Raw genomic sequence first — 55,525 nt, forward strand, 5'->3', positions numbered from 1 at the left:
AAAGGGCGAGAGGCTACGCGAGCGGATCGAGGAGCAACTCGCCGACGTCCAGAATAAGCCGCGTCTTGTCCGTTCATTCTTCGACGCTCCATCTGTCGCCTATATTTCCGACTGCTGAGTAAACCAGCCCTACATCCCCAACCCAACGAGCAGAACCCCTCCCCTTGCCGCATCACAGACTAATCAAGCATCCCTGCGCGTGCGGCGCACCGGGGTTGTCGGCGGCCAGTGCAGGGCACCACGCAGGGCGCCAGGCATCCCCACCGGCGCCGCGCACAACAGCGCATTCATCTGGGAAAGCTCACGCAGGATATCCAGATGCAAGGCGCTGGTTTCCACGCTGGCGGTGCGGCGCTGCGCCACACGGGCAATATGGCGGGCGGTGAAGCGCCCGGCGCGCGCCTGGAAGTCGCTGGCGCAGTCGAGAAGCAGTGCGGCGGCTGCGCGGTCGTTGGCAACAAAGAGCGACATCCTGGTACGCAGGTAGGCCACCAGCATGTCGCAAAGCTCCAGCAGTTCGGCGCTGCCCTCGTCCGAGAAGCAGAAGTTGCGGCTGAGCTTGCGCTGGTCCAGATCGACCAGGATCCGTTCAACGATATCGCCCACATACTCCAGGTTGATATTGACCAGCATGATCTCGTCCCAGCGCACGGCATCCTCGCCATCGAGGCTGCCGGCGTCGACATCGGTCAGGTACATCTTGACGGACGAGTAGAGGTTGTCGATGCGGTCGTCCAGCGCCCGGCAGCGGGCATTCATGGCGCGGTCGTTGCCGACGATCGAGAGCTTCATGCCGTTCAGCATCTCCTCGATCACGTCGCCGATGCGCACGACTTCGCGCGTGGCATTGCCCAGGGCGACGGAAGGGTGTCGCAGGTCGCCCTGGCTCAGGTAGCGCGCGCCACCGGGCGCTGTGTCGTCGTGCGCATCAGGCAGCCATCGCGTGCAAAGGGACGCCACCGGGTTGATGAACCAGATCAGGGTTGCGGCCAGTGTCAGGTTGAATGCCATGTGGAAGTCGGTGGCCATGGTCCCGGCACTACTGCCCAGGCGAGACAGCAGCCAGGGCATGGCGTCCAGCAGCGGCAGGAATGCCAGTATCCCCACGAACCGGAAGATCAGGTTCGCGAGCGATACCCGCCGAGCGGCGGGCGCGCTGCCGGAATTGGCCAGGCAGGCAATCAGGCCACTGCCGAGATTCGCGCCGAGCACCAGCGGCAAGGCAGTGGCAGGGCCGATCACGCCGCCCATGGCCAGCGTTGCGGTGAGCAATACCGCGGCCAGGCTGGAGTACGCGAGCAACGTCACGAGGGCACCGATCACCAGGGCCAGCAGTGCATCGTTGCCAAGCGAGGTGAAGATGGCACGCACGATCTCCGCGTGCAGCAGCGGTGCGGCGTAGAGGCGGATCAGTTGCAAGGCCAGCGTGATCAGCCCCAGTCCCACGATGACTTCGCCAGTCTGTCCACGCAGGCTGGCCTTGCCGGACAGACGTAGCGCGATGCCGATAACGAGTAGTAGCGGCGACAGCCAGGAGATATCGACCGACAACAGGCGCGCCATCAGGCTGGTGCCGACGTCGGCACCCAGCACGATCGGCAGTGCCGCCGGCAACGACACCAGGCCACCCGCCACAAAGGCGCTTGTCATCAACGCGGTGGCGCTGCTGCTCTGGATCAGCGCGGTCACGCCAAGCCCGGCCAGGAAGCCACGCGCGGGACTGGCCGTGCCCGCGGCCAGCACCAGCCGCAAGCGCGGCCCCAATACCTCCAGCATGCCGTGGCGCGTCACATGCGCGCCCCAGATCAGTAGTGCGACCCCGGACATCAGGGAAAGCAGGATTTGCATGGTGCCGCCCCCTGGCGGTGGCCGTCTTCGCGGCCACCTTTATCTGATTGCTGATGCAGCGTGCCAGCGAGGCCGGCACGTACTGGCTCTAGTCCGCGTGGTTCAGCGCCAGCCGCAGGATGTCGAAGTTGCGCAGGCGCTGGCCCGCGGCTGCGCTGACCTTGCGGTTGAACAGCAGCGGCACCTTCTGCTCGGACAGGCCGCCGTGCGAGCGCAGCGGGGCATCCAGGCCGCTCAGGTCATGGCGCGCCGGCGTGGTGCCGAGCACGGTCAGGCGTTCGCTGACCACCACCAGGTCGCCGATGCGGTCGGGCGGCAGTTCGAAGCGCTCGCTGGCGGCGCGCTTGTCCAGCACCAGCTCGATGCCGGGCAGCGCGGCGATGGCCACGTGCACGGCGCGCTGGTCGGTGCCGGCGGGCAGGTACACGGTTGCGTAGGAACCCAGCGCGCCGTGGTGGGCGACATAGGGATCGGTGATCGGCAGCAACACGCGGGTGGCGTCCGTGCCGAAGCGTTCGTCTAGCACCTGCTGCAGGAACAGGATGTTGGCCTTGCCCAGCGAGTCGGTCTTGGCGTTCATGCCATGGTCGGCGGTGACGCCGATGACCGCGCCCAGCGCGTCCAGCCGCTGCAGGTAGCTGTCGATCATCGCGTAGAAGGCATTGGCCTGCGGCGTGCCCGGGGCGTGCTTGTGCTGGATATAGTCGGTGGTGGACAGGTACATCAGGTCGGGCCGCACGGTCTCCAGCAAGACCACGCCGGCGGCGAACACAAACTCGGACAAATCGGCGCTGTAGACCGAGGGCAGTGGCATGCCGACCTTGCGCAGCACGTCGTCGATGCCGTTGTCTTCGATGTTGGCCTCGTCGGCTTTCTCCGCCGAGAAGCAGATGCCCTTGAGGCCGTGGCCCAGCAGCGCGCGCAGCTTGTCCTTGGCGGTGACCACCGCCACCGAGACGCCGGCCTGCGCTGCCGCGGCCAGCACGGTGGGCGCGCGCAGGTAGCGGGCGTCATTCATCAGCACCTCGGCGCCGGCTTCGGTGTCGTAGAAGAAGTTGCCGCAGATGCCGTGCACCGACGGCGGCACGCCGGTCACGATCGACAGGTTGTTGGGGTTGGTGAACGACGGCACCACGCAGTCGCCGGTCAGCACGGTACCGCGCTTGGCCAGGCTGGCGAAGAAGGGCGTGGCGCCCGCCTGCACGGCAAGGTTGATGTATTCCTGCTCGCAGCCGTCGATGCAGACGATGACGGTGGGGCGGACGGGAAGCTGGTAATGGTGGCCGTTGACCTGGATCTGGGTGCTCATGGCGTCTCTTGGGGAGGGTTTGTCGATGGGATTTGCCTGAGACCCATGCTAAGTTAGGCGATAAACTCTCACAATCGAGTTTATTTTCCAGATTCTGTCAGGAAATCTCGCAATGCCGCACAAGCTGCCCCCGCTTAACGCCTTGCGCATCTTCGAGGTTGCCGCCCGCGCCGGCAGCTATTCGGCGGCCGCGCGCGAGCTGCACCTGACCCATGGCGCGGTCAGCCGGCAGATCGAGATCCTGGAGCAATGGCTGGGGCAGCCGTTGTTTATCCGCCAGGGCCAGCGCATGGTGCCGACGGTCCACGCGCAGGCGTTCGCGCGCGAGATCAGCACGGCGTTCGACCAGATCAGCGCCGCTTCCGAACGCTATGGCCGCATCGCCACGCGCAAGGTGGTGCGCGTCAACGCGCCGGCAACTTTTGCCATGCGCTGGCTGATTCCGCGGCTGGATGATTTCCGGCGCCAGCAGCCCGAGGTCGACGTGCGCGTGTCGACGGCCTTCAGCAACGAGGCGGGATTCAACGGCACGTTCGATGTGGCGATACGGCGCACCCTCGAGCGTGGCGAGCAGTTCGAGTCAGTGCCGATCTTTTCGGAGTATCAGACGGTGATCGCCAGTCCGGCGATGCTGGAGCAAGTGCCGTTGCAAGGCGTCGAGGACCTGGTGGAGGGCGTTTTTCTCTATACCGAAACACGGCCAGGCAGTTGGGAATCGTGGCTGCAGCAGGCAGGACATGCGTCGCTGCTGCCGGTGCGAACGCTGCGCTTCGACCATTTCTTCGTCACGCTGCAGGCCGTGGTGGACAGCCTGGGCTTTGCCATCGGCACCTTTCCGACGCTGGAAGCGGACCGCGCGGGCGGGCGCATCGCAACGCCGTTCTCCGCCATCCGCGCACCGGGCAATACCTATCATGCGCTGGTGCCGCGCGATGCCGACAAGCCGCTGCATTTGCGTGCCTTCCTGGAATGGCTGCAGCAGCAGGGAGAGGCGGCCGCGCAGCGCTGAAGCGGGGCGCGCCTGGCAAGTAAGAAGAGTGTCGCGCGGCCCGCGCGATGCGGGCCTGCGCTGAGGGGCGCTCAGGCGCCGTCGAGAAACGCGCTGCGCTGGCCCAGGCGCGTGCCGAGCGCATCGGGGGCCAGGCTCATGCTGGCGGAGTCCACGGTCGAGGCGGGGCTGCTTGCCATGGTCGGGTCGGCGGCGGCCGGCGCCAGGCCCGGCTGGGCCGCTTGTACAGGAGCTTGCATGGGAGCCTGGGCATAGCTGCCGCCCGCTGCGGGTGCCATCTGGGCCGACGGCATGGCTTGCATGGGCTGTGCGGATTGCACCGGCTGGGTGGATGGCATCGGCTGCATCGGCTGCGTCATCGGCATGGGCTGGCTCGGCTGCAGGGGCTGAGCCTGCTGGGCAAACAGCGGGTAGGACGCGATCATCGCGCCAGCCATGACCAGGGATTTCGCCAGATGTTGCTTCATTCGTGTACCTCCTAAAACGCCTACAGGCAAGGGAGAGATCACTGTAGCGCCGAGCCACCTGACATTCTGTTTGATTTTGCAACGGTCGTTAACCACCCTTGCCATCGGAGCCGGGGCAGGTTAATTGCGCGCGCGGCCGTCAACGCCTGGCCAGGCGCTTGAGCGCAGCGGGGTCGAGCAGTTCAATCTGCCGGTACTCGCGGCGGATCAGGCCCGCGTCCTCCCACGCCTGCAGGTACTTGGCCACGGTCTGGCGCGAGCGGTTGACCATGTCGCCAAGGTCTTCCGCGCTGATGCGCACGACATGGTCGGTGCGGTCGGCCAGTTCCAGCAGGCGTGCCGCCATGCGCGCGTCGATGGGCGCCTGCGCCGCGCTTTGCGCATGGTCGAACGCCACGCGCAGGCGCGCGCAGATCTGCTGCACGATCAGCTGCATGCCTTCCGGATGCGCGGCCAGGAGGCGGTGGAAGTCGCGCTGGCTCAGTACCATCAGCTCGGTGTTGCCGACGGCGAAGGCGTCGTGCGTGCGTGGCTTGCCGTCCAGCAGCGAGATCTCGCCGAACCAGCGTCCGCGCCCGATCACCGAGTACACCGACTCGCGCCCACCCGTGCTGACCCGGCTCATGCGCACGCGTCCGGACAGCACCATGCAGAAGTAGGTGGGCGGATCGCCGCGCGCGAAGATCATCTCGCCGTCGCTAAAGCGCTGGCGGCGTGCGGCATTCGAGACGGCATCGAGCACGCCTGGCGGCGCATTGCGCAGCCAGCCGCTGGCCAGCACGCTGCGCGGCAGCGCGCGCACCGGTTCCACCGCTCTCGATCCACTCTTCACCTGACGCTTCACATCGCTCTCCTGCAGGAGCCGAGATTGTCTAATACTTAACAGACTTTGGCGCGGCGCGCCGGGAGAATGCGTCAGTTCAATGACTCACATGCCCCCGGGAGGTACGCATATGGCGCAAATCCAGCTTGTCGATTCAGTAAAGGACCGCGTCTCCGACGCCGAATGGCAGATGCGCGTGGACCTGGCGGCCGCGTACCGCCTGGTCGCCCACTTTGGCTGGGACGACCTGATCTTCACCCATATCTCGGCACGCGTGCCCGATGCGCCGGACCAGTTCCTGATCAATCCGTACGGGATGATGTTCGACGAGATCACGGCATCGAGCCTGGTGAAGGTCGACCACGAAGGGCAGCCCGTGCTGGAAACCCCGTATGACGTCAACCCGGCCGGCTTCATCATCCACAGCGCCGTGCATGAGGCGCGCCCCGAGGTCGGCTGCGTGATGCACACGCATACCTCGCACGGCGTCGCCGTGTCCGCGCAGCAGGCGGGCCTGCTGCCGATCTCGCAGCAATCGATGTTCGCCCTGACCGGGCTGGCATATCACGACTATGAAGGCGTGGCGCTGCGCGAGGATGAGAAGGCGCGGCTGGTGGCCGACCTGGGCCGCTGCAAGCAGATGATCCTGCGCAACCATGGGCTGCTGACGTGCGGGCGCACGGTATCCGATGCCTTCCTGACCATGTACACGCTGGAGTCCGCCTGCCGCATCCAGATCCTGGCGCAGAGCGGTGGCGCGCCGCTGACCATGGTGCCCGAAGCCGCCAGCGCCAACATGGGCCAGCAGGCGCGCCAGGCCACCAAGGGCAAGGGCTCCAGCCTGGCCTGGCCGGGCCTGCTGCGCCGCCTCGACCGCATCAACCCTGACTATCGCAACTGACCATGGCCATCCTTGTTCACCTGCCGTCGTTCATGGCGGTCCCCATCACCGCCGCGCTGCGCGAAGCCGCGCCGGATATCACCGTGTGGAATGGCCGCGAAGCCGCCGTCGCGGAAGACGTCGAAGCCATCATCGCCTGGGGCCTGAAGCCCGGCGTGCTGCCGGCCTACCCGAAGCTGCGGCTGGTCTGCGCGGCCACCGCGGGTGTCGACAAGCTGCTGGCCGCGCCGGACCTGCCCGCCAGCATGCCGGTGACGCGCATTGTCGATCCCGGCCAGCAAACCGGCATCGCCCACTACGTGCTGGCGATGGCCCTGCGCCATACCCGCGCGCTCGGCCTGTACGCCGAGCAGCGGCGCCGCGGCGAATGGAAGCGCCACCCGGGGCGCGATCTCTCGCGCTGCCGCGTGGGCGTGCTCGGGCTGGGCGAGATCGGCAGCGAGGTGGCGCGCATGTTTGCCGCCATCGGCTACCCGGTCAGCGGCTGGAGCCGCAACGCCAAGCATCTGCCCGGCGTGACGGACTTCACCGGCGACGATGGCCTGGACGCCATGCTGGCGCAGAGCGACATCCTCGTCTGCACGCTGCCGCTGACGCCGCGCACCGAGGGCATGCTGAACCGGCAGACCCTGTCGCGGCTGCCCAAGGGTGCTTTCTTCATCAATGTCGGCCGTGGCGAGCATGTGGTCGAGCCCGACCTGATCGCGCTGATCGACGAAGGCCATCTCTGCGGCGCGGCGCTGGATGTCTTTGCCAAGGAGCCGCCCGCGGCGGACGATCCGGTCTGGAACCATCCGCGCATCGAGGCCACGCCGCATATCGCGGCGGATCCTTCGTATGAACTGGTCGCGCGGCAGTGCGTCGAGAACCTGCGGCGCGCGCGCGACGGGCGTGAACTGCTGAACCAGGTGGACCGGCAAGCGGGGTATTGAGCGCCCTGTGGGCATGGCTGGTGAGCTGCGATAAGATGCGGTTGCCTTCCAAGCCCAGGGCCAGCGGCGGAGCCAGGCGAAGTACCGCGCCCAGTCACGCATTGCTCCTCGCTTTGCACCCCTTATGCCGACCGATTCGTTGCGCTTGCCGCCGTTGACGGCCTTGAAATCCTTCTATGTGCTGGGCAAGGCCGGCAGTTTGCGCCGTGCGGCGGCGGAGCTGAATGTCACGCATACCGCCGTGGTCCGGCAGATCCGTCAGCTTGAATCGTGGCTGGGGGCCGCACTGGTCGAAACCAGCGCCAGCGGCACCGTGCTGAATCCGCAGGGCGTGCGCTTCCACAAGACGCTATGCCAGGCGTTTGAACTGATCTCGGACGCCACCGCCGAGATCCGTCCTCCGGGCCAGACCGAAGAGCTTCGGGTTTGCGCGCCGCCGGGCTTTGCGACGTTCTGGGTGCTCCCCCGGCTGCATGAGATCCAGCGCCGCATGCCCAGCGTCGCTTTCGACATCATCCCGATGGAGGCACGCAAGTTCGACAAGAACGGTTTCGATATCGAGATCGCCTACGGGTATCGCGACGATCCCGAGCTGGTGAATCTGGCGCTGGTTCGTCCGCGGCTGATGGCGCTTGCATCCCCTGCCTGGATCAAGGCGCATCCGCAAGTGAAGACGGCGCAGGACTTGCTGGCGCAGAGCCTGGTCCATGAACGCTTCACCGATGTCTGGCGCACCTGGTTCGAAGCGCTGGGCTTGCGCGTGGGGACGCTGCAGGGACCGCGCCTGGGCGCGCTCACGACGGTGCTGGAGGCCGTGCACCTGGACCAGGGGCCCGGCCTCTTTGCCGATATCTTTGCCGATGAGCGGCTGACCCGTGGCGTGCTGCAACAAGTGGTTCCGGACATGCCGCGCGCGGGCACCTATGTGCTGGTCGTGCGCAAGGACCGCGCCGACGAGCCCGCCATTCGCCGGTTCAGCGACTGGCTCATCGGCACGCTGAAGTCCGCGCGCGACGCCGACGACGACCTTCCATAGGATCGCAGCCTTCACCGGAAGACTGCGTGCCCCCTCAGGCGTAGGCGTGATACCCGATCGGCTCGTGGAAGCGCGGGTCGCGATGGGCTTCCCAGTAGGCTTGCCGCAGCCGCTTGAAGACCGGGCTTTCCTCGGCGTGCGGCAGGATCGTGCCGTTGATCTGCCGCACCCGGATGACGCCGCCGCCGGAGGAGGTGATGAAGACCTCGTCCGAGCCCTCCAGTTCCGCGCGCCGCAATCGGCCCACGGTGAACGGGATGCCCAGCTGGGTACACAGTTCCAGCACCGTGGCGCGGGTGATGCCCGGCAGGCAGCCGTGGTCCGGGGTCCAGACATGTCCGTTCCAGACGGAGAAGATATTGAAGCCGGGCCCTTCGGTCACGTAGTTGTCGGCATCGCACAGGATGACGGAGTCGTAGCCCTCGTCATGCGCCTGGAACAGGCCGGTGGTCAGGTCGCCCCACTGGTAGTTCTTGACGGTGGGGTCGAAGCAGGCGTCGGGCACGCGCGGCACGTCCGCGATCTTCAGGCGCGCCCCACGCGCCTGTACCTCCCTGGGCACCACATCCACCCACGGCACCGCATAGGTCACCAGGTGGTTCTGGCAGTCCGCGGGCTGGCGCGAGCCATAGATGCGGGGCCGGCCCCGCAGCGCCACCATGGCCACGTACGCATCGCGCATCCCGGACAGGGCCACCACCTCATGCAGGTTGCAGCGGACCTCGTCCATCGTCATGCCCACGTCCATGCGCCGCATCGCCATCGAACGCCTGAAGCGGTCCAGGTGCGCCTGCAGCCTGAAGAACGCGCCGTCCACGACGTGCACCACGTCGTAGACCGCGTCGGAGTGCGTGAAGCCCCAGTCCAGCACTGAGATCCGCGCGTCGCCGATCGGCACAAAGGCGCCGTCGACATAGGCGGCGCCGCGGGAGAAGTCTTGTGTAGTCATGTTCCGGCCTGCTGTGGATAAGGGAAGGGAAAGATGTCGCCAGCAGTAGCGAGCGGGCGTAGAGCGCAGTCTAGGTTTGGGAGTGCGGGCCGGGGAGTCCAGAAAAAGATTCCACGGTGGAAACCTGGGGTTTCCACTGGCGCTAGCGGCAAATCGGCATACGTTGCCTGCCGCGCGGCCTGGACGGAAAGCGAACGTGGTGCTGGCGTCGATGACGGCGCCGGTGCTGTTCTCGCACTGAATGCGGACCGGCGCGGGCACGGCGCAAGGGGCGGTGCCCGCTGCGCCCCTGGTGGTCTTCAGTCGACCGTGATGTGGTTGACCTGGATCACCTTGCCCCACACGCCCACGTCGGCGCGCACGGTCTGCGCGAACTGCTCGGCGCTCCTGGCCGGCGCCATGCCCATGTTCAGCTGCAGGAAGCGCTCGCGCATGGGCGCGTCGGCCAGCAGGCGGTTCACCTCCGCATTGAGCCGCTGCACGATGGCGGCGCTGGTCCCCGCGGGTGCGAACAGGCCATACCAGCTGTCGGTATCGAACGGGTAGCCCTGCTCGGTCATGGTCGGCACGTCCGGCGTGACCGGCCCGCGGCGCGTGCCGCTGATGGCCAGCGCGCGCAGCTTGCCGGCGCGGATCAGCGGCAGCGACGACGAGGTATCGACAAAGGCCGCCTTGACCACGCCGCCCTGCATGTCGGTCAGGATCTGCGCCACGCCCTTGTACGGCACGTGGCGCAGCTTCATGCCGGTCTGCATCTTGAGGGCTTCCATGGTCAGGTGGCCGCCCGAGCCGATGCCCCACGAGCCGTAGTCGTAGGCATCCGGGTGCTTGAGCACGTAGGCGACGAATTCCTTGAGCGTGCGCGCCGGGAAGTCCGGCGTCACCACCAGGAAATTGCCGCCCGCGCCGATCTGCGCCACCGGCACCAGGTCGCGCAGGCCGTCATAGGGCATCTTCGGCTGCAGGCTCTGGTTGATCACCACCGTGGCGGCGTAGGTGAACAGCAGCGTGTAGCCATCGGGGCTGGCCTTGGCCACGGCGTCGTTGCCGATGATGCCGGTCGCACCCGGCTTGTTGTCGACCACGATGGTCTGGCCCAGCGCCGTGCCGAGCGTCTGGGCCAGTGTGCGCGCGAACAGATCGGTGCCGCCGCCGGGCGGGGCCGGCACCACCAGGCGGATGGGCCTGGCGGGCCACGCGTTGCTGGCATAAAGCGGGCCGGCCGCTGCGCCAAGGCCGAGTGCGGCAAGCCCGCGCAGCACGTCGCGGCGGCGCGCGTTGCCAGGTCGTTCCGTTGTCACCGGATGGGTTGCTCGTGGCATTGGATCTCCCTAATGCATGCCGAAGTTGTCCGCCGCGTCGCTTTCCAGCGCATCGGCGGCTGCGCCATACAGGCTGCGCGATACATAGCTGCGGACCTGCGTGGCGCGCTGGCGCAGCCAGGCGGCCTTGAGCTGCCGCGCCTCGCGCACGGTGGGCGTTTCATCCGGCGCCAGCGCCAGCACGTCGATCACGTGCAGCGCCAGCTGCGTGTCGCCGCGCGCGGCCAGGGCCTGGGCGTGGCGGATCAGCGCGGCATGGTCGGCCACGGCCGCGGCGATCTCGGCGGCGGCCTGCTGCGGCGGGGACGGATGCAGCGTGGTGGCATTGCGGTCCCACCAGCCGTTCTCCGAGCGGTAGATGTCGCGCGCGATGTAGCTGGGGTCGCCATACGTGGGCCGCATCCAGGGCTGGTCGAACAGCTTCGCCGGCGGCTTGAGCGCGGCCAGCACCTGTCGTTCATTGCAGCCCGCGTTCATCAGCCGCACCACCTCGGCACGCAGCCAGCGCAGGGCTTTGGCGGTCTGGCACAGCACGCGCCGGCATTCCTCCTCGCCTTGCAGCGTGGCGCCGAACTCGCGCACCACGGTGCGCGGCTGCAGCCCGGCCAGGCGTTCGAGCGTGTCTGCCCAGCGCACGGTGTCGCGCATGGTGCGGAAGGGCGTGCCGATGTTCGGGATCGAATCGATGACCGCGGGTCCGCCGTACAGCAGGCGCCGGCCCGGCAGCCAGACCGCCACAGCGTCGTCGGTCTCGGACGGCGCCCACAGGATTTCCGCGCGGCGCTCGCCCCGGCCCAGCGTCAGGCCGTCGGCGAAGGTCTCGGTGGGTTCGATGTGGACCAGCTTGTCCGCCAGCGCGCCGGCCGGCTGGCGGAACTGGATCTCCGCCATGCGCTCCTGCATGCGCCGGGTCTCGCGGTAGCGCGCCTGCCGCGCCAGCACGTTGACGTGGGCCAGCACCCGCGGCGCGGGCTCGCCGCGCGCGGCGGCGTGGTCCAGCCATTGCTGCAGGCCGGCGTTGTAGCCCATATGGCCGTGGCTGTAGCAGATGGCCAGCACCGGCAGCCCGGTCTGCGTGCGCAGCGCCTCGATCATGCCGCGCGTGACGCGCCCGCCCGGGCCGCTGTCGACCACCAGAAGGCCTTCGCCGACGTCGGCGACAAAGCTTTGTCCTTGTCCGTGCAGCAACCACACGCCGTCGCCGGCGCTGTCGATCCCCGTGCCGGTGACCAGTGCCGCCGGCCGATCTTCGATGTCCTGCATGCTTGCCTCCCTGCGATCTGGTTCGTCTCCAGCGCCACTGTCACGCAGGAAGGCGCTGTGCAGGGATAGGGGAAAATCCCGCCGCGATGCGGCGCACCGGCCGCAAACCGAGCGCCGGTGCGGCACGGCAGGGATTCGGGAATTTCAGGTGTAAACCGCTGGTTAGCACCTTGTCAGCGCAGGGAGTTCCCGGCCGGTGCGTGCTGCTGTAGCCGCGCGCCTTAGCCCTGGCGGCGCAGCGGGCTGTCGGCCATGTTGGACAGGTAGTGCACTTCGCGCCGCAGCAGGGTGGCGAACTGCGCGGCCACGGGTGTCATCGGCGAATCGGCACGGTAGATCAGGCTGACCGTATGGCTGGGCAGCTTGTCTTCGATCGCCAGCGGCACCAGCCCGCTGGCGGCCAGCCGGCCGGCCACCATCTGGCGCGGCAGCACGCAGAGCAGGTGGCGGTCCTGCAGCAGCGACTGGATGATGCCGATGGTGTCGCAGCGCACCGCCACGCGCGGCAGCGGCAGGTCGTGCGCGCGGAAGGCGTCGAGGATAGCGGCGCCCGGACCGTGCATGCGCTGGCCGGTCAGGACCCAGTCCGAGCCGACCAGCTCACGCAGGCGGCGGGCGTTGCGCAGCGGATGCTCGCGGTGTGCCACCACCACCGAATCATTGTTGTAGAGCGGCTCACAGGTGAATTCGCGCTCGACGCCCTCATCCGGGACCGGGCTGACCGCCATGTCCATCACGCCCGCGCGCAGGTCGTCCAGGTACGTGGGGTAGACCCCGCTGTCGATGCAGACCAGCACATCGGGATGCTGGGCCCGGAAGCGCGTGAGCACGGCCGGCAGCAGCAAGTGCGCCGGTCCGCCGGTGGCGCCCACGCGCACCACGCCGTTGCGCGCGCCCAGCATCTGGCTCATCTCGTCGCTGGCCTTGCGCGCCTCGGTGGCGATCAGGCGCGCGCGCCGCAGGAAGGCTTCGCCATAGCGCGACAGCACCACGCCGCGAGTGGTGCGGGTCAGCAGCGGCACGTGCAACTCCTCTTCCAGCTGGCGGATGCTCTTGGTGAGTGCCGGTGCCGACACATCGCGTGCGCGTGCGCCGGCGCGGATGCTGCCGTGCTCGGCCACGGCGATGAAGTCCTGGAGTTGGCTCAGACGCATGGATTGCCCCGTTCAGACGATGCCTGGGTGCCCAGCATAGCGGCAATCCGTACTGTTCGGGATAACCCCAGGGTGCTAACCGCTGGTTTGCACTGCCGCAGTTTTGGCATCTGACGCGAAGCGCCGCGCTAACGCATGATCGCTCCACATCGTCGTAAACCGCCGGCCGCGCCGGCATCTTCGAGGAGTGGATCGCATGGCGAACCGGCAAGACCTGCCGCTGGCAGGCATACGCGTGGCGGAGTTCGGGCAGTTCATCGCGGCGCCGGGCGCCGCGATGATGCTGGCCGACCTGGGCGCCGACGTGGTCAAGGTCGAGGCCTTGCGCGGCGACAGCGCGCGGCGCTTTGACGGCACCAGCCTGCAGAGCCCGATGTACCTGGCCTACAACCGCGGCAAGCGCGGCATCGCGCTGGACCTGCGCACGCCCGGCGGGCTGGACGCCGCACGTCGGCTGGCGCTGGCCAGCGACGTGGTGCTGCACAACACCCGCGCCGGCGTGATGGAAGCGCTGGGGCTGGACGCCGCCACGCTGCGCGCGGCGCGTCCCGACCTGATCCACGCCTCGATCAGCGGCTTCGGCACGCGCGGGCCGTCGCGCACGCGCCCCGGCCTGGACATTGCCGCGCAGGCAGAGAGCGGCATGATGTCCGTTACCGGCGAGGCCGGCGGCCAGCCGCTGAAGGCCGGCTTTGCGCTGATCGACGCCGCCACGGCGTTGGCTGCCGGCAACGCCATCCTCGCGGCGCTGTTCCGGCGCGAGCGCACCGGCGCCGGCGAGACCATCGAGACTTCGCTGCTGTCGGTCGGCGTGCACATGCAGGCCCAGCTGTGGGCCGAGTACCAGTGCTCCGGCGCGCTGCCGGTGCGCAGCGGCAACAGCCAGCCCAAGGCAGCGCCGGCCGCGGACGTGATCGCGGTGGCGGACGGGCATATCGTGCTGTCGGCCTATCTCGACGAACACTGGACGCGCCTGTGCGAGGCCATCGGCCAGCCGGCGCTGGCGCAGGACGCGCGCTTTGCCTGCAACGCGCTGCGGGTGCGGAACCGCCCGGCACTGCTGGCCATCCTGCACGAGGCCATGCGCCACCTGAGCGGCGACGCCGCCCGTGCGCTGCTGGAGCGCCACCAGGTGGTGGTGGGCGTAGTGCGTGACTACCACCAGGTCAACGCGAGCGCCGACGTTCGCGCCAGCGGCATCCTGCGGCCCGTCGATGACGGCGAGGGCGGCCAGCTGGACCTGCCCGGGCTGCCGTTCACCATGGCCAGCCTGCCCGCAGGCGGCACGCCCGCGGTGCCGCGACTCGGCCAGCATACGGCCGAGGTGCTGGCCCAGCTTGGCTACAGCGAAGCAGAGATCGACGCCATGGCCCGCGCCGGCGCGATCGGCGTCGAGCCTATCGAACAAGCCCAGCAGGAGCCGGCATGAACGCGCCCCAATCCCCCGTACTCCTGCAGCGCCATGCCGGCTGGGCCGAGGTGGTGCTGAACCGCCCGGCCCGTCGCAATGCCGTCGACATGTCGCTGGCACGCGCGCTGGGCGACGCCATCGAAACCCTGGCCGCCGACGACAGCGTGCGCGCCGTGCTGCTGCGCGGCGCCGACGGCGCCTTCTGTTCCGGGCTGGACTTGCAGGCACTGCAGGCGGAGCCGGGCGGGCTGGCCGCATTTGCGCCGGTCTGGGAGCGCGTCCACCATGGCCTGCTGCATAGCCGCAAGGCATGGATCGTGGCGCTGGAGCGCCATGCCATCAACGGCGGCGCGGCGCTGGCGCTGGCCGGCGATCTGCTGGTGTGCGGCGCCGGGGCCTTCCTGCAGATCGGCGAGGTCCGCCTGGGCATGGCCGCGCCGCGCAATGCCGACTGGCTGGCACTGCGCCATTCCGAGGCCGTGGCCGCGCGCCTGTGCCTGCTTGGCGACCGCGTGCCCGCGCCTGAGTTGCTGCGGCTGGGCATTGCCACCGAGATGGTCGATGACGCCCAGGTGCTGGACCGCGCGCGCGGCCTGGCCGCCACCATCGGCGGCTTTCCGGCCGAAGGCGTGGCCGCGATCAAAGGCGGCATGCGCGCCGCGACGCTGCGCATGGCATCCGGTGCGCGCGACAAGAACTCCTGAGGACAGACATTCCATGACAGATTCCATCACCACCGACGACGACGCGTCGCTGCAGGATTTCCGCCGCGAGGTGCGCGAGTTCGTCGCCCGGTCGCTGCCCCATGCCGTGCGCGAGAAAGTCCGTCTCGGACTGGAAGTCAGCAAGCAGGAGCTGGTCGACTGGCAGCACCGGCTGGCCGAACGCGGCTGGCTGGCGCCGCACTGGCCGCCTGCATGGCAGGGCTGCAACTGGAGCGCCGAGCGCCGCGCCGTATTCCAGGAAGAGCTGGTGCTGGCGCATGCGCCCGAGAGCGGTGGCATCACCTTCGAGATGATCGGCCCGATCCTGATCCGCTACGGCACGCCGGCGCAACAACAGTACTTCCTGCCGCGCATCCTGAGCCAGGAGCACTGGTGGTGCCAGGGCTATTCCGAGCCCAACTCCGGCTCCGACCTGGCCTCGCTGAAGACGCGCGCGGTGCGCAAGACGCGGCCGGACGGCACCGAGGTCTACGTGGTCAGCGGCAGCAAGATCTGGACGTCCTACGCGCAATACGCCGACTGGATCTTCTGCCTGGTGCGCACCGATACCGAGGCGCGCGCGCAGCAGGGCATCAGCTTCCTCCTGATCGACATGCGCAGCCCCGGCGTGAGCGTGCGGCCGCTGGTGGGCATCCATGGCTGGCACCTGTTCAACCAGGTGTTCTTCGACGAGGTGGAAGTACCGGTGGAGAACCGCGTCGGCGAAGAGAACGCGGGTTGGTCCATCGCCAAGTCCCTGCTCGAGCATGAGCGGCTGAACCTCGCGCGCGTGGCCGAGAACCGCCGCCGCCTGGCCAAGGTGCGCGCCATCGGCGAGGAACTGGAGGAGGGCGGCCAGCCGTTGTCGCAGCGGCCCTGGTTTGCCCTCCGGTTGCGCGCGCTGGAAGTGCGGCTCGAAGCGCTGGCGGCAACCGTGCTGCGCTTTCGCAAGCGGGCGCGCGCCGGGGAAACGCTGGGGCCGGAGACCGGCATGCTCAAGCTGCTGGGCAGCCGGCTGATCCAGGACATCGAGAACCTGGCGGTCGATGCGCTGGGGCCGGACACGCTGGCCTATGACCGCGCCGCGCACTTCGAGCCCGCCGTGCCGCAACCGGGCCAGTCGGCGTACGCCGCGGCGGCATCGGCACGCCGCTTTGTCACCCGCGGCTACACCATCGCCGGCGGCTCCAGCGAGATCCAGCACGAGTTGCTGGCCAAGCAGGTGCTGGGCCTGTAGTGCCGGCATCCGTGCCCGCAACCGTGCCCGCAACCCAGGACAAGGAACGGAACACATGAGCGATTCAACCGACGATCGCCGCATGCTGCAAGAAAGCGTGCGGCGCTATGCCGAGCGCGGCTACGGCTTTGAACAGCGCCGCGCGGCGCTGGCCGAGCCAGGCGGCTTCTCGCGCAAGCACTGGCAGGTGTTTGCCGAAATGGGCTGGCTGGCCGTGGGCCTGCCCGAAGCCTGTGGCGGCCTGGGCGATCCCGCGGACCAGGCCCTGCTGGCGGAGGAACTGGGCCGTGCCCAGCCCGCGGAGCCCTGGTTGGCCAATGCCGCGCTGTGCGCGCCGCTGCTGGCCGCCTGCGGCGATCCCGCCCACGCCGCCATCGCCGCGGCGATGGCCGAGGGAGGCGCCATGCTGGCGCTGGCCGCATGGGAAACACAGGGGCGCTATGACGCCTTCGATATCAGCACCACCGCGCAACAGCATGAGCCAGGGCAATGGACGCTGGATGGCCGCAAGACCCTGGTGCTGGGCGGCGGCAGCGCCGGCGTGCTGCTCGTGCTGGCACGCACCAGCGGCCAGCGCCGCGACCGCAACGGCCTGACGCTGTTCGCGGTCCCGGCCAGCACGCGCGGCGTCAGCGTCGACGCGCTGCCGACCTACGACGGCCGCCAGACCGCCAGCGTGACGCTGCGTCGTGCCACCGTGCCGGACAGCGCGCGCGTCGGCCCGGTGGATGGTGCCTGGCCGCTGGTCGAAGCTGCCATCGACCAGGCCACGGTGATGGCCTGCGCCGAAGCCGTGGGCACCATGTCGCGCGCATTCGACCTGACCCGCGACTACCTTGTGACGCGTGAGCAGTTCGGCCGATCGCTGACGGCCAACCAGGTGATCCGGCACCGGCTGGTGGACCTCTATGTCAGCGTCGAGCAGGCGCGCGCGATCACCGAGCTGGCTGCCCATGCCCTGCTTGGCGATCCGGTGGCGCGCATGCGCGCGGTGTCGCATGCCAAGGCCTTTGTCTCGGACGCAGGGCGCGCGCTCGGCGAAGACGTGGTGCAGCTGCACGGTGCCGTGGGCATGACCGAAGAGATGGAAATCGGCCACTGCTACAAGCGCCTGGCCGCCCACGCCAACCTGTTCGGCGATGCCGACTGGCACTACGACCGGCTGGCGGCACTCGATCACGCGGCGCGGGCGCAGGCCTGAGCCGATCCAGCCAGGGCGCCCGGGCCGACCCGGCGCGTCCAACCATGACAGGCCGGCAACGTACCGGCACGCGCGGCCAATGCGCCGCAACGGAGACAGCATATGAACAGCCAGCACACTGGTGCTCGCAGGGCTTGTGCCGCGCGCACAGCAGCCCTGGCCGCGGCGCTGACCCTGGCGGGCGCCGCCAGCGCGCACGCCGAAGCGCCGTACCCAAGCAAGCCCATCCGCATGGTGCTGCCCTCGGGCGCGGGCACCGTGACCGACCAGACCGCCCGGCTGGTGGCAGAGCGCCTGACCGCTGCGCTCAAACAGCCGGTGGTGGTCGACAACCGCCCCGGCGCCAACGGCATCATCGCCAACGAGACTGTGGCGCGCGCCGCGGCCGACGGCTACACGCTGCTGTTCACCTACGCCGCGACGATGACCGTGAACCCGTGGACCACGCCGTCGCTGCCGTACGACCCGCTCAAGGACTTCACGCCCATCGCGCGCCCCAGTGAGCCCGGCGGCAACCTGCTGGCGGTCAGTGCCAGTGTGCCGGTGCGCAACCTGCAGGAGCTGATCGCCTATGCCAAGGCCAGTAAGGCCGAACTGGCCTACTGCTCGTGGGGCGTGGGTTCCGGCGGCCACCTGGCCATGGAATACCTGAAGGCCAAGACCGGCATCCACCTGCGCCACATCCCCTACAAGACCGCCACCCAGTGCAGCAACGACCTGGCCGCGGGCCATGTCACCATCGGCATCACCGACTCGGCCTCGTCGGTCCCGTTCCTGAAGTCCGGCCGCATCCGCGGCATTGCCGTGTCCGGGCCGGAGCGCCTGCTGACGGCACCGGACGTGCCGACCATGTCGCAGCAAGGCGTGCCCTTCCAGCAGGCCAGCTGGGTTGCGATCTTCGGCCCCAGGGGCCTGCCCGCGCCGATCGTCAACCGGTTGAATGCCGAGGTGAACCGCATCCTGCAGACGCCGGCAGACCGCGAGAAATTTGCCGCGATGAACCTGCAGCCGGCCTCGCCGTCGAGCCCGGCCGACCTTGGCAAGCTGGTCAGCACTGACCTGGCAGCGTGGGGCGAGGTGGTGAAGGTGGCGGGGCTGCAGGCGAAGTAGGGCAGGCTCAAACGAGATGCTGGGCGGTGGGGTGGCGCTGGGGGCACGACCTGAGCAAACGGGGTACGTCCTGCACGCGGGAGGTACTAGGCATTTCCTCCGTCCCGGCGGAAAGGGCGTGAATAATAAGAGCGCGGTGCATGATGAGTTCCTTGAGGCTGCCGTGAATGCTGCCTCGAATCTGCTCGGCGCTTGTGCTGTCGATGCCGTCCCTTTTTAACTGCGCGATCCGCTGTTCCTGCGCCTCGAGGCGTTTCCCCAGTCGATCGATGGCCTGATCCGTTTCGTCCAGGTCTTCGAGATCCTTGTCTATGCTGCGCGTGAGCTCTAATGCCGCTTGCATGATGACCTCCATGCCATTGACTATGCCTCTGCGATATGTCCGCCCCGCGAGGCTCGGCTACTCAGATGTGGATTCAGGCTGGATCAACTCCACATCGGCTAATTCGCCAAGGGGGCATTGCACCCTCTGAAATCCAGGCCACATGGATCGTCCGCAGCGCCATGAATCATGAGGACTGCATCCTGTTCCATCGCCATATGCACGCCAGCGGCGATCGCTTCGCGGCGCGATTGATAAGTCAAACGAGTAATACGTGGATCATCGGTTTCCACGGCCCATTGTGATTCTTCGGTCAGCAATACCTGGACAGTACTGATCGACATGTGCGCACCTTCGTCGGAGTGGGCATGTATCGGTTCTAGCTGATTGAAAAAAATACCGGTGTCAGAAAATGTCCTACTTTCGTCCATCGCGAAAGCTGAGATTGCTTGGGAGGCGCACTGGGTGTGGGAAGGGGGGCAATACATGGCTTCAGCCTGGCGTGCTTTCGCGGTGCGCTATAGCCTCCCGGCGGGAGCGTGGGAGGCGCTTGGCGCAATCGGCAAAGTCGCGGCCAGATCCTATAAGGGCAGGGGCACCTCGACCACCGCAGAACGGTCTGTGGGCCGCGGCAGTCAGCACGCAAAGAATCTGCAAGCTCACAATAGCCATCGATCGTGCCCAGGCATGGGACGGGATGTCGTGATGACAAAAGAAATGGCGCCCGCACGGTATCCGGTGCGGGCGCCATTCCGTTGCCGCAGCCTTACTTCAACTGCTGCGCAAATTCATCCAGCTGCGTAATGCAGGTACCCCAGCCCTCATGGAACCCCAGCTCCTCATGCTGCTTGCGCGTAGCCTCGTCCGGATGCAACACGCGCGCAATGTAGCGGGTACCGTCGCCTTCATCAGCCATGGTGATGACCGCGGTCATCGACAGCCACGGCTTGGCAGGCCGATACCCGGCCACCAGGGCCGAGGTAGAGACGATCTTTTCCATCGGCACAATCTCGAGGAAGCACCCCGGGTTGTCGCTGGTGCCGCCGTCCGGGCCTTTCATCAGGGTATGGAAGGCGCCGCCGGGGCGCATGTCGAAGGCCAGTACCTCGGTGGTCCAGGGTTTGGGGCACCACCATTCCTTGAGCAGCCTGGGGTCGCTCCATGCACGCCAGACCTTGGCACGCGGGGCCTTGAGCAGGCGCGAGATGACCAGGTCCTGGCTTTCAGGGCTGGCGGCGTTTTCATTCGGCATCTGACTGTTCCTCCTGATGTAGGGCTTCGACAAAGGCGGCCAGGCGGTCGGTACGGGCCTCCCACATGGCGCGCTGATCGGCCAGCCATTGCTGCGCGTCTGACAGCGGTTGCGGTACCAGTTCACAGGTGCGCACGCGCCCCGTCTTGCGCGAGCGGATCAGGCCGCTGCGCTCCAGCACCTGCAGGTGCTTCATGAACGAGGGCAGTGCCATCGTGAACGGCGCCGCCAGTGCCGAGACCGTTTCCGGCCCGCGGCCGAGCACGCTGACGATGGCGCGGCGGGTCGGGTCCGCCAGCGCGTAGAACACGTCGGAAAGCGGGGAAATATCGACAGCCTGGGACACGTCTGCAAACTCGGCACAATGGTTAGCCATGTGGCTAAGTATAAGGAGTCGGCTGAAAACCGCAAGGGCAAAATGCAAGGCGCCCCGGGATCAGCCGGGGCGCCTTGCGATCGGGGAAGCGGGGCGAAGGCTATTGCTGCCGCACGTATTCCGCCAACGCCTTGACTTCGTCCGCCTTCAATCCGGCAAAGGGCGGCATCGGCACCGATCCCCACTTGCCGGTGCTGCCGCCGCGGATGCTGGCTTCCAGCTTGGCCTGCGCCTGCGCATCGTCCTTGTAGCGCGTGGCGACTTCGTGATAGGCCGGGCCCACCACCTTCTGCGTCACGCTGTGGCAGCTCAGGCAGGCGTTCTTGGCCAGCAGGCCTTGTACATCGACGCTGCCAGTCGCAGCGGGGGCAGGAGCCGCTGCCGCAGGCTGGCCCGCCTTCTGTGCGATCGCCACGATCTCCGGGTCCTTGATCTTCGCGGAGCCGTAGGCCACCGCCAGGTAGGCGCCCAGTTGCTCGACCTCGGCATCGTCGATCGGCGCTCCATAGGCGCTCTTCATCTTCTTCATCTCGGCGGTCCACTGCGTCAGGCTCAGGCCGGGCGGCTGGTAGGCGACGTAGTCGGCCGAATGGCAGATCGCGCATTTCTGCATGGCGATGCCGTAGCCGGGCAGCTTGGCGGGTTTGAGCTTGACGTTTTCCGCCGGCAGCTTGATGTCCTGTGGCGCCGCGGATGCGCTACCCGCGCCCAGCAAGGCCAGCGCGAGCAGCATGGAGGGAATGGATCGATGCATGGTGCGCTCCTCAGGCAATGGTGACCGGCGTGGATTCAATGACGTTGCGGCGATAGCCGGCCGGGTTCCAGTTGGCCTTGGCGGGCTGCACCTCGCCCTGGTTGCTGGTGGCGCGCACCATCAGCACGGCCTGGCCCTTGCGCGCGAACTTCACCGGCAGCTGCCAGGCGCGGAACGAGAAGCGGCCCAGGTCCTGCCCCAGCGTGGCGGCCTGCCAGTTCTGCCCGCCGTCCACCGAGACCTCGACGCCGCGGATGCCGGACCCGCCATCGAAGGCAATGCCCTTGAGTTCCACCGTGCGCCCGGCAGGCAGCACGCCGCCGGTGCCCACGCTGGTGATGAAGCTGCGTACCGCCAGCGTCGAGATCGGCCGCGTCTTGGCCGCCGGCGTGCCGGGTGCCACGCACTGGCAGTCGTTGTCCGGCACGCGGTAGCCGGTGGTCATGAAGAACGCATCATGGCCTTCGAAGGGGTGATCCAGCACCTCGATCTCGAACACATGCTTGACCCAGTAGGTGCCGAAGTAGCCGGGCACCACCAGCTTGAGCGGGTAACCGTTGAGGAGAGGCAGGTCTTCCCCGTTCATGCCCCAGGCCAGCATCGGCTCACCGTTCATGGCATGGGCGATATCCAGCGACTTGCGGTAGTCCGGTGTGCTCGGCAGCACCGGCGTATCGAGCCCGTTGAACGTGACCACCTTGGCCCCGGCCTTGACGCCCGCCTGCTCCAGCACCTTGCGCAGCGGCACGCCGGTCCAGCGTGCATTGCCCATCGCGCCGTTGGCCAGTTGCGCGCCGAACACACGCGGCTCGGAGAAGCCGCGGCTGTTGCCTGAACACTGGTTCACGGCGACGATCTCCACCGGGTCGGCCAGCCGCTTCAGCTCATCGAGCGACAGCGTCAGCGGCTTGTCGACATGGCCGCCGACCGTCAGGCGGAAGGTGGCAAGGTCCACCGACAGCGGAATGTTGGCCAGGTGGTAGCGCACGAAGAAGGCGTCGTTGGCGGTGATCGGCCCCTCGTTGAACGCGGAGAAGGGCGTCTCAAGGTGGGGCGGCCGGGTGGTGACGCGCACCAGCGGGCGCTTGCCCGGGTAGCGCACGAGCTGGCGGGGGCCATCGGCCAGCGTGACGCCGTCGCTGACGCGCGCGGCCTGGGCGGCCAGCGCCCCGAGCGGGGAGGCGCTGAGCGCGAGCAGGCCCGCGCCCTGGACGAAGCGGCGCCGGGCCGGTAGCGGCCGGGCGTGGTCGGCAGATTCCGCCGGACTGTTCTTGTCTCGCATGGGGCGTCTCCTTCAGGCGTGTTGTGTGGCGCAAGGCGCGATGGCGCGTACTTTGAGGCCCCTGCGTCAACTTGTGAAACGTGTTTTGCCGCTAGCACTTATCGATTCAATCAATATAGGGGAAGACCACAGGCACCGCGTCAAGAAACCGCTTGCATCGGGAATATCGTTTCCCTACACTTACAAAAACGTTTTTGTTAGCGGAAATCGATAACATCTGCGGCGAATTGCGCACAGACGCAGCAAGTGGCTGGCACGCCACCGGCACAACGCCCACACACCAAACGAGGAGCAAAGCATGTCCCACCCCGTCCCCGCGCCGGTGGATGAACGGCTGCCATGGCGGCGCCTGTTTGTCTTCGGGCTTCAACACGTACTGGTCATGGCCGCGTCGCCGATCGCGTCGGTCTTCCTGATGAGCAAGGCGCTGAACTTCCCGCCCGCGCTGGCGGTGCAATTGCTCAGCGCCACCTTTGTGGTCTGCGGCCTGGGCACGCTGCTGCAGTCGCTGGGCAAGCGGGGCCTCGGTGCCCGGCTGCCGTTTGTGATGCTGCCGGGCGGCGCGCCGATCGTGCTGTTTATCCTGATCGCGCAGCAGACCGATGTGCAGACCGCGGCCGGCGCGGTGATCCTGACCGGCGTTTTCTATTTCTGCGTGCTGCCGGTATTCCGGCGCTGCCTGCGCTATTTCCCGCCGGTAGTGGTGGGGACGATGCTGTTGCTGGTGGCGATCAACCTGGCACAGGTCTCGGGCAAGCTGGTTGCCGGCCATCCCGCCGCGGGCAGCACGGTGGACCCGCTCAACCTGCTGCTGGCGTTTGCCACCATTGCCTGCACGGTGGCGGCATCGCGCCTGCTGTCGGGCATGCTGGCGCAACTGGCGATCCTGGTCGGGCTGCTGGGCGGTGCGCTGGTCGCGGGGCTGGCTGGCGCGTTCCACCCTGGCCATGTGTCGATGTCGCCGGTGTTCGCGCTGCCCACGCCATTCCCGTTCGGGTGGCCGCATTTCGATGTGGTGGCCGCGATTCCGCTGATGGTGTTTGCCGTGATCTCGATGGTGGAGGCCACCGGCCAGACGCTGGCGATCAGCGATGCCGTGGGCCGGCCGGTGGACCAGCAGCGCGACGTGCCGCGCACCATCCGCGCCGATGCGCTGACGTCGCTGCTGGGCGGTGTGTTCGGCACCTCGCTGATCATCACCAGCGGCGAGAACATCGGCATCGTGCGTGCCACCGGCGTGCGCTCGCGTTTTGTCACGGCGATGTCGGGCGCGATCCTGGTGGTGTTCGGGCTGCTGGTGCCGGTGTCGTCGCTGATCAGCGCGATCCCCGAGGCCGTGGTCGGCGGCACCGGGCTGGTGGTGTTCTGCATCGTCGGCACCATGGGCATCGACATGCTGCGCAAGGTGGACCTGCGCGACCACGCCAATATGTACGTGGTGGCCGTGGCGCAGGCCGTGGGTTTGCTGCCGATCCTGGTGCCCGGCATCTATGGCGGGCTGCCCGGCAACCTGCGCATCCTGGTGGGCAATGGCGTGGCGATGGGCGCCATCACCGCGGCGCTGCTCAACTTCCTGTTTTTCCATACCGGTCTGCGGGCCGCGGCAGCGGGCGCCTTAGGCCGCGACGATGCCGCCGCCATGCATTGACCCTGCTTTCTGAATCGCAATGACTGAACGTTATGCATCGACGCCGGCCTGGCCCGGCGACCTGAACCCGGCGATACGGCCGGAAAGCTTCGAACGCCAGTGCATCCTGCTGCCGGAATGGACCCTGCTGCGTCAGGGCGCGGTGCGCGGCCACGCGGTGGTGGTGGAGGACGGCCGCTTTACGGCCGTCGGCACGGCCGAGGAAGTCGCCGCGCGCTTCCCTGGACTGGAAACCCTGCCGCTGCCGCGCATGCTGCTGATGCCGGGCATGATCGACACGCACCACCACCTGACGCAGTCGTTCGGCAAGTCGCTGGTGTTTGGCGAGCCGTCGGAGATCTTCCGGCGCGTGTGGGTGCCGCTGGAGGGCAGCCTGAAGGCGGAGCACCTGTACCTGTCGTCCAAGCTGGCGGCGCTGGAGGCGCTGCGCGGCGGCTTCACCACCGTGGTCGATGCCGGCACGCGCAGCGATGCCGGTCTGGATGCGGTCGCGCGCGCGGTCACCGATGCCGGCGTGCGCTGTGTGCTGGGCCTGATCTGCAACGACAAGCCCGGCGCGGAAACGCTCGATGCCGCGCCGATCCTGCGCCGCGCCGCCGCGCACCTGGACAAGTACGCCAGCGATCCGCTGGTGGCCCCGTCGCTGGCGATCTCGATCCCCGAGGTGGCCTCTGACGCGATGCTGCACCACGTCTACCAGCTGTGCGCCGAGTCCGGCCGCGTCTTCCAGACGCACGCCAATGAGCACCTGGTGGCGGTGGAGCGTTCGCTCAATGCATGCGGGCGCCGTCCGATCGAACATCTTGCCGCAGTCGGCGCACTGGGCCCGGCTGCGCTGCTGGCGCATGCCACGCTGGTAACGCCGCAGGAGATCCGGCTGCTGGCCGACACCGGCACGGCCGTGGCCTACAACCCCGTGGCCAGCGCCTGGAAGGGCAACGCCGTGGCGCCGGCAGAGACCATGGCCACCTTTGGCGTGCGCCTGGGCCTGGGCACCGACGGCACCCGCAGCGACGGCTTCCGCCTGCTGGACTATGCCGAGGCCGCGCAGCGCTTCGCCTTCGGCATCGGCGTGGGCGATTCCTCCTGCGGCGCGGGCTGGCGCTGGGTCGACATGGCCACGCACGACGCGGCCGATGTGGCGGGCCTGGGCGCCCTGACCGGCGAGATCGCCGCCGGCAAGCGCGCCGACTTCCTGCTGGTCGACCTGGACGTGCCGGAGCTGACGCCGTCCTGGGACCTGACCTGGGAGCTGGTGCGCCTGGCCAACCGCGACCAGATCCGCGCGGTCTTTGTCGATGGCAGCCTGCGCCTGTGGCAGGGCTGGCCCACGGACTGGGACGCCCGCGCGCTGATGCGGGCTATCCACGCCATGGCCGAGGACACCATTGCCAATGCCCCGATCCGCAAGCTGCACGACGCCGCGGACGCGCACCGCGCCCGCCACGCTGGCACAAAGGCATCCTGACCATGGACATGACATTGTTCAGCGTCGGCGTGGCGGTCTTTACCGGGGCGCTGGTCCAGGGCGCGACCGGCATGGGCTTCGCGTTGATCGTGGTGCCGGTGCTGGCGCTGGCCGCGCCGGCGATGCTGCCCGGCGCGCTGCTGCTGGCGATGCTGCCGCTCAACGCTTACGTGGCCTGGCGCGAACGCCATGCCATCGACCTGCGCGGGGCCGGCTGGATCAGTGCCGGGCGGCTGGCCGGCACCTTCGGCGGGCTGTGGGTGTTGGTGGCGATGCCGATGGCGTGGCTCAACGCGCTGGTCGGCGGCAGCACCATTGCCGCGGCAGTGGTGTCTTTGCTGGCGCCGGCCTTTACACCGGGGCGGCTGACCTTCGCCTCCACCGGCCTGATTACCGGCGTAACCGAGACCGCCACCGGTGTCGGCGGCCCGCCGCTGGCGCTGGCTTACCAGCATGCGCCGGTGGCCACGCTGCGCGCCACCGTGGCGCTGTGCTTCCTGGTCGGTGAAACGATCTCGCTGGTGGTGCTGGCATTGAGCAACCGGCTCGGCATGGAGCAGGTGCTCTATGCGATCGGGCTGCTGCCGGTGCTGATCGTCGGCATGGTGGCCAGCCACCTGGTGCACAAGCGCATCAACCAGCGCATGCTGCGCATCGGCGTGCTGGTGTTTGCGCTGGTCTCGGGTGCCGTGGTGCTGCTGCGCGGCTAGGCGCCAGGCGTCGAGGATGCCCGCACCACCAGTTCCGGCGCGGGGCCGGTGATCACGTCGCGGCTGCGGTCGCCGGACAGGTGCGCGAACAGCAGTTCCACTGCCAGCGATGCCACGCGCTCCAGGTGCAGGTTGACCGCGGTGACCGGCGGCTGCGCGCTGCGGGCGCGGATGCCGTCGTAGCGCGTCACCACCAGCACATCGTCGGGCACGCGCTTGCCCAACCCTTGCAGGTGGGCCATGGCGCCCACCGCAAACGCATCCACCGGCGCGCACAGCGCATCGAGCGCCGGCATCTGCGCCAGCAATTGCGCGCAGGCTTCGGCGCCGGCGGCTTCACCGTGTTCCTCGGCCGCCTTGACGACATGGCAGGGCAGGCCCATCGCCCGCGTGAACTCGCGGTAAGCGCGTTCGGTTTCCACATACGATTGCCGCGGCGCCGCCCCGATCATCAGCCCAATATGCCGGCGCCCGTGCCCGTGCATATGTTCCAGCAGCAACTGCGCGGTCAGGGCCGATTGCAGGTCCACGCAAGGCACCGGCGTATCGGTCAGCGGCTCGCGTCCGATCGACACGATGCTGACGCCGCGTTCGCGCAGCCGCGCGATATGCGGATCGCCCGCGATCGGCTCGATCACGATCGCGCCGTCGATATCCAGCGTATCGAGCAGGCCCGCGGCGCCTTCCAGCGGCGGCACCAGCACCACGCCCAGCCCGCGCCCCATGGCTGCCTCGGCGGCAATTGCCGCCACCTCCATCATGAACCCGAGCCGCGACGTGCCGCCCGCCACCGCGAACGGCATCGACGACAGCAGTGCGATGCAGTTGGCCCGGCCCGACTGCAGCCGCTGCGCGCGCACGCTGGGCCGGTAGCCCAGCTCGGCGGCCACGCGCTTGACGCGCGCGCGGGTGGCCGGGTCCAGCACGCCGCGGTCGTTGAGCGCGTGCGACACCGTGGTCAGCGACACGCCTGCGGCGCGGGCGACGTCGTGGATGGTGAGGCGGCGAGGGCGGTCTGGCGTGGATTCGGTCATGCGGGACACGGGCGATGGTTCAGGGCGGAGCATACAACAGTGGCCGCTATGCAGTAGCTTCAGCGGCGCCCGTTGGCACCGCCGGCTTCGGACGACAGCTCCTTCCAGTGTTCGCGCGTGAACCCGTAGAGCACCTCCAGCGCCGGCGACAGCGAGCGCGCCGCCATGCGCGCGATGCCATAGCGGCCGCAGCGGCGCGGATCGGGCGGCATCGGCACTTCGGCCATCAGCCCGGCGGCGCGTTCCTGCCGCGTGATCGACAGCACGCCGAACAGCAGCGTGTCGCTGGCCAGCGACACGCTGCGCAGCATGTCGAGGTTGTCGCAATGCAGGGTGAAGAGCTTGTCCGGCGCGGCCCCCGGCCCCCATAGTTCCGCCAGTTGCCGGCTGACGATGGTGCTGAGCGTGGTGGTCGCCACCGGGTAGGCGCGGATGGTCTCGATATCGATGTGGCGCTTGCGCAGGATCGGGTGCCCGGCGCGGCACACCAGGCCCGCAGGCAGGTCACCCAGTGGCTCCACGTCGATGTCGTCGGCCGCGCGCAGCACATAGGCATCGCCGACGATGGCGTCGATGGTCTCGTTGCGCAGGGCCTCCAGCAGGGCGCTGGTGGCGCCGGTCTCGGTGCGCACCTTGATGCGCGGGTGGGCCTGCGCCATGTGGATCAGGAACGGCGTCAGCAGCAGCGCCGCAGGCGCGGGCGCCACCCCGATCGTCAGCGAACCTTCCTCGCCGCCGCGCAGCAGGTCCAGGTCGCGCCGCAGCTGGCGCTCTTCCAGCCGCATGCGGCGCGCGCGGTCGGCCACCAGCTCGCCGAATACCGTCAGGCGCGCGCGCCGCGCGCCGCGGTCAAAAAGTGGCGCCTTCAGTTCGTCCTCCAGCGCGCGGATGCTGCGGCTTAGCGCCGGCTGCGTCAGATGTACGGCACGGGCCGCTTCGGAGAAGGTGCCGTGCTCGACCACGGCGAGCAGGTGCAGAAGTTTCTGTGTGTCCATGCGGAAAACCATGCGCGTTTGTTATGGGAGCGGTTCAACATTTGCATTTGAATCATACCTCGGCGCTCCCTATGATGAGCGCAACACAAGAGCGGATCCCCAACGAGGGCTACCGCCAACCGTCCATCGGAAACCGGAGACAAGACATGCTCAAGCTGTTTATCGGCCTAGGCCTGCCGTATATCGGCGTGATCGGGATGCTGCCCTGGGTGGCATCGGTCGATCGCTTCGTGCTCGGCGTGCCCTTTATCTACGCCTGGATCTTTGCCTGGTTCGTGCTGACCTCCGCCTGCATGCTGGCGTGCTGGCTGCTGTTCGACCGCCACGCCGCCGACGCGGCGCACGAAGCCTGAACCCGGAGCCGGCCATGACCACAGCAGTATTCCTGGGCTTTATCGTTTTCTCGCTCTACCTCGCAATCCGCTCCAAAAAGGGCCGCGGCACGCAGAGCATGCATGATTTCTTCGTGGCGTCGCGGCAGTTCGGCGCCTTCCTGGTGTTCTTCCTGGCGGCGGGCGAGATCTACAGTATCGGCACCATGGTGGGCTTTCCGGGCGGCATCTATGCCAAGGGACCGACCTATGGCGTCTGGTTCCTCGGCTACATCCTGCTGGCCTATCCGCTCGGCTACTTCCTGGGCCCGAAGATCTGGCAGGCCGGCGCGCGCTACAACGCCATCACGCTGCCTGACCTGTTCAAGGGCCACTATGGCAGCCGCGCGCTCGAACTGATCGTGGCGGGCTCGTCGATCCTGTTCCTGCTGCCCTGGGGCCAGCTGCAGTTCACCGGGCTGGTGGCCGCGCTGAAGGGGCTGGGCTGGGAGTTCGATCCGGTGTACCTGGTGATGATCTCAGCCGCGCTGGCCTTTACCTACATCGCCATCTCCGGCGTGCGTGCATCGGCCTATATCGCCATCCTCAAGGACATCCTGATGGTGGTGGCGATCGTCGCCACCGGCGTGGCGGTAGGCTGGAAGGCGGGCGTTGGCGACGTATTCCATGCCGCCAGCTTGCACGTCAGCAACCAGATGAGCGATACCCAGCTGCGCTTCTCGATGAGCACCATGCTGTTCCAGGCGCTGGGCTTCTACGTGATGCCGTTCGCGGTGCAGAACTTCTTCACCGCCAAGAGCGCCAACACCATCCGGCGCACACAGGTGGCCATGCCGCTGTACATGCTGATGTATCCGTTCCTGGTGCTGGCGTCGTACTACGCCATCAGCCAGAACCTGCAGCTCGCGTCGCCCAATGAGGCCTTCTTCGCGGCGGCGGTGCGGCTGCTGCCAGGCTGGCTGCTGGGCCTGGTGGCTGCCGGCGCGGCGCTGTCCGGCCTGCTGGTGCTGGCCGGCATCTGCCTGGCGATCGGCCCGATCGTCACGCGCAACCTGCTGCCGGGCATGCCCGAGGCGCGCCAGAAGCAGGGTGCCAAGGTGGTGATCGTGATCTACCTGGTGCTGTCCATCGCCATGACGCTGGCCACGCCCAACCTGATGCTGACACTGATCAACACCACCTACTACGGCGTGACGCAGTTCTTCCCTGGCGTGCTGGTGATCCTGTTCTCGCTGAAGGTGCGACCACTGGCGATTGCGCTTGGCATTGTCGCCGGCCAGGCCCTGGCGATCGTGCTGTATGTGCAGCAGGCCGATTTCGGCGGCATCAACCTTGGGCTGATCAGCCTGGGCGTGAACCTGCTGGTGACCGCGCTGGTGAACTACGCCCCCCGCCTGGCTCGCGTGCAGGCAGCCTGAATGACCGGACGCATGCAATCCATGACACAAGACGACACGGCGCGCACGCAGGTAATCGTGGCGCGCAAGATCCTCACGATGGAAGCCGGGCAGCCCGAGGCGACCCACGTAGCGGTGCGCGACGGCAAGATCCTTGCCGTGGGCGGCGCGGCCGAGATGGCCGGCTGGCCGGATGCGGTGCAGGTCGACACCTTTCGCGACAAGGTGCTGATGCCCGGACTGGTGGAAGGCCATTGCCACCTGATGGAAGGCGCGATGTGGGATGCGGTCTACGTCGGCTACTTCGACCGCCGCGACCCGGACGGCAAGCTGTGGCGCGGCCTGCGCACGCTGGAGCAGGTGATAGACCGCCTGGCGGGCGCGCAAAGCCAGCTGCACGACGCGGATACGCCGCTGCTGGCCTGGGGCTTTGACCCGATCTACTTCGGCGCGAGCCGGCTCTCGGTGCGCGAGCTGGATCGCGTGTCTGCCTCGCGGCCCATCGTGGTGATGCATGCCAGCGTGCATCTGATGAACGTCAATTCCGCCATGCTGGCGCTGGCCGGTATCGACGAGGACACCGACATCGATGGCGTGCACAAGGACGCGCAGGGCTTGCCCACCGGCGAGCTGCAGGAGTTCGCGGCGATGTTCCCGGTGCAGCGCGTGCTGGGCAGCGGCCTGTCGCTGGCGGCGGCCGAGAACGCCGAGGCGGTGCGCCGCTTCGGCCGCGTGGCGCAACTGGCTGGCGTGACCACGGCGACCGACCTGGTCAACGACCTGTCGCCCAAGGGGCTGGAAACGCTGCAGGCGGTCACTGCCGAGCCCGGCTTTCCACTGCGCATCGTTCCGGCGTTCTCGCCACAGCGCAATGCGCAGGGCGGGCCGGCGCGCGTGCAGGCCGCCGCGGCGGCCGGCACCGACAAGCTGCACTTCGGCCCGGTCAAGTTCATCGTCGACGGCTCGATCCAGGGCTTTACCGCGCGCCTGCGCGCACCGGGGTATGCCGGCGGCCAGGCCAATGGCCTGTGGCTGATCCCGCCCGAGCAACTGCTCGACGCCTTCACGCCGTTCCACCTGGCCGGCCTGCCGCTGCAAATCCACACCAATGGCGATGAGGCGACCGAGGTGGTGCTGGACGTGCTCGAAGCCATGCTGTCACGCCATCCGCGCGCGGACCATCGCCATACGCTGCAGCATTGCCAGCTGGCCGACCAGGCGCAACTGGCGCGCGCGGCGCGGCTGGGCCTGTGCATCAACTTCTTCTCCAACCACCTGTACTACTGGGGCGATGCGCATGCCGGCCAGACCGTGGGACCGGCGTGGGCCGCGCGCATGAACCCGGCAGGCACGGCGCGGCGCCTGGGCATTCCGTTCGCGATCCATTCCGACGCACCGATCACGCCGCTGAACCCGCTTTTCACGGCGTGGTGCGCGGTGCAGCGCCAGACGGCTTCCGGCCGCGTGCTGGGCGAAGCGGAGCGCCTGCCGGTCGCAGACGCGCTCTATGCCATCACCATGGGCGCGGCCTATACGCTGAAGCTCGATCACCGCATCGGCAGCATCGCGCCGGGCAAGCTGGCTGACTTTGCCGTGCTGGAAGATGACCCGACCGCAGTGGCGCCCGAATGCCTGAAGGACGTGCGCGTCTGGGGCACGGTGCTGGGCGGGCGCGTGTTCCCGGCGCCGGCCCGATGAACGCGCGGCCTCCGATCCCGCTGGTGGTTGTCGGCGGCTACCTTGGCGCCGGCAAGACCACCTTGCTCAACCGCCTGCTGGCCAACGCGCAAGGGCGCCGCATCGCGGTGCTGGTCAATGATTTCGGCGAGATCAACATCGATGCCGCGCTGATCCGCGCGCGCAGCGACGATGTGATCCAGCTGGAGAACGGCTGTATCTGCTGCTCGATCGGCGGCCGGCTGGCCGAGGCGCTGGTGGCCATCGCAGCGCGGGAGCAGCGGCCTGACTTGCTGGTGATCGAGGCCAGTGGTGTCTCTGACCCGCAGCGCATCGCCCAGGTCGGCCTGCTGGATCCGGCCTTCCGGCTCAATGCGGTGCTGGTCGCGCTGGACGTGACCGGCGTGCACGACAGCCTGCGCGATCCGCTGGTCGGCGACATGGTGCGGCGGCAAGTCACAGGCGCGTCAGTGGTGGTGCTGGCCAAGGCCGATCTGGCCCGGGCCGAGGCGGTGGCGCAGGCCGCGGCCACGGCGGGCGCGCTGGCACCGCGCGCAGCGGTCCTGATCGCGCAATCGGGCGAACTGCCTTTGTCTGTCTTTGTCGATGCGGCCTTGCCGCCAGCGCAGGGATCCGGGTCGCTGCTGAGCGGCGCGGGCTGGCGGCGCTTCCCGGATGCCACGCACGCAGACATCCGCAGCGTCGCTTACCAGACTCCCCGCAGCTTCGACAAGGCGCGCTTGCGGCAGGCGCTGGCGACGGTGTCGGTGCGCCTGCTTCGCGCCAAGGGACTGGTCCACCTCGATACCGACCCACGGCTGCATGAGGTGCACTTCGTCGGCGGCAGGATACGGCTGCGCCCAGCGGAATCAGGCGACTTCCGCGGCTCGGCGCTGGTCTTCATCGGTGCCTTCGACGCCGCGGCGGAACAAACTATCCGTGCTTGCATGGCGGCCGCGCAGGCCTGAGGCGCGTGCTGCGGCAATGCCGCCAGGCCGTCAGGTATGAAACTCGCCCGGGGCGCCATCGGGGCCTGGCGGCCTGTGCCAGTTGCCGCGCTCGAACTCCGCAATCACCTGCGCCCCAAGCAGCAGCAAGGTCGCGGCAATCTCCAGGCTCAGCAGCACCACGATCGCTGTGGTGAGCGAGCCATAGACCCGGCTGACTTGCGACAGCGTGGTGAAGTACCACGCCAGCACATGGCGCGAGATCTCCCACAGCACCGCCGCAATCACCGCGCCACACAGTGCATGCCGCAGCGACAGGCTGCCAACCGGCATCACCATGTAGATCGACGTGAGCATCAGCACCTCGCCAATGAAGCCGAGCAGGTAGAGCAGGCCGGTCGAGAGCCGGCCCAGCGACCAGTCGTGGCCCAGCACTTCCACATGCCGTTCGCCAATGGCCAGCAGGCTGCCTGACACCACCGTGACCAGCAGCAGGCCCACGCTCAGTACCGCGATGTAGCAGTAGGGCAGCAGCGCCGAGACCAGGAAATGCCGGCGCCGGATTGCCACGCGGTGTTCGAAGACGACCGACATGGCATTCTCCAGCACGGTGAAGGCGAGCGAGCTGAAGAACAGCATGGTGCCAAGCAGCACCCAGCCGATGGTGCCGCGGTTGCGCAGGAAGGCGGCCAGCTCGGTGATCAGCGCCCTGGACTGCCCCGGCACCACCCACTCCAGGTAGCGGGCGAGCGTGGACAGCAGCAGGTCTGGTTCGATCACGTGCGACAGTGCGATCACCATCAGGATCAGCAGCGGCACGATCGACAGCAGCGCGTAGTAGGCCACCGCACCGGCCAGCAGCAGGCCCTGGTTGGCGCGGAACTGCCTGAGCGTGTGCCAGGCAAAGCGCCCCGGATGACGGAGCAGGTCGCGGACGCGGGCGTCTAGAAGCTGCATGGCGGACGTTGGGGAGGAGCGGTTTCGCCATTATGCGGCTTGCGGTGCCGGTGTAGTTGAACGGCGCCAATCGCTGCGCTGCACACTTCTGGCACCGCTGCCACCGCCCGACATTCCACCGGGTTATGCCTCCATTCCGAATACATCATTGTGGTCATGGCCCGCGGCCTGCAACATGGCGCCCGCGGCCTGCGCCATGCGGGCTTGCATCTCATGCACATAAGGCGGCGCACCGTGCGTGCAGCCGCTTCGATAAGGATGGAGACAGCATGCAAGTGCAAACGGTGTCGCGCGGGACGGGATTCAGGCGCAGTCTGGTGTGGTTGGCGGTGGCGCTGCTGGTGACGCCGATGAGCGTGTCGCTGGCGCAGGGCGGCGGCCAGCCGTCGGCCGCTGCCGAGGACGAGGTCATGCAGGGCTTCCCGCCGCCGCCCGACAAGCAAGTCAGCCGCGGCAACGGCCTGCGCCCGCCGTATATGCGCTGGGCGTTCCGGCATGCGCGCGAGATGTCGTTCACGGCGGGTATCCGGCACGCCAGCCAGCCGCTGGCACTGGCGGGTCAGCCGGGTACCGGGCTGGACGGCACCACGTTTGCCATCGCGGGAAACACCATCCGGCTGGCCGACTACCTGCGCGATACCCATACCGACGGCTTTATCGTGCTGCACCAGGGCAAGGTCGTGTATGAGCGCTACCTCGCGGGGTTTGATCCTCACCAGCCGCATATCTGGGCCTCGATGACCAAGTCCGTCACCGGTCTGCTGGCCGCCATGCTGGTCGAGGAGGGCAAGCTCGATCCGCAGGCCCGGCTGGCGCAGTACGTGCCGGAGCTGGCCGGTAATCCGTTCGGTGAGGCCACGGTGCAGCAGAACTTGGACATGGAGGTGCCGGTGGGCTACCCGGAGGCGCTGCCGCCGGACCTGGGGCTGTTCGGGGCGGTGGGGATCGTGCCGAGCAAGCCGGATGCGCCGGACACCATCTATGACTTCCTCAAGGTGGTCCACGCCACCGGCGGGCGCGATGCGGGCGGCGAGGGCGGCGTCTGGTACTACCAGAACGGCTCGCCGGAAGCGGTGGCATGGGCGCTGCGGCGCATTACCGGCAAGAGCTGGGCGCAACTGGTGACTGAGCGGCTGTGGTCGCGCTTTGCCGACGATGATGCCTACACTCAGGTGGACCGCCAGGGCACGGAAATGGCCAGCGGCGGGATGAATTCCACACTGCGCGACGCCGCCCGCTTTGCCGAGGCCGTGCGCCGGGCAGCGGCGGGCGATGCTTTGGGCGGGATCTCGCCGGCGGCGGTGCGTATCGCGCTGCAGCCGGCCGGCAACCAGGCCCGCTTTGCGCGCGGCAATACCATGCCGGGCCGCGACGGCTATGGCTATCGCAACTACTGGTTCCAGCGCAACGACGGCGACGGCAGCATCGAGGCCAGCGGGCGCTTCGGCCAGAAGATCTACATCAACCCGGCCAAGGAACTGACCGTGGTGAAGTTCTCCGCCAGCCCCGACGGCGCAGCGCGTGCCACCAGCGCTGCCGGGGTGCGCAAGCGCGACGATCCGGCGCGCGCGCTGGAATCCGCCGAGGCCATGGTGGCCGCGGCGCTCGCGATCCATCGCGCGGTCAGCCGCTGACCCACGCCGGGCAGGGCCCGGCAACTCCTCCCGACTCACTTCGTTTCGCCGGGGCAGCCCGCTACCGGTCAGACGATCGGCAGCTTCAGCACCTGCTCGGTCGTCAGGATATCGCCGAAGGTGTCGGCAATGGTGGCAAGCGCGGCACGGTGCAGGTCCCGGTGCGGCACCACGCCGCCGGCTGTATCCAGGTCCCGCGTGGCGCAGGCATCCTCCGCCACGATCACGCCGTATCCGAGCGGCACCGCATCGCGCGCCGCGCCCGACACGCAGGCATGGGTCATCAGCCCCGTGATGATCAGGGTCTTGATGCCGGCGGCCTTGAGGCGCTGGTCCAGGTCGGTCGTGGGGAAGACGCTGACTGAGGTCTTCTGCAAGACGGTGTGATGCGCGGCTGGTTGCAGATCGCTGTGGAATTCCACGGTGGCGCTCTGTTCCGCAAAGATGGGGCTGCCAGCGGGCGTCACATGCTGGATGTGGAAAACAGGAATCCTGGCCGCGTCCGCATGAGCGATCAGGCGCTGTGCATTGCCCAGGGCGCGTGGTCCATCCGGAATCGGCATCTTGCCGCTGAAGTACTCGTTCTGGAAGTCGATGACCAGCAAGGCGCTGCTGGCGGCTTCGATGGCGGTGGGCGCCGGTGCGCCGGCGATCGTGCGAATAGTCGGGTGGTTCATGGCTTGTCCTCGTCGACATTGGGAAGAACAGGGCGGCGCCGCTGGCGAGGCAGCCGCCCAATCGCCGCAACCGCGGCATGGGACGTAGTTTCCAACGCGGCCTGAATCGCCGAAAGTGGCCCGATGGACAACATCCGATAGAATCGGGCCAACCAGGGCCATACCACCCAGGCCATCCGACTAACGCCCCCTGCCAGCGAGAAAGCGATGCACACCGTCGCCGTCATTGCCTTCGAAGGCATCAGCCCTTTCCATTTGTCCGTGCCCTGCATCGTATTTGGCGACGACCTGTCCAGGCTGGGCGTGCCGCGCTACCGGCTGGTGATCTGTGGCGAGAAGACCGGACTGATTCAAACCAAGTCCGGGTTCCGGATTGAAGTCGAGCACGACCTTTCGGTGCTGGAACAGGCGGACACCGTCATCATGCCGGCCTGGCGCGATCCCGCGGAGCACCCCCCGCAAGCCCTGGTGGAGGCGCTGCAATCCGCCAGCGCACGGGGCGCGCGGATTGCCGGGCTTTGCCTGGGCACGTTCGTGGTGGCCGAGGCGGGCCTGCTCGACGGCCGTACGGCGGCCACGCACTGGGCGTGGGCCGACGATTTTGCGAGCCGCTACCCTACGGTGCGCTTGGATCGCAATTCCCTGTATATCGACGATGGCGATATCCTGACATCGGCCGGGACGGCTGCCGCGCTGGATTGCTGCCTGCATCTGGTACGCCGCGATCACGGCGCTGAGGTCGCCAACCGGGTGGCCCGCCGCATGGTCGTTGCCCCGCACCGGCACGGCGGCCAGGCCCAGTACATCGAACAGCCGCTGCCCGAGACGGACGGCGCGGACAAACTCAGCGCGACCCTGGACTGGGCCATCGAGAACCTGGAGCAACCGCTGACCCTGGACCGGCTTGCCGACAAGGCCGGGATGAGCCGGCGCAACTTCACCAGGCGCTTCAAGGCGAAGACCGGCACGACGGTGACGCAGTGGATGCTGAACCATCGACTGACGGCGGCCCAGCGTTTGCTGGAGACGACTGACAAGGGTGTCGACCTGATTGCCGAACGGGTCGGGTTTGGATCTGCCGTTTCCTTGCGGCAGCACTTCACCCAGGCATTCGCCGTTTCTCCGTCTGCTTACCGCAAGCAGTTCGGCACTGCAGTGCCGCCGGACAGGATCAGCTGACCTTCATCAGGAAGGAGGCCACCGCGCGGATCTCCTCGAAATTGGTGACCAGCCCAAAGCTCAGCAGGAACATGCCTGCCTGGAACACACCCTGGTGCCGTTCGGAGAAATTCAGGACAGGTGCGGCGATCGGCTTGCGGTACCGCGTCTGAGTCAGCAGCAGGCAAATGGATACACCGAGTATGGCCCCGCACAGCACGTCGGTCGGAAAATGCAGTCCGACAAAAACACGTGCCATGCAGATAACCAGGACGGTATACGCCAGTGCCAGCATGCCAATTCGCCTGGACGCGACCATCACGCCGGTTGCCACGGCGCACCACAACATCGCGTGGTCGCTCGGGAATGAACTCCAGGTTCGCATGCCGTCGTCCGAGGCCAGGAGAAAACGCAGTCCTACATCGGGGTTGGCCAGGGGACGGACGCGGAATGGCAGCCAGGAAGCCAGGAGGCGCCCCAGCACCAACGCGCAAAAACCAGCGACGATCGCTGTGACCACGATTTCACGATCGCGCTGCTTGTCCTCTCCGTCGCGGAACCAGATCCACCACAACAAGGCGATCATGGGTACGCCGCGCAGCATATAGAACTGGGTCATGGCCAGCACCGCGCGGTCTAAGAAGGGCCAGCGGAAAGAAAACTGGTTCAGGAAGTGAATGATGGTGCCGTCGAATTCGTTCATCACCACGCTTTCTTGTAAGAGAATAGTGATTGGCAGGCACTTATCCATATTCGGCGAGTATAGATTCGGATCATGCCTTGCTCAATGTGAAATATGTCAATTTGGTTAATTGGCGCACATATGTTGCAGCGCATCGAACAAAGGGCACTCGCAATTTTGACGTTCTGCGAAGGCGGCATGTGCGCGTTCATGACTGAATGCGAGGGAATGGATCCGCGCGGTGCCCCGGGCCTGGACCCGTTGTGGGCCCTGCTGGACACCACGCCGGAAGGGCGGGGCAAGGATGGGTATCCGGAACGGGACTATGCCTGAAGTATCATCCTGACTGCCAATCAAGCTTCACTCGGTCGGCCTGCCAGTCATGGGCCGCCACACCGCCGGAACCGATGCGCCGCCCCGCCAGGCAACGCCACAAGCAAAGCGACGGCAGGGAACAAGCCGAACGCCGCATTCTCCGCAGCGCCACGGACCTTCACCAATGAAAGAAGAATAATGCAAGCGATCGATCCAGCCGCTGAACCAGTGAAAATCCGGGCCGTCGAGCCGGAGGACTTCCCTGCGTGGAAAGTTCTCTGGGACGGCTATAACGCGTTCTACGGTCGGCACGGTGTCACCGCCTTGCCGGCGGAAATCACGCTCACGACTTGGTCACGTTTTTTCGACGCCTATGAGCCGGTGCACGCGTTAGTTGCAGAACAAGGCGGCGAGTTGATTGGGCTGGTGCATTTTCTCCTGCACCGAAGCACCATCCAACTCAGTCCGAGCTGCTATTTGCAGGACCTTTTCACTGCCGAGGGAGCAAGAGGAAAGGGCGTCGCGCGTCGACTCATAGAGCAGGTCTATGCGCGCGCGAAGACACTGGGCGTGCAGAGAGTGTACTGGCAGACCCACGAGACGAATACGACCGCCATGCGCCTTTACGATACCGTGGCGGAGAAATCCGGATTCGTCGTGTACCGCAAGCAGCTTTGAACCGCGGCGACTACGGAGGTCAGGGGTTGCCGTACGTGGCGCTCTTTCTCCCGGTACAGACACTCTCTCAGCGCAGCCCATGTACATCCTGATTACAGGCGCAGCCGGCTCTGGCACTTCGACCTTGGCCGCAGCCCGGCCCAGCTGCCATCAAGGCATCCAGCTTTGCCTTCACCATTTCAAGCAGGCAGAGCGCGCTGAAGCACGCATCCGAGCGCACGCTTTGCTGCTCCAGCAGTACGAGTACGCCTTCAATGCCAGCAAGTACTTCATGCAGGCACGCGTTGGTTTCGATTGCATCGACCATTACTGACTCCTTACCAGGTTAATGCGCGCCACTCATTTGAAGGTGAGGGTGGCGGGCCAGACAGCGAGTGTGGAAACCAGTCTCCGGGAGAACCAGCCAGCCTTGCGGCTGCCTCGCCTGGCCCGCCATGGAACGATGCGTTCGTGCGAGCACGCAGGAGTGCCGCATGGGATGCGACACTCCTGCCCGGAGACACCTCGGTTCCACGCCCGGTCATCGGCGGTCCGATGACGCAGTCAGTATTTCCTGCCGGAGTCATGCAGGCGATAAGAGAAGTCGCATTCGGAAGGGGCGGGCGAAGCTTGCCGGAACGCGATTGAGTAGGAAATCGCTGAGTCTTGAAACGCGGTACGACCGTGTCTGACTTCGGTGAAGCAGCCCAGGCTTCCCGGGGCCAAAGGTCAAAATATTGTTAATTATTGAAATCCAATAATTATTGGGATCGCATAAAGCACGCTAACTGCTGCAAGTCGAACGCCGGACTTGCCTCGAAACGTGGCACGTAGGGCGCGTGGCACGTTGGACAGGACGCGCTGCGATGGAATTCGTGGCATTCGTGCCGATGGTTTAGGTCGGGGATGCCGGTGCGTTGTGCTCGCCCACCTGAGCCACAAAATCCTCCCCCTCCGGCAGCCCCAACGAAAACCTCACCGGAAAATTCACAGTAATCCCGCCTTCCTCAGGCACGGACCGTACCACTTCCCGAGCCCGTACATGTGGATCCTGAAATAGATCCGTCGCCCCCAGCACCGGCGAGAACGGAATATCCAGCGACCCGAAGAACGCCACCCACTCCGCCAGGTCGCGTGTGCGGAACATCGCCGCCATCAAATCATTGACCTCCACCTTGTGCCCGTGCCGCCCGGCACGCGTGGCAAAGCGCGGATCGCGCAGGGCAGGGAACTCGTCGCCCAGCGCCGCGCACAGGTTGACCCAGAACTTGTTCTCCAGGATACCCATCGCCAGATGCCGGCCATCGCGCGTTTCAAAGAGATCGTTCTCCGGCATCACGGTAGGGGATGCCTGCGGCGATGCCTCATGCCCGCGCGCTGCCCACGCGCCATGGGCGGTCCACGACAGGATCGCGTCATGGATCGAGACATCGAGATGTTGTCCCTGTCCGTTCTGGCGCGCACTCATGATCGCTACCGCAAGCGACAGGGCCGCGTAGCCGGAGGCAGCGTAGTCCGATACCCGCACGCGCGGGCGCGAGACCGTGTCGTGCACCTGGACCGGCGTTGCCCAGTAGCCGGCCAGCGCCAGGTAGTTCAGGTCATGGCCGGCGTGGCTGGCGTAGGGACCCGTCTGACCGAAGCCGGACACCGAGCACATCACGATGGCGGGATTGACCGCTGCCAGCGCTTCATAGCCCAGCCCGAGCCGCGCCATCACGCCGGGGCGGAAGCCTTCGACCACGGCGTCGGCATTGCGGACCAGTTCGAGAAAAGCGTCGCGGCCGGCATCGGTCTTCAGGTCCAGCGCGATCGAGCGCTTGCCACGGTTGAACTGGGCAAACACCGTCGGACCAAGCTGCCGTGCGGTATCGCCGGTGCCGGGCTGTTCGACCTTGATGACATCGGCGCCCAGTTGCCGCAGCAGGCTGCATGCGTGCGGGCCGGGCAGCAACTGGCTGACGTCGATGATGGTGACGTCCTTGAGGCAGGACCATTCTGGCTTCATGCCGGGCCTTTGCGAGAAGAAAGCGAGGGAGAGCGCCGCACGCGCGGATGGCGGCGTGCGGCGGGGTGGGCAGGAGGCTCAGCCCAGGTCGCCGACCATGCCGATCGACTTCATCAGGTCGCCGAAACGCGCGTTGTCGATGGCGACCATGGTGCCGAACTGCGCGGGCGAGGCGCTGCGGCGCAGCTCGCCGGCATTGGCCTTGAGCTGGGCATCGAACACGCCGGCGCTCTGCAGGGCGCCGACGGCGGCGTGCAGCTTCTGCGTCAGTTCGGCCGGGAAGTTGGCCGGCGCGAACAGGCCGCTCCAGTTGTCGATGACAAAGCCAGGCGGCAGGGCTTCGGCCATGGTCGGCACGTCGGGGAAGAAGGGCGAACGGGCGGCGGCGGTGACGGCGAGCACCCTGACCTGGTTGTTGCGCACGTACTGCGTCGCGGTGCCGAGCACCGGCATGCCGAACTGGGTTTGCCCCATCATCATGGCCGTGATGATTTCCGGCGCGCCCTTGTAGGGAATATGCACGGCGTCGCAGCCGGTCTGGTGCAGCATGGTTTCCACCGCAAGATGGGCGATGCTGCCCTTGCCGCCGGAGCCGTAGTTGAACTTGCCCGGCGCTTTCTTCATTGCGGCGATCAGTTCGGCAGCGGTCTTGTAGGGCGACGAGACCGGCACCACCAGCGCGGACGGTCCGCCGGACAGGGCGGTGATCGGCGTGAAGTCATGCGCCGGGTCGTACGGCATCTTGCGGTACATATGCACGTTGATCACGTGCGTGTTGGCCAGGATACCCAGCGTATAGCCATCGGGCGCGGCACGGCGCAGCGCGCTGGCGCCGATGATGCCGCCGGCGCCGGGCATGTTCTCGACCACCAGCGGCTGGCCGAGCTTCTTGCCCAGTTCTGCCGACAGGGTGCGGGCCACGTTGTCGGGCGTGCTGCCGGCGATAAACGGAACGATCAGGCGGATCGGGCGGTTGGGGTAGCTGGATGAAGCGATGGCGGCGCGGGCCGGCAGCAGCAGGCTGCCCAGCGCGGCGGCGCCGGCGGTGGCAAGCCAGTTTCGGCGGTTCATGCGTGGTCTCCGTGGTCTTGTCGAATTGTCCTGATGCCGGCGGCGATCGCGCCGCCGGCACGGTCAGGCCTTCTGCTGCTGCAGCGGTTCGAGGATGGCGCGCGCAATGGTGTTGCGCTGGATCTCGCTGGTGCCGGTGAAGATGCGGAACATGCGCAGCTTGCGAAAGGTCTGCTCCACCGGATGGCCGCGCGTGACACCGACATTGCCGTGGATCTGCACGGCCTTGTCCGCGACCTCGAAGCAGCGCTCCGAGACAAAGAGCTTGCACGCGGCGGCCTTCATGCGCAGGTCCGCACCGGCATCGGCCAGCGCGGCGGTATGCGCGATCATGCTTTCGCAGGCCCACAGCGCGGCGGCCATGTCGGCCAGCATGTGCTGGATGGCTTGGAAACGCGCAATCGGCCCGCCGAACTGGCGGCGCTGGCCGGCGTATGCCAGCGACGATTCATAGGCCCTGGTGGCCAGCCCCAGCATGCTGGGGCAGTGCAGTAGGCGGTTCACGTTGATGCGGGACATGCCCAGCTTGAAGCCGTTGCCTTCACCGCCAAAGATATTGGCGCGCGGCACGCGCACGTTCTCGAAGCGGATGTCGCCGTCGATATGCTGGCCCGACATCGGCACGTATTCATTGCTCACCGTCACGCCCGGCAGGTCCAGGTCGACCAGCACCGCGGTGATGGCGGGCGGCGTGGTGGTGGCGTCGGTCACGCACATGACGATGGCAAAATCCGCGAACGGCGCGCCGCTGATGTAGTGCTTGCCGCCGTTGATGACCAGCGCGTCGCCATCGGCCACGGCCGAGGTCTTGATGCTTTGCGCGTCGGAGCCGGAATGCGTTTCCGTGAGCGCGAAGCAGGTCGATTTTTCGCCGCGGATCACGGGCTCGAAGTAGCGCTTGAGCTGGTCCGGGGTGGCGTACTTGAGCATATTGCCCACGCGCGGCGGCCCGCCCAGGTCGCCCAGCACGTGCGCCGCCAGCGTCGAGCCGCTGGCGGCCAGGTCGGCCTTGAGCGCGCATTGCTCCTGGATGTTCAGGCCCTTGCCGCCCAGCGATGTCGGCAGGCAGGCGGCATAGAAGCCCAGTTCGCTGGAACGGCGCCAGACATTGCGCAGGGTCTCGCGCGGCCATGGGTCTTCGGAGCCCAGGCCGAGCTCCTGTTCCAGCGGGCGCAGCTCTTCATCGATAAAGCGGCGGATGCCGGCGCGGGTTTCCAGCAGTACGGGATTGGTCAGGTGGTCGAACATGGCGGCTTCCTTCAGTTCACGCGGCGCCCGACGCCTTGCCAGTAGCGTTCGCGCACGATCTTGCGGGCCAGCTTGCCGCTGGCGTTCTTGGGCAGCTCGGCGACAAAGTCCACCGAGCGCGGCGACTTGTAGTCGGCGATGCGCTCGCGGCAGTGCGCGATCAGCTGCTGCGCGGTGGCCTCGCGCCCGGGCCGCAGCGTGACCACGGCCTTGACGCTTTCGCCCCAGGTGTCGTCCGGCACGCTGATGACGCAGGCTTCCAGCACGTCGGGATGCTGGTACAGCGTGGCTTCCACCTCGGTCGGATAGACGTTGAAGCCGCCGGAGATGATCATGTCCTTCTTGCGGTCGACCAGGTACAGGTAGCCGGCCTCGTCCACGCGCGCCATGTCGCCGGTGTGCAGCCAGCCGTCGATGACGGTCTCGCGCGTCAGTTCGGGCTCGTTAAAGTAGCCGTGGAACACGTCTTCGCCGCGGATCACCAGTTCGCCGATCTCGCCCACGGCGACCTCCTTGCCTTGCTCGTCGACCACGCGCACTTCGGTCTCGCCCAGGGCGCGGCCGCACGAGGCCAGGCGTTCGGGGTGGTTGGCGATGGCGTCGGCATGGTCGATGGTGGACAGGCGCGTGACGCCGGAGGTCGATTCGCTGGCGCCATAGCCCTGCGACAGGATCGGGCCGACGCGCTCCCAGGCCTCGCGGATGCGTGCCGGCGCCATCGGGGCGGCGCCGTAGGCCAGGGTCTTCAGGCTGGACAGGTCGGCCTGCGCCAGCGAAGGCTCGGCCAGCAGCATGTTGATCATGGCCGGGACCATGAAGACATGGGTGATGCGCAGCCGCGCCACCTCGGCCAGGAAGTGCGCGGGCTCGAATTTCTCGAACAGCACCAGCGTGGCGCCCAGGTACAGGTAGGGCTGCATCAGCATGCCGGAGGCGTGCGTGACCGGCCCGATCAGCGCCAGCCGGTCGCCGGGGCGGGCGGGGCGGTCCATGCCGGTCACCATCTTGCGCAGCGCCGCCATGCGGTTGCCGTAGCTCTGCATGGCAGCCTTGATCTTGCCGGTGGAGCCCGACGAGAAGTGCAGCACGGCCAGGTCGTCGGCAGCCGGGGCGATCTCCGGCAGCGTGGTGCCGGCGTTGGCCAGCAGCGCTTCGTATTCGACATAGCCCGCCGGGGCGTCGCCGATGGCGATAAAGGTCTCGATGCTGCCGAAGCCTGCCGTGGTGCGCGCGTAGCCGGTGTAGCCGGGGCCGGCGATCAGCACGCGCGGGGTGCAGTTCTCGACCACATCGCTGGCTTCGGCCGCGGTGAAGCGCGGGTTGAGCGCCGCCTTGACCAGCCCGGCCTTGTACAGCGCGCACTCCAGCTCGACCAACTCGGGCCGGTTGCGCGACTGCACCGCGACGCGGTCGCCGGGGCGCAGGCCCAGTGCCAGCAGCGCATTGGCCAGGCGCGTGGAGCGTTGGTCCAGCTGGCGATAGGTCACCACCCGGTCCTGGTAAAGGATGGCGGGCTGGTCGCCCCAGTAGCGCGCGGCGCGGCGCAGGAAATACGCGAAACCCATGCTGTCTCCGTTGATGCTTGATGATTCTGGCGAGCGTTTAGCGTGTGCTCGTGCGCCGTAGTCTGTAAGATGGAAGGCATCACCACAATGACGCGTTGGCTATAAAGTCATAGCCATCAGGAATGTGAGGCAATGGAGACGCGGGATATCGAATACATCCTCGCCGTGGCGGCGCACGGTGGCATCGGCCGGGCGGCCGACGTGCTGGGCATCAGCCAGCCGGCGCTGACCAAGGCCGTGCAACGGGTGGAGACACAGGCCGGGCTGCCGCTGTTCGAGCGCACCGCCAATGGCATGACCGCCACCTACGCGGGCACGCGCTTCCTGGAGCGGGCACGGCGCATCCAGCTGGAGTACGAGGACGGCATCAAGGAGATGCTGGGCATCCGCACCGGCGAGCAGGGCATCCTGCGCGTGGGCTATTCGCCGTCGATCCCGGGCAGCGTGATCCTGGGCGCTTGCCGGCAACTGGTGCGCGAGCGGCCGGTGGCACGGCTGCGGCTGCGCCGCAGGCTGGCGCGCGACCTGCTGGACCTGCTGGCGGCCGGGGAGCTCGATGTGGCGGTGGCACCGGCGCCGTCGGCCGCCTCATCGACCGGCCTGGCGGTACAGCCGCTCTTCGACGACCGGCTGGTGGTGGTGGCTGACGAGGGCCACGCCCTGCTGCTGCGGCGGCGCAAGCTGCGGCTGGCAGACCTGGCGGACCAGGAGTGGCTGCTGCCCGAAGGGCATATCACGCTGCGCCAGCAGGTGGACGCGGCGTTTCGCCAGCGCGGCCTGCCAGAGCCCCGGCCGCGCATCGAGATCGACTTCGGCAGCACGTCTCTGTTCGCGCTGATGCAGGGCACGCAGATGCTGAGCATCGCCAATCAAGGCGGCGATGCCATGCAGCACGGCCTGCGTGCGCTGCCGCTGGGCGTGGAGGAACTGGACCTGCGCCGGAATATCGGCGTGATCTCACGCGAGGGCGCCTACCTGTCGCCGCTGGCGCAGCGCCTGACGGTGCTGCTGCGCGAGCACAGCCGCTGAGCGGTCAGGTCCCGGGGCGCGGCTATTGCAGCGGGATCTTTGCCACTGCCGCCAGCCGCTTCCAGCGCTGGATCTCGTCCTTCAGGTACTGCCGCATCTCGGCCGGCGACGACAGGATCAGCTTGGTGGACTGGCGCGTGTAGTAGTCGCGCACGTCGGGGGCGTTGCCGGCCTGCGCAAACAGGTCCTGCAGCCGTCTCACCACCGCCGGCGGGGTCTTCGCCGAGACCGCCGCGGCCACCCAGTTGTAGGCCAGGAAGTCCTGCAGGCCGGCTTCGACGATGGAGGGCACGTCCGGCAGCAGCGGCGAACGCTGCGGCGCGGTAAAGGCCAGCGCGCGGACCTTGCCGCCGCGGACCAGTTCGATGGCGCCGGTGGCATCCACCACGGCAAAGTCGACATTGGCCGCCATCACGCCATTGATGGCGTCGCCCGCGCCCTTGTATGGCACGGCTGTGGTCTTGATGCGGGCGAGTTCGTTGAGCCACTCGGAGTAAAGCGTGTAGGAGATCGAGCCCGTGCCGTAGTTGAGCGCGCCGGGGCGCTTGCGGGCATCTTCGAGCAACTCTGTCAGCGTGCGGTAGGGCGAGCTTGTCGGCACGATGATCACGCACGGTCCGCGCGACAGCAGCGTGATCGGCGCAAAGTCCGTCAACGGGTCATACGGCAGCTTGCGGAAGGTGGCGGCGTTGGTCGACAGCGTGGAATTGCTGCCGATAAAGACGGTGTAGCCGTCGGCCGGCGCGTTCAGCGCGGTCTGCACGCCGATAAAGCCGTTGCCGCCGGGCTTGTTCTCCACCACCACGCCCTGGCCGGTCAGCTCGCCGATTTTCTTGGCGAACATGCGCGCGGTGGTGTCGGTGCCGCTGCCGGAAGGGAACGGCACGACGAAGCGGATCGGGCGGGCGGGGAAGGCGTCGGCGAGTTCGGCGGCAATTGCCGCCAGTGGCGCGGCAGCGCCGACCGCCGCCAGCGTGGCGGCGGCCAGCCCGAGGAAGCGGCGGCGGGAACGGAAAGCTTGTTGCATGCTGTCTCCTGAGTGTGGAAAGCCCGGCGTGTTCCCGCCGGTGCAAGGGTGGACGAGGGACTTAACGGCGCAGGCCGAGCAGGTCGCGGGCGATGACCCAGCGATGCACCTCGCTGGGCCCTTCGTAGATGCGCATCAGACGGGTCTCGTTGGCCATCTGCTGCAGCGGCAGTTCCTTGGTCATGCCCATCGCGCCGAAGGTCTGCATGGCATGGTCGATCACGTCCCAGGCCATTTCCGTGGCGAATACCTTGATCATCGATACCTGCGTGCGCGCCTCGTCGCCGGCGTCGATGCGGCTGGCGGCTTCATAGGTCATCAGGCGGCAGGCGTGGATGCGCGTGGCGGCGTCGGCCACCCACCACTGGATCGCCTGGCGCTGCGCCAGCGGCGCGCCGAAGGTCTGGCGCTGCGGCGCGTACTCGCAGATCATGTCCAGCGCCCGCTGTGCCCGGCCGATGCACCAGGCGGCCATCTGCAGGCGGCGCGTCGACAGCCGCGCCTGCATCGGCGCAAAGCCCTGGCCTTCGGTGCCCAGCAGCTGCGAGGCAGGGATGCGGCAGTCTTCCAGCACCACCTCGTAGGTCGATGTCCCGCCGATCATCGGGATGCGGCGCTCCACCCGGAAGCCCGGCGTGCCGCGCTCGACGATAAAGGCAGAGATGCCGCCGCGCGCGCCCCTGGCCTTGTCGGTTACGGCCATGACGATGGTCCAGTCGGCGCGGGCGGCGCGGCTGATCCAGATCTTGCGGCCGTTCAGCACCCAGTGGTCGCCATCGCGCTCGGCGCGCGTGGTCATCATGGCGGGGTCGCCGCCGGCGCCGGGTTCGGAGATGGCGATGGCCGACACGGTCTCGCCGCGCGCATACGGGGCCAGGTAACGTTCGCGCTGGGCCTCGCTGGCGGTCAGCATCAGCATGCGCAGGTTGGGCGAGTCGGGCGGCAGTTCGTAGGGCGTGATGGTCTTGCCGAGTTCTTCGTTGACGCCCACCATCGCCACCGCCGGCAGGTCGGAGCCGCCCATCTCCGTGGGGGCATCCAGGCCCCACAGGCCCAGTTCTCGCGACATCCCGTCCAGCCGCGCATGTTCTTCCGGCAGCAAGCTCATCTGCCCGCCAGCGGCTTCGCGCGCCAGCACCGCGGGCTCCAGCGGAATCAGCTGTTCGCGCACAAAGCGCGCGACCAGGTCCTTGAGCATCCGGTGCTCTTCGTCCAGTTCAAAGTTCATGCCTGTCTGCTCCTGATTCGTTATGGGTGGCTGGCGCCCTGCGCGATGCCCAGCTCCTGCAGGACCTCGGCGGTGTGTTCGCCCAGCGCCGGCGCGTGGCGGCGCAGCGAAAGCGGCGTGGCCGAAAAACGCGCGGCGGGCCGTACTTCGCGCAGCGGGCCTTCGGTGGGGTGCTGCGTTTCCTGGAACAGGCCGACGGCGCGCAGGTGCGGGTGGTCGACCAGGGAGTCCAGGCCGTAGATCGGCGTGGCGGGGATATCGAGCGACTCGAACAGCTGCATCCACTCGCCGGTGGTGCGCGCCGGCGTCAGCTCGGCCAGGTGCCCGTACAGCGCGCGGATATTGGCGTTGCGCTGCGCGCGGTCGGTTACCTCGAAGCGCTCGGCCAGGTCGTCGCGGCCCACCGCGCGGAAAAAGGCCTGCCAGTGGCGCTCGGTGTAGGGCAGGGCACAGATCCAGCCGTCGCGGGTCGGCGCGGGGCGGCGCCCGCCTTGCAGCAGGCGTGCGTAGCCGGCGCCAGTGGGTGCGGGATCGAAGGTCAGGCCCCCGAGGTGCTCGGCCATCACGAAAGCGGCCATGGTTTCCAGCATCGGCACCTCTACCGACTGGCCGACGCCGTGGCGCTCGCGGTACAGCAGCGCGGCCAGCACGGCATTGGCCAGCGCCAGCCCGGTGGTCTTGTCGGCGATCAGGCTGGGCACGTATTCCGGGCGCTCGCCGGTGGCGGAGCCCAGCGCGACCAGCCCGCAGCCGGCCTGGATGATGTCGTCGAAGGCCGGCTTGTCGCGGTGCGGGCCGTCCTGGCCGAAGCCGGTGGCCACGCAGTAGACGATGCGCGGGTTGGTGCGCGCCACCTCGGCATAGCCAAAGCCCAGCCGCTCGATCGCGGCCACGCGCATGTTGTGCACCAGCACGTCGGCGCCGGCGATCAGCCCGCGCAGCGCCTCGGCGCCCTCGGCGGTCTTCAGGTCGAGCACGACCGAGCGCTTGTTGCGGTTCAGCGCCAGGTAGATCGAGCTCATGCCGGGGTGCTGCGACACGCCGTTGGCGCGCATCAGGTCGCCCTCGGGCCCTTCGACCTTGATCACGTCGGCGCCAAAGTCGGCCAGCACCTGCGTGGCCAGCGGGCCGAGCACGACCGCGGTGAGGTCCAGCACGCGGATGCCGTCCAGCGGGCCGGCCGGCGTGGCGCGGGTGTCTTGTTCGCTCATCAGGCCACTCCCTCAACGGCGCTTGAACACAGGGGCGCGGCGCTCGGCCATGGCGGCCACACCTTCGCGGAAATCTTCGCTGCGGAACTGTCCGTGCTGGATCGCCAGTTCGCGCTGGTTGATCTCGGCGATGCGGTCGGCCAGGCCCTCGCGCAGCGTGGCGCGCGTGCTTTCCACGGCCAGCGGGGCGGATGCAGCGATCTCCTGCGCCAGGGCCATGGCACGGGCGTTGACCTCGGCCTTGGGCACAAGCTCGTCGGCCAGGCCGATCTCGACCGCGTCGGCGCCGGTGATGCGCCGGCCGGTGTAGAACAGCAGCGCGGCCTGTTGCTCGCCCACCAGCCGTGGCAGCGTCAGGCTCATGCCAAAACCGGGGTGGAAGCCCAGCCGGTTGAAGTTGGCGCTGAAGCGCGCCTCGGCGCAGGTCACGCGAAAGTCCGCCACCAGCGCCAGTCCCATGCCGGCGCCGATGGCGGCGCCTTCCACCGCGGCCACGATGGGCTTGCGGTTGCGGTAGAGCTTCATCGCGTGCGCATAGAAGCCCCCCGGGTCGTTGGCGACCTCGCCCTGGTCGGCGCCGCTGAAGTCGGCGCCGGCGCAGAACGTGCTGACGCCGGATGCCAGCACGATGGCGCGGCATTCATGGTCGTCATCCAGCGCCAGCAGGGTGTCGGCAAGGCGCCGCATGGTGTCGGCATCGACAAAATTATGCGGCGGGCGGGACAGGATGATGCGGGCGACGTGGCCTTCGCGGGTGACCTGGATATTGGCTTCGGATGACATGCTGGGCGCTCCTCTGTGGTGTGCCGGCTGGTTCGGTTTCAGGGCCGGGATGCACACAGTATTCGCATTGCGCCGCCGCGCCGCTATACTAGAATTTCACTTACTGAAATTATGGACGATGCCGGACCCTGTGCTGCCAGAGGCCTCCAGCCGCCGCGTGACTCACCAGACCGGCCGCTTTACCCGCGACACCGCGGGCAGCCAGTCGCTGGAGCGCGGGCTGGTGCTGCTGCGGGCGTTTCGCGTAGGCACCACCAGCCTGACCAATGCCGAACTGGCGGCGCGCACCGGCCTGCCGCGCCCCACCGTCAGCCGGCTGACGCGCTCGCTGGTGGATGCGGGCTTCCTGCGCTACGACGTCAACGAGCGTGCCTACCGGCTGGCGCCGGTGGTGCTGAGCCTGGCCGATGCCTTCCACCAGTCCAGCCGCGCGCCGGACATCGCGCTGCCGCTGATGCGCAAGGTGGCCGAGGCCGGCAAGGTCAACGTGGGGCTGGCCGTGGGGGACCAGCTGGAGATGGTGTACCTGGCGTCGATCCGGCACAGCCGCGACAGCGTGTCGCGCACGCGGCGCGTAGTGCCGGGAACACGCGTGCCGATGGAATTGACGGCGATCGGGTTGTCCTGGCTGGCGGCACAGCCTGAGGGGGTACGCGAAGATCTGCTGGCCGGCATCGCCGCGCGCCAGGGCGAGGGGTGGGCCGGCATGCGGGCCACGGTGCTGCGCAGCATCGCGCAGGCGCAGCGGCATGGCTATTGCACCGCGGCCTACCAGCCCGGACATCTGCTGGCCGTGGGGGCCGCTTTCTCTGGCCCGGACCAGCAGCTGTATGGGCTCAATATCAGCTTCCCGTACAGCGAGAGCGAGCGCAGCCGCGACAATGCCCGCCATGCGGCCCAGCTGGCGCGGCTGGTGGCGGACATCCGGGAAGCCTGGCGGCGCGCCGCCGGCTAGCCCGCACTGGCGACAAAGCCAGTCAATCCTGCACGGTGACGATGGTCACGCGACGATTCTCGGGTGCAGCGGGGTTTTGCAGATTCAGCGGCTCCGTAGATCCTTTGCCGAGCGGCGTCAGGCGGTCCGCGGCGACCCCCCCCTCCGCTGTGAGGTACTCCGCCACTTTCGCCGCGCGGCTCTCGGAAAGCTTCAAGTTGGCATTTGCCGAACCGCGTGGGTCCGCATGCCCTTCGATACGAAACTTGTATGGTGAGAGCCTGTCCGAGCGCAGCGCGCGGGCGACCTTGCTGAGCGCGGCACGCGCACCTTCGGTCAGTTTCGAAGAGTTGCTCTTGAACGTGATCAGCAACTGTGCGGACGGATCTTTTGTGGGGCTGGCAGCTTCCGGCGCCGCATAGGCATCGCGGTGCATGATGCCAAGTGTCTGATCCCTGTCGGCCTCCCTTGGCGGAGTCAGGGCATTGGTGATCGCTTCCTCGTTGATATCCTGCTCGTTCATGACCCTATCGTCGGCGCGAGCGGCAGGCCAGGCAGCCAGGATGCAGAGCGCCATGATCGGTATGCGCAGCCAGCGCTGCACACCGAAAGTGACATGCGTGATCTTTGCCATATTGGATCTCCAGGTATTTGCGTGCTTCCACGCCAGTGCGACGCGCCACCACGAACGTCGCCAATCATCAGAGGCAGCCGATGGCATTCGCCAGTCCCGTTCAAACACGCCTATTCCAGGCATTGAACGAGTGCCGAAATCTGGCGGAGTCTCGTGCCTGGCTTCATTTCCGGAACCTGAAGCGTGGACGGCGCCGGCGCGCCTTGCCTGGCGTTGAGGAATCGTGCAAGGTCCTCTGCGCAAACGGCGACGCTGAGTTCCGGGTTGTTGGCAAACCGGCCCACGATCATGCCAACCAGTACCCCGCTTGCGTCGACAACGGCGCCCCCGCTGTTGCCTTCATGCAGGGCGGCGCGCAGTACCAGAAGGCGATGGCCCTTGGGCTTTGCGGTGCCGCGCAAGTATCCACGGGTCATGACAGGCTCGAGCGGCGACGACGGCGTGAGGCCAAAGCCGATCGTATAGACCGACATGCCCTGATGGACGGAGATGGCGAGAGGTCGTGCAGGCATCTTCACGGCGTGGTTCGTTGCGAGTAACGCCACATCCAGTTGGTCGTCGATTGCCACCAGGGATGCATGCAAGCTCGTCATGTCGAGTGGCCAGACGTTGATCCGCTGGCATCCGCGCACGACGTGCGCGCTGGTCAGCATTTCACCAGACTGGGTGACAAAGAACGCCGTGCCACTGCGAAGCATCCCGTCGTGGCTCTTTCCCGTCCCGGCGGCGCGGCTTGCAAGCTCCGTGGTGACCGCGGCGTTCATGGCGCCGACGAGATGCCCGTTATCCAAAAGCTCGGCGCGTGCCGTTCCCGCGCACACGCTCCAGATACCGATCCATCCCATTGCCAGTAGCAGGGACAACAGTAAGGAACGTGCGTCTCGGTGCATGACCAGATGCGGAAAATGACTACTGGCTGGCAAGCACCCACTCACCGTTCGCGTTACGACATGCCTGTGAGGTCTGTTCGTACGTCTTTCCTTCTTTCACATAGGTCTCGCTGAACTTCCGGCATGTCTGGGCATTCGGAGACTTCGAATACCCACTGAGCGGCTTGATGGTGCCGGAATTTCCCGTCTTTGCGTTATGCCAGGTCTTTGGCTGGTTGTTCGGGGTGGTCTGCAGGGCATGTCTTAGTGCGGCCTCGCGCGCTTCGCGGTCGCGTTCATCCATCTCTTTGCCAATAATGCCGCCAAGCAGTGCACCGGCCAGGCCGCCCGCGACAATGGCGCCCGCGTTGCCATGGCTGAGAATTCCGCCGAGCGCAGCACCCGTACCAGCACCGATAAGCGCGCCGGAGGTGGTCTTGTTCATGCCGGTCGACTGGCCCTCCGCGCATCCCACAAGAATCGCGCTGGCCGCCGCGGCGCAGCCAACTGCGATGGTCCAATTGTTCATGGCATTCTCCCTCTGACTACCCCGTAGGACTCCCCTCAACGACTACAATGCCCAGACACCGACGCGAGCCCGTCTTGCCTCCTGCTCGGCGGTGACGTATCGCGCGGGCGCACCGTCCCTTGAGCGAGCCCAGCCATTTCGAATGGCATGCTCGCCAATATCTTCCCCATCCGCGAAGCACTGAAAGCCCTTGTCTTTTGCAAAACACTGAAGCTGGTTGCCCTTGCCCTTGAGGTAACGCTGCATTGCCTGGGCCGGCTTTCCGTCTTCGCCGCGGATGGAGGACAGGTTGACGATCTTCCCTGAGACAATCAGTGCTCCCGAATCTAGGACCTGGGCGACCTTTCCCTCAAGGTCTGGCCTGGCTTGCTGCGCTGGCGGATTACTGCCGTTCGGTCCTCTCGGGGGCGACGACGGGTTCGCCGGGGCCGAAGGTGTCGGGATCAGAGCGATCGGCGGAAGATTGATCGGCTGCTCCTCCGCTGGTGGTTCGGGCACGGCAATCTGGTGCGGCACGTCCTCGGTCGACGAGGTCGATGGGGGTGAGGGTTGCGGCTGCCGCATCAGTACCATCATGAGTATGCCTGCGCCAACGATCAGGCTGGCGGCGGTCGCGCCGAGGGCGAAAACGCGAGACCGCGGGCGCGCCAGGACCGAATCCGGCCCGATGGACGTGCTGTAGGTTGTCGGATGCGCAATGAGGCGGGAATGCGGTTCTGTTGCAGCCGGCGGAGGTACTGGCGATGCCGCGGCATTGGCCGTGCGCTGAGCGGAATCCACATGGCTGCGCAGTCGGGTGCCTGTATTCACGTCTGGGTTCACGCCAGTGCTCACGTCCGGGTTCACGCCAGTGTTCACACTTTGGTTCGTGCTTGTGTTCACGCCTGCAATACTGGTCGCCCGAAGGTCTAGCGTGTTGTATGTCTGCAGCACCCCCTCGCGCACGATATCCGGCGCATCCGCAAACAGCGGCAAAGCCGCCAGTGCGCGGCCAAAGTCTTCCACCGTGTCGAACCGCTCCTCAGGCGCCTTGGCAAGCGCCCGCATCAGTGCGTTTTCGATGCCGCGATCGAGATCCGGACACAATAGGGCCAGCGAGGGCGGTACGGCTTCTACCTGCGCGCGGATCAGCTCATAATCGCTGGTCGCGTTGAAAGGCAGTCGCCCGGATATCAGTTCGTACAGGACCGTGGCAAGGCTATACAGGTCGCTGCGGCCGTCGCCCTCGTGGCCGCGCAATTGCTCCGGCGAGGCGTAAGCCAGTGTGCCGACGACATCGCCCTGTTGCGTGAGGCGTTGCGAACCCTGAATGCGCGCAATGCCGAAATCCATGATTTTCAGCGTGCCGCTTTCCGTGAGCATCAGGTTAGACGGTTTGATATCCCGGTGAATCACGCCCATCTTGTGCGCGTAGCGCAGGCCCATGATGGCTTGAATGATTACCGCGAGGCTATCCCGCACGGGAAACTTGCCAGTGCGCTGCAGGATGGTCTCCAGCGTGTCTCCGTGAACCAGCTCCATCACCATGCACATGGTGTCGCCATCCTTGAACAGCGCATACAGTGTCGTGATATTCGGATGGTTCAGCTTGGCAAGGCTGGTCGCCTCCGCGCGAAAGCGGTCCAGGAATCCCTTGTCGAGGCTGAGCTCAGGCCGCAGGGTTTTGATCGCTACATCACGCTCAAGCTCGGTATCGAAGGCGCCATAGACTTCGCCGATCCCGCCACGCCCCAGCAGGGTGCGAATTTCGTAGTGGCCGATCTGCCTGACTGACATGGCGAATCCATCAACCCATTACGTTCAGAAAGCGCTGGTCTCGCGCGTTGAGCGAACTGACGCGCCAGGTGTCGGCGGTTGCTGCTGCACGCTGCAGATGGCGACCGACGCGTTATCCAGCCCACCCGCCAGGCGGGCAAGCTCAATCAGCTGTTGGCAGGCCTCGAGCAGGTCAAACCTCATGATCACCGATGCGATTGTCGTGTCGTCGATCTGGTCGCTGATCCCGTCAGTGCATAGCATCAGGAAATCGTTATGTTCCAGGGGAAACCCATCCAGTGAAATCGCTGGCTCGTGGTCCGGCGCTCCGAGGGCCCGCAGAAGTACATTCTTGTCGGGGTGCCTGTTGGCCTCTTCCGCCGTGAGCAATCCCTGGCGGAACAGTTCGCCCACCATGGAGTCGTCTTCCGTCAATTGCCGAAACTCGCGTTGGCGAAGCAGGTAGATCCGGCTGTCGCCGACGTGGACGATATAAGCCAGGTCATTGACAATGGCAAGCGCGCTACAGGTGGTTCCCATGCCATCGCAACTCGGGTCGTCCGCGGCAAGTTTCCCGATCGCCTGATTGGCAACGGCAAATGCGTTCTTCAGCGCATCCGTGGGCAGGCCCGGATCGCGGTAATACTCGTGAAGCACCGTGCTCAGCGCAATCCGGCTCGCCAC

At 67.2% G+C, this 55,525-nt stretch carries 55 protein-coding genes and 1 pseudogene (1 of these 56 cut by a window edge); 23 read left to right on the forward strand and 33 right to left on the reverse strand.

Annotation, left to right across the window (positions count from 1 at the left end; translation table 11 throughout):
* Positions 1-118, forward strand: a pseudogene (locus tag DN412_RS43995) (IS630 family transposase); the annotation flags it as partial.
* A 65-nt stretch (positions 119-183) separates the two neighbouring features.
* On the opposite strand, the gene DN412_RS04880 reads toward DN412_RS43995, so the two are convergent.
* Together DN412_RS04880 and phnA are read right to left on the reverse strand one after the other, a co-directional pair.
* Positions 184-1,848, reverse strand: a complete 1,665-nt coding sequence (locus DN412_RS04880; RefSeq protein WP_244222560.1) for a Na/Pi cotransporter family protein — start codon at positions 1,846-1,848, stop codon at positions 184-186.
* A gap of 88 nt (positions 1,849-1,936) precedes the next feature.
* A complete protein-coding gene (gene phnA / locus DN412_RS04885) occupies positions 1,937-3,157 on the reverse strand; it encodes a phosphonoacetate hydrolase (protein ID WP_115013473.1) in 1,221 nt (406 codons plus the stop codon).
* A gap of 112 nt (positions 3,158-3,269) precedes the next feature.
* On the opposite strand from phnA, the gene DN412_RS04890 reads away from it, so the two are divergent.
* Positions 3,270-4,166, forward strand: a complete 897-nt coding sequence (locus DN412_RS04890; RefSeq protein WP_115013474.1) for a LysR substrate-binding domain-containing protein — start codon at positions 3,270-3,272, stop codon at positions 4,164-4,166.
* 71 nt (positions 4,167-4,237) lie between these two features.
* Here DN412_RS04890 and DN412_RS04895 read toward each other — a convergent pair whose 3' ends face one another.
* Complete coding sequence (locus DN412_RS04895; protein ID WP_115013475.1) at positions 4,238-4,633, reverse strand: hypothetical protein; 396 nt, start codon at positions 4,631-4,633, stop codon at positions 4,238-4,240.
* Between the two features lie 139 nt (positions 4,634-4,772).
* Entirely contained in the window at positions 4,773-5,477 is a 705-nt protein-coding gene (locus DN412_RS04900; RefSeq protein ID WP_115013476.1) for a Crp/Fnr family transcriptional regulator, read from the reverse strand.
* A gap of 109 nt (positions 5,478-5,586) precedes the next feature.
* Here DN412_RS04900 and DN412_RS04905 point away from each other — a divergent pair, with 109 nt between their 5' ends.
* The 3 genes from DN412_RS04905 (at position 5,587) to DN412_RS04915 (ending at position 8,325) form a co-directional block, all read left to right on the forward strand.
* Positions 5,587-6,357 (forward strand): class II aldolase/adducin family protein, encoded by a 771-nt coding sequence (locus DN412_RS04905; protein ID WP_115013477.1) that lies wholly within the window; start codon positions 5,587-5,589, stop codon positions 6,355-6,357.
* 2 nt (positions 6,358-6,359) lie between these two features.
* A complete protein-coding gene (locus DN412_RS04910) occupies positions 6,360-7,289 on the forward strand; it encodes a 2-hydroxyacid dehydrogenase (RefSeq protein WP_115013478.1) in 930 nt (309 codons plus the stop codon).
* Positions 7,290-7,452: 163 nt separating this feature from the next.
* The gene (locus DN412_RS04915; protein ID WP_161563980.1) at positions 7,453-8,325 is read left to right on the forward strand and encodes a LysR substrate-binding domain-containing protein; all 873 of its coding nucleotides are present in this window, start codon (positions 7,453-7,455) and stop codon (positions 8,323-8,325) included.
* Positions 8,326-8,359: 34 nt separating this feature from the next.
* On the opposite strand, the gene DN412_RS04920 is transcribed toward DN412_RS04915, so the two are convergent.
* The 4 genes from DN412_RS04920 to DN412_RS04935 form a co-directional block, all read right to left on the reverse strand.
* Positions 8,360-9,274 carry an aminotransferase class IV gene (locus DN412_RS04920; RefSeq protein ID WP_115013480.1) on the reverse strand — a complete coding sequence of 305 codons (915 nt, stop codon included), beginning with the start codon at positions 9,272-9,274 and terminating at the stop codon, positions 8,360-8,362.
* 299 nt (positions 9,275-9,573) lie between these two features.
* Complete coding sequence (locus DN412_RS04925; protein ID WP_115013481.1) at positions 9,574-10,596, reverse strand: Bug family tripartite tricarboxylate transporter substrate binding protein; 1,023 nt, start codon at positions 10,594-10,596, stop codon at positions 9,574-9,576.
* Positions 10,597-10,605: 9 nt separating this feature from the next.
* Entirely contained in the window at positions 10,606-11,859 is a 1,254-nt protein-coding gene (locus DN412_RS04930; protein ID WP_115013482.1) for an alkyl sulfatase dimerization domain-containing protein, read from the reverse strand.
* A gap of 221 nt (positions 11,860-12,080) precedes the next feature.
* Positions 12,081-13,013 (reverse strand): LysR family transcriptional regulator, encoded by a 933-nt coding sequence (locus tag DN412_RS04935; RefSeq protein ID WP_078199567.1) that lies wholly within the window; start codon positions 13,011-13,013, stop codon positions 12,081-12,083.
* Between the two features lie 196 nt (positions 13,014-13,209).
* Between DN412_RS04935 and DN412_RS04940 the strand changes: the two genes are divergently transcribed.
* The 5 genes from DN412_RS04940 (at position 13,210) to DN412_RS04960 (ending at position 18,676) form a co-directional block, all read left to right on the forward strand.
* Entirely contained in the window at positions 13,210-14,442 is a 1,233-nt protein-coding gene (locus DN412_RS04940) for a CaiB/BaiF CoA transferase family protein (RefSeq protein ID WP_115013483.1), read from the forward strand.
* On the forward strand, positions 14,439-15,128 hold the full coding sequence (locus tag DN412_RS04945; RefSeq protein WP_115013484.1) for an enoyl-CoA hydratase/isomerase family protein: 690 nt from the start codon (positions 14,439-14,441) through the stop codon (positions 15,126-15,128). Before DN412_RS04940 ends, DN412_RS04945 begins: the two co-directional genes overlap by 4 nt.
* A gap of 13 nt (positions 15,129-15,141) precedes the next feature.
* On the forward strand, positions 15,142-16,365 hold the full coding sequence (locus DN412_RS04950; RefSeq protein WP_115013485.1) for an acyl-CoA dehydrogenase family protein: 1,224 nt from the start codon (positions 15,142-15,144) through the stop codon (positions 16,363-16,365).
* Between the two features lie 55 nt (positions 16,366-16,420).
* Complete coding sequence (locus tag DN412_RS04955; RefSeq protein WP_115013486.1) at positions 16,421-17,566, forward strand: acyl-CoA dehydrogenase family protein; 1,146 nt, start codon at positions 16,421-16,423, stop codon at positions 17,564-17,566.
* A gap of 102 nt (positions 17,567-17,668) precedes the next feature.
* On the forward strand, positions 17,669-18,676 hold the full coding sequence (locus tag DN412_RS04960; protein WP_115013487.1) for a Bug family tripartite tricarboxylate transporter substrate binding protein: 1,008 nt from the start codon (positions 17,669-17,671) through the stop codon (positions 18,674-18,676).
* Positions 18,677-18,683: 7 nt separating this feature from the next.
* Here the strand turns inward: DN412_RS04960 and DN412_RS04965 are convergent, their stop codons facing one another.
* The 6 genes from DN412_RS04965 to sorA all read right to left on the reverse strand — a co-directional run bounded on the left by DN412_RS04965 (position 18,684) and on the right by sorA (position 22,662).
* On the reverse strand, positions 18,684-19,031 hold the full coding sequence (locus DN412_RS04965) for a hypothetical protein (protein WP_244222561.1): 348 nt from the start codon (positions 19,029-19,031) through the stop codon (positions 18,684-18,686).
* A gap of 86 nt (positions 19,032-19,117) precedes the next feature.
* The gene (locus DN412_RS04970) at positions 19,118-19,342 is read right to left on the reverse strand and encodes a DUF2188 domain-containing protein (protein WP_115013710.1); all 225 of its coding nucleotides are present in this window, start codon (positions 19,340-19,342) and stop codon (positions 19,118-19,120) included.
* 422 nt (positions 19,343-19,764) lie between these two features.
* Positions 19,765-20,250: an SRPBCC family protein gene (locus DN412_RS04975; protein ID WP_078199572.1), complete on the reverse strand. Its 486-nt coding sequence runs from the start codon at positions 20,248-20,250 to the stop codon at positions 19,765-19,767.
* On the reverse strand, positions 20,240-20,626 hold the full coding sequence (locus DN412_RS04980; protein ID WP_013952497.1) for an ArsR/SmtB family transcription factor: 387 nt from the start codon (positions 20,624-20,626) through the stop codon (positions 20,240-20,242). Before DN412_RS04980 ends, DN412_RS04975 begins: the two co-directional genes overlap by 11 nt.
* A 100-nt stretch (positions 20,627-20,726) precedes the next feature.
* Complete coding sequence (sorB, locus tag DN412_RS04985) at positions 20,727-21,380, reverse strand: SorB family sulfite dehydrogenase c-type cytochrome subunit (RefSeq protein WP_115013488.1); 654 nt, start codon at positions 21,378-21,380, stop codon at positions 20,727-20,729.
* 10 nt (positions 21,381-21,390) lie between these two features.
* Entirely contained in the window at positions 21,391-22,662 is a 1,272-nt protein-coding gene (sorA, locus tag DN412_RS04990) for a SorA family sulfite dehydrogenase catalytic subunit (protein WP_115013489.1), read from the reverse strand.
* Positions 22,663-22,960: 298 nt separating this feature from the next.
* Between sorA and DN412_RS04995 the strand changes: the two genes are divergently transcribed.
* From DN412_RS04995 to DN412_RS05005, 3 genes are read left to right on the forward strand one after another with little or no spacing between them, the layout of a single operon-like run.
* Positions 22,961-24,310 (forward strand): uracil-xanthine permease family protein, encoded by a 1,350-nt coding sequence (locus DN412_RS04995; protein WP_115013490.1) that lies wholly within the window; start codon positions 22,961-22,963, stop codon positions 24,308-24,310.
* Between the two features lie 19 nt (positions 24,311-24,329).
* On the forward strand, positions 24,330-25,778 hold the full coding sequence (locus tag DN412_RS05000; RefSeq protein WP_115013491.1) for an amidohydrolase family protein: 1,449 nt from the start codon (positions 24,330-24,332) through the stop codon (positions 25,776-25,778).
* Positions 25,779-25,780: 2 nt separating this feature from the next.
* Positions 25,781-26,488, forward strand: coding sequence for a sulfite exporter TauE/SafE family protein (locus DN412_RS05005; RefSeq protein ID WP_078199578.1), 708 nt, complete (start codon positions 25,781-25,783; stop codon positions 26,486-26,488).
* Here the strand turns inward: DN412_RS05005 and DN412_RS05010 are convergent.
* Entirely contained in the window at positions 26,485-27,522 is a 1,038-nt protein-coding gene (locus tag DN412_RS05010; protein ID WP_115013492.1) for a LacI family DNA-binding transcriptional regulator, read from the reverse strand. The genes DN412_RS05005 and DN412_RS05010 overlap by 4 nt on opposite strands.
* 59 nt (positions 27,523-27,581) lie before the next feature.
* The gene (locus DN412_RS05015) at positions 27,582-28,517 is read right to left on the reverse strand and encodes a LysR family transcriptional regulator (protein WP_115013711.1); all 936 of its coding nucleotides are present in this window, start codon (positions 28,515-28,517) and stop codon (positions 27,582-27,584) included.
* A 146-nt stretch (positions 28,518-28,663) separates the two neighbouring features.
* Between DN412_RS05015 and DN412_RS05020 the strand changes: the two genes are divergently transcribed.
* Genes DN412_RS05020 through DN412_RS05035 form a run of 4 tightly spaced genes read left to right on the forward strand, consistent with a single transcriptional unit; the run spans position 28,664 to position 32,891 of the window.
* Positions 28,664-28,870, forward strand: a complete 207-nt coding sequence (locus DN412_RS05020) for a DUF3311 domain-containing protein (protein ID WP_115013493.1) — start codon at positions 28,664-28,666, stop codon at positions 28,868-28,870.
* Positions 28,871-28,884: 14 nt separating this feature from the next.
* On the forward strand, positions 28,885-30,267 hold the full coding sequence (locus DN412_RS05025; RefSeq protein WP_115013494.1) for a sodium:solute symporter family protein: 1,383 nt from the start codon (positions 28,885-28,887) through the stop codon (positions 30,265-30,267).
* A gap of 12 nt (positions 30,268-30,279) precedes the next feature.
* A complete protein-coding gene (locus DN412_RS05030; protein ID WP_425267397.1) occupies positions 30,280-31,944 on the forward strand; it encodes an amidohydrolase in 1,665 nt (554 codons plus the stop codon).
* Entirely contained in the window at positions 31,941-32,891 is a 951-nt protein-coding gene (locus DN412_RS05035; protein ID WP_115013495.1) for a CobW family GTP-binding protein, read from the forward strand. Before DN412_RS05030 ends, DN412_RS05035 begins: the two co-directional genes overlap by 4 nt.
* 30 nt (positions 32,892-32,921) lie before the next feature.
* Here DN412_RS05035 and DN412_RS05040 read toward each other — a convergent pair whose 3' ends face one another.
* On the reverse strand, positions 32,922-33,827 hold the full coding sequence (locus DN412_RS05040; RefSeq protein WP_115013496.1) for a YihY/virulence factor BrkB family protein: 906 nt from the start codon (positions 33,825-33,827) through the stop codon (positions 32,922-32,924).
* A gap of 269 nt (positions 33,828-34,096) precedes the next feature.
* On the opposite strand from DN412_RS05040, the gene DN412_RS05045 reads away from it, so the two are divergent.
* The gene (locus tag DN412_RS05045) at positions 34,097-35,461 is read left to right on the forward strand and encodes a serine hydrolase domain-containing protein (protein WP_115013497.1); all 1,365 of its coding nucleotides are present in this window, start codon (positions 34,097-34,099) and stop codon (positions 35,459-35,461) included.
* A gap of 68 nt (positions 35,462-35,529) precedes the next feature.
* On the opposite strand, the gene DN412_RS05050 is transcribed toward DN412_RS05045, so the two are convergent.
* Entirely contained in the window at positions 35,530-36,138 is a 609-nt protein-coding gene (locus tag DN412_RS05050; RefSeq protein ID WP_115013498.1) for a cysteine hydrolase family protein, read from the reverse strand.
* Positions 36,139-36,345: 207 nt separating this feature from the next.
* Here DN412_RS05050 and DN412_RS05055 point away from each other — a divergent pair, with 207 nt between their 5' ends.
* Entirely contained in the window at positions 36,346-37,317 is a 972-nt protein-coding gene (locus DN412_RS05055) for a GlxA family transcriptional regulator (RefSeq protein ID WP_115013499.1), read from the forward strand.
* Here DN412_RS05055 and DN412_RS05060 read toward each other — a convergent pair.
* Positions 37,310-37,999: a phosphatase PAP2 family protein gene (locus DN412_RS05060; RefSeq protein WP_115013500.1), complete on the reverse strand. Its 690-nt coding sequence runs from the start codon at positions 37,997-37,999 to the stop codon at positions 37,310-37,312. The two genes, DN412_RS05055 and DN412_RS05060, sit on opposite strands and share 8 nt — an antisense overlap.
* Positions 38,000-38,119: 120 nt before the next feature.
* On the opposite strand from DN412_RS05060, the gene DN412_RS45810 reads away from it, so the two are divergent.
* Positions 38,120-38,311, forward strand: a complete 192-nt coding sequence (locus tag DN412_RS45810; protein ID WP_425267398.1) for a hypothetical protein — start codon at positions 38,120-38,122, stop codon at positions 38,309-38,311.
* Between the two features lie 180 nt (positions 38,312-38,491).
* Positions 38,492-38,971: a GNAT family N-acetyltransferase gene (locus DN412_RS05070; protein ID WP_115013502.1), complete on the forward strand. Its 480-nt coding sequence runs from the start codon at positions 38,492-38,494 to the stop codon at positions 38,969-38,971.
* Between the two features lie 67 nt (positions 38,972-39,038).
* Here DN412_RS05070 and DN412_RS05075 read toward each other — a convergent pair whose 3' ends face one another.
* The 5 genes from DN412_RS05075 to DN412_RS05095 all read right to left on the reverse strand — a co-directional run bounded on the left by DN412_RS05075 (position 39,039) and on the right by DN412_RS05095 (position 44,842).
* Positions 39,039-39,278: a hypothetical protein gene (locus DN412_RS05075; RefSeq protein ID WP_115013503.1), complete on the reverse strand. Its 240-nt coding sequence runs from the start codon at positions 39,276-39,278 to the stop codon at positions 39,039-39,041.
* Positions 39,279-39,845: 567 nt separating this feature from the next.
* A complete protein-coding gene (locus DN412_RS05080; RefSeq protein WP_115013504.1) occupies positions 39,846-40,958 on the reverse strand; it encodes a CaiB/BaiF CoA transferase family protein in 1,113 nt (370 codons plus the stop codon).
* 78 nt (positions 40,959-41,036) lie between these two features.
* Positions 41,037-42,029: a tripartite tricarboxylate transporter substrate binding protein gene (locus DN412_RS05085; protein ID WP_115013505.1), complete on the reverse strand. Its 993-nt coding sequence runs from the start codon at positions 42,027-42,029 to the stop codon at positions 41,037-41,039.
* Between the two features lie 63 nt (positions 42,030-42,092).
* Complete coding sequence (locus tag DN412_RS05090) at positions 42,093-43,277, reverse strand: acyl-CoA dehydrogenase family protein (protein ID WP_115013506.1); 1,185 nt, start codon at positions 43,275-43,277, stop codon at positions 42,093-42,095.
* Between the two features lie 11 nt (positions 43,278-43,288).
* A complete protein-coding gene (locus DN412_RS05095) occupies positions 43,289-44,842 on the reverse strand; it encodes an AMP-binding protein (RefSeq protein WP_115013507.1) in 1,554 nt (517 codons plus the stop codon).
* Positions 44,843-44,974: 132 nt separating this feature from the next.
* Between DN412_RS05095 and DN412_RS05100 the strand changes: the two genes are divergently transcribed.
* A complete protein-coding gene (locus tag DN412_RS05100; RefSeq protein WP_115013508.1) occupies positions 44,975-45,871 on the forward strand; it encodes a LysR family transcriptional regulator in 897 nt (298 codons plus the stop codon).
* 22 nt (positions 45,872-45,893) lie between these two features.
* Here the strand turns inward: DN412_RS05100 and DN412_RS05105 are convergent, their stop codons facing one another.
* The 4 genes from DN412_RS05105 to DN412_RS05120 all read right to left on the reverse strand — a co-directional run bounded on the left by DN412_RS05105 (position 45,894) and on the right by DN412_RS05120 (position 50,120).
* Positions 45,894-46,898, reverse strand: a complete 1,005-nt coding sequence (locus DN412_RS05105) for a tripartite tricarboxylate transporter substrate binding protein (protein WP_115013509.1) — start codon at positions 46,896-46,898, stop codon at positions 45,894-45,896.
* 61 nt (positions 46,899-46,959) lie between these two features.
* Positions 46,960-48,126 carry an acyl-CoA dehydrogenase family protein gene (locus DN412_RS05110; RefSeq protein WP_115013510.1) on the reverse strand — a complete coding sequence of 389 codons (1,167 nt, stop codon included), beginning with the start codon at positions 48,124-48,126 and terminating at the stop codon, positions 46,960-46,962.
* A gap of 20 nt (positions 48,127-48,146) precedes the next feature.
* A complete protein-coding gene (locus DN412_RS05115) occupies positions 48,147-49,337 on the reverse strand; it encodes a CaiB/BaiF CoA transferase family protein (protein ID WP_115013511.1) in 1,191 nt (396 codons plus the stop codon).
* A gap of 12 nt (positions 49,338-49,349) precedes the next feature.
* Positions 49,350-50,120, reverse strand: coding sequence for an enoyl-CoA hydratase/isomerase family protein (locus tag DN412_RS05120; protein ID WP_115013512.1), 771 nt, complete (start codon positions 50,118-50,120; stop codon positions 49,350-49,352).
* 118 nt (positions 50,121-50,238) lie between these two features.
* Here DN412_RS05120 and DN412_RS05125 point away from each other — a divergent pair, with 118 nt between their 5' ends.
* Complete coding sequence (locus tag DN412_RS05125) at positions 50,239-51,075, forward strand: IclR family transcriptional regulator (RefSeq protein ID WP_115013513.1); 837 nt, start codon at positions 50,239-50,241, stop codon at positions 51,073-51,075.
* Between the two features lie 22 nt (positions 51,076-51,097).
* Here the strand turns inward: DN412_RS05125 and DN412_RS05130 are convergent, their stop codons facing one another.
* The 5 genes from DN412_RS05130 to DN412_RS05150 all read right to left on the reverse strand — a co-directional run.
* Positions 51,098-51,688 (reverse strand): OmpA family protein, encoded by a 591-nt coding sequence (locus DN412_RS05130; RefSeq protein WP_115013514.1) that lies wholly within the window; start codon positions 51,686-51,688, stop codon positions 51,098-51,100.
* Between the two features lie 110 nt (positions 51,689-51,798).
* Entirely contained in the window at positions 51,799-52,551 is a 753-nt protein-coding gene (locus DN412_RS05135; protein ID WP_161563981.1) for a S1 family peptidase, read from the reverse strand.
* A gap of 46 nt (positions 52,552-52,597) precedes the next feature.
* Positions 52,598-53,086, reverse strand: a complete 489-nt coding sequence (locus DN412_RS05140; protein ID WP_115013516.1) for an RT0821/Lpp0805 family surface protein — start codon at positions 53,084-53,086, stop codon at positions 52,598-52,600.
* 42 nt (positions 53,087-53,128) lie between these two features.
* Positions 53,129-54,862 carry a serine/threonine-protein kinase gene (locus DN412_RS05145; RefSeq protein ID WP_115013517.1) on the reverse strand — a complete coding sequence of 578 codons (1,734 nt, stop codon included), beginning with the start codon at positions 54,860-54,862 and terminating at the stop codon, positions 53,129-53,131.
* Positions 54,863-54,886: 24 nt separating this feature from the next.
* Positions 54,887-55,525, reverse strand: partial view of a protein phosphatase 2C domain-containing protein gene (locus DN412_RS05150; protein ID WP_161563982.1) — the 3' portion only. Its footprint extends 141 nt past the window's final position; the window shows 639 of its 780 coding nt (coding positions 142-780); its start codon lies off the right edge, out of view — the gene reads right to left on this strand; its stop codon occupies positions 54,887-54,889.

Origin of the sequence: Cupriavidus lacunae, assembly GCF_003353055.1 — a bacterium.
GTDB lineage: Bacteria > Pseudomonadota > Gammaproteobacteria > Burkholderiales > Burkholderiaceae > Cupriavidus > Cupriavidus lacunae.

Coding starts and splice junctions, on each gene's coding strand:
- DN412_RS45810 (WP_425267398.1), top strand. CDS start 38,120: ATGTTGCAGCGCATCGAACAAAGGGCACTCGCAATTTTGACGTTCTGC.
- DN412_RS05010 (WP_115013492.1), bottom strand. CDS start 27,522: ATGACCGAATCCACGCCAGACCGCCCTCGCCGCCTCACCATCCACGAC.
- DN412_RS04905 (WP_115013477.1), top strand. CDS start 5,587: ATGGCGCAAATCCAGCTTGTCGATTCAGTAAAGGACCGCGTCTCCGAC.
- phnA (WP_115013473.1), bottom strand. CDS start 3,157: ATGAGCACCCAGATCCAGGTCAACGGCCACCATTACCAGCTTCCCGTC.
- DN412_RS05115 (WP_115013511.1), bottom strand. CDS start 49,337: ATGAGCGAACAAGACACCCGCGCCACGCCGGCCGGCCCGCTGGACGGC.
- DN412_RS05090 (WP_115013506.1), bottom strand. CDS start 43,277: ATGTTCGACCACCTGACCAATCCCGTACTGCTGGAAACCCGCGCCGGC.
- DN412_RS04895 (WP_115013475.1), bottom strand. CDS start 4,633: ATGAAGCAACATCTGGCGAAATCCCTGGTCATGGCTGGCGCGATGATC.
- DN412_RS04975 (WP_078199572.1), bottom strand. CDS start 20,250: ATGCCGAATGAAAACGCCGCCAGCCCTGAAAGCCAGGACCTGGTCATC.
- DN412_RS05125 (WP_115013513.1), top strand. CDS start 50,239: ATGCCGGACCCTGTGCTGCCAGAGGCCTCCAGCCGCCGCGTGACTCAC.
- DN412_RS04935 (WP_078199567.1), bottom strand. CDS start 13,013: ATGCGTCTGAGCCAACTCCAGGACTTCATCGCCGTGGCCGAGCACGGC.
- DN412_RS04945 (WP_115013484.1), top strand. CDS start 14,439: ATGAACGCGCCCCAATCCCCCGTACTCCTGCAGCGCCATGCCGGCTGG.
- DN412_RS04980 (WP_013952497.1), bottom strand. CDS start 20,626: ATGGCTAACCATTGTGCCGAGTTTGCAGACGTGTCCCAGGCTGTCGAT.
- DN412_RS04910 (WP_115013478.1), top strand. CDS start 6,360: ATGGCCATCCTTGTTCACCTGCCGTCGTTCATGGCGGTCCCCATCACC.
- DN412_RS04955 (WP_115013486.1), top strand. CDS start 16,421: ATGAGCGATTCAACCGACGATCGCCGCATGCTGCAAGAAAGCGTGCGG.
- DN412_RS05145 (WP_115013517.1), bottom strand. CDS start 54,862: ATGTCAGTCAGGCAGATCGGCCACTACGAAATTCGCACCCTGCTGGGG.
- DN412_RS04970 (WP_115013710.1), bottom strand. CDS start 19,342: ATGTCGATCAGTACTGTCCAGGTATTGCTGACCGAAGAATCACAATGG.
- DN412_RS05100 (WP_115013508.1), top strand. CDS start 44,975: ATGGAGACGCGGGATATCGAATACATCCTCGCCGTGGCGGCGCACGGT.
- DN412_RS05060 (WP_115013500.1), bottom strand. CDS start 37,999: ATGAACGAATTCGACGGCACCATCATTCACTTCCTGAACCAGTTTTCT.
- DN412_RS05120 (WP_115013512.1), bottom strand. CDS start 50,120: ATGTCATCCGAAGCCAATATCCAGGTCACCCGCGAAGGCCACGTCGCC.
- DN412_RS05035 (WP_115013495.1), top strand. CDS start 31,941: ATGAACGCGCGGCCTCCGATCCCGCTGGTGGTTGTCGGCGGCTACCTT.
- DN412_RS05020 (WP_115013493.1), top strand. CDS start 28,664: ATGCTCAAGCTGTTTATCGGCCTAGGCCTGCCGTATATCGGCGTGATC.
- DN412_RS04950 (WP_115013485.1), top strand. CDS start 15,142: ATGACAGATTCCATCACCACCGACGACGACGCGTCGCTGCAGGATTTC.
- DN412_RS05140 (WP_115013516.1), bottom strand. CDS start 53,086: ATGAACAATTGGACCATCGCAGTTGGCTGCGCCGCGGCGGCCAGCGCG.
- DN412_RS05085 (WP_115013505.1), bottom strand. CDS start 42,029: ATGAACCGCCGAAACTGGCTTGCCACCGCCGGCGCCGCCGCGCTGGGC.
- DN412_RS05005 (WP_078199578.1), top strand. CDS start 25,781: ATGGACATGACATTGTTCAGCGTCGGCGTGGCGGTCTTTACCGGGGCG.
- DN412_RS04960 (WP_115013487.1), top strand. CDS start 17,669: ATGAACAGCCAGCACACTGGTGCTCGCAGGGCTTGTGCCGCGCGCACA.
- DN412_RS05095 (WP_115013507.1), bottom strand. CDS start 44,842: ATGGGTTTCGCGTATTTCCTGCGCCGCGCCGCGCGCTACTGGGGCGAC.
- DN412_RS05055 (WP_115013499.1), top strand. CDS start 36,346: ATGCACACCGTCGCCGTCATTGCCTTCGAAGGCATCAGCCCTTTCCAT.
- DN412_RS04920 (WP_115013480.1), bottom strand. CDS start 9,274: ATGACTACACAAGACTTCTCCCGCGGCGCCGCCTATGTCGACGGCGCC.
- DN412_RS05040 (WP_115013496.1), bottom strand. CDS start 33,827: ATGCAGCTTCTAGACGCCCGCGTCCGCGACCTGCTCCGTCATCCGGGG.
- DN412_RS05015 (WP_115013711.1), bottom strand. CDS start 28,517: ATGGACACACAGAAACTTCTGCACCTGCTCGCCGTGGTCGAGCACGGC.
- DN412_RS05070 (WP_115013502.1), top strand. CDS start 38,492: ATGCAAGCGATCGATCCAGCCGCTGAACCAGTGAAAATCCGGGCCGTC.
- DN412_RS04890 (WP_115013474.1), top strand. CDS start 3,270: ATGCCGCACAAGCTGCCCCCGCTTAACGCCTTGCGCATCTTCGAGGTT.
- DN412_RS05045 (WP_115013497.1), top strand. CDS start 34,097: ATGCAAGTGCAAACGGTGTCGCGCGGGACGGGATTCAGGCGCAGTCTG.
- sorA (WP_115013489.1), bottom strand. CDS start 22,662: ATGCGAGACAAGAACAGTCCGGCGGAATCTGCCGACCACGCCCGGCCG.
- DN412_RS05025 (WP_115013494.1), top strand. CDS start 28,885: ATGACCACAGCAGTATTCCTGGGCTTTATCGTTTTCTCGCTCTACCTC.
- DN412_RS04880 (WP_244222560.1), bottom strand. CDS start 1,848: ATGCAAATCCTGCTTTCCCTGATGTCCGGGGTCGCACTACTGATCTGG.
- DN412_RS05000 (WP_115013491.1), top strand. CDS start 24,330: ATGACTGAACGTTATGCATCGACGCCGGCCTGGCCCGGCGACCTGAAC.
- sorB (WP_115013488.1), bottom strand. CDS start 21,380: ATGCATCGATCCATTCCCTCCATGCTGCTCGCGCTGGCCTTGCTGGGC.
- DN412_RS05030 (WP_425267397.1), top strand. CDS start 30,280: ATGCAATCCATGACACAAGACGACACGGCGCGCACGCAGGTAATCGTG.
- DN412_RS04995 (WP_115013490.1), top strand. CDS start 22,961: ATGTCCCACCCCGTCCCCGCGCCGGTGGATGAACGGCTGCCATGGCGG.
- DN412_RS04925 (WP_115013481.1), bottom strand. CDS start 10,596: ATGCCACGAGCAACCCATCCGGTGACAACGGAACGACCTGGCAACGCG.
- DN412_RS05080 (WP_115013504.1), bottom strand. CDS start 40,958: ATGAAGCCAGAATGGTCCTGCCTCAAGGACGTCACCATCATCGACGTC.
- DN412_RS05050 (WP_115013498.1), bottom strand. CDS start 36,138: ATGAACCACCCGACTATTCGCACGATCGCCGGCGCACCGGCGCCCACC.
- DN412_RS05105 (WP_115013509.1), bottom strand. CDS start 46,898: ATGCAACAAGCTTTCCGTTCCCGCCGCCGCTTCCTCGGGCTGGCCGCC.
- DN412_RS05110 (WP_115013510.1), bottom strand. CDS start 48,126: ATGAACTTTGAACTGGACGAAGAGCACCGGATGCTCAAGGACCTGGTC.
- DN412_RS05130 (WP_115013514.1), bottom strand. CDS start 51,688: ATGGCAAAGATCACGCATGTCACTTTCGGTGTGCAGCGCTGGCTGCGC.
- DN412_RS04965 (WP_244222561.1), bottom strand. CDS start 19,031: ATGGAGGTCATCATGCAAGCGGCATTAGAGCTCACGCGCAGCATAGAC.
- DN412_RS04940 (WP_115013483.1), top strand. CDS start 13,210: ATGGCGAACCGGCAAGACCTGCCGCTGGCAGGCATACGCGTGGCGGAG.
- DN412_RS05075 (WP_115013503.1), bottom strand. CDS start 39,278: ATGGTCGATGCAATCGAAACCAACGCGTGCCTGCATGAAGTACTTGCT.
- DN412_RS04930 (WP_115013482.1), bottom strand. CDS start 11,859: ATGCAGGACATCGAAGATCGGCCGGCGGCACTGGTCACCGGCACGGGG.